42 protein-coding genes and 1 riboswitch are annotated in these 51,229 nt (G+C 59.8%); of the genes, 9 read left to right on the forward strand and 33 right to left on the reverse strand.

What is annotated here, in order from left to right; genetic code table 11:
• The 8 genes from parC to PMI30_RS29295 form a co-directional block, all read right to left on the reverse strand.
• Nucleotides 1-1,736, reverse strand: a 1,736-nt coding sequence (gene parC, locus PMI30_RS29330; RefSeq protein ID WP_008004846.1) for a DNA topoisomerase IV subunit A, incomplete at its 3' end; no start/stop codon positions are given.
• Nucleotides 1,737-1,746: 10 nt separating this feature from the next.
• A complete protein-coding gene (locus PMI30_RS29325; RefSeq protein ID WP_007902598.1) occupies nt 1,747-2,268 on the reverse strand; it encodes a retropepsin-like aspartic protease family protein in 522 nt (173 codons plus the stop codon).
• On the reverse strand, nt 2,265-3,254 hold the full coding sequence (locus tag PMI30_RS29320) for an esterase-like activity of phytase family protein (protein ID WP_008004848.1): 990 nt from the start codon (nt 3,252-3,254) through the stop codon (nt 2,265-2,267). Before PMI30_RS29320 ends, PMI30_RS29325 begins: the two co-directional genes overlap by 4 nt.
• Nucleotides 3,254-5,158 (reverse strand): DNA topoisomerase IV subunit B, encoded by a 1,905-nt coding sequence (parE, locus tag PMI30_RS29315; RefSeq protein ID WP_007902595.1) that lies wholly within the window; start codon nt 5,156-5,158, stop codon nt 3,254-3,256. The genes PMI30_RS29320 and parE overlap by 1 nt, the downstream gene beginning before the upstream one ends.
• A 69-nt stretch (nt 5,159-5,227) precedes the next feature.
• Nucleotides 5,228-5,836 carry a YqiA/YcfP family alpha/beta fold hydrolase gene (locus PMI30_RS29310; RefSeq protein WP_008004850.1) on the reverse strand — a complete coding sequence of 203 codons (609 nt, stop codon included), beginning with the start codon at nt 5,834-5,836 and terminating at the stop codon, nt 5,228-5,230.
• Between the two features lie 185 nt (nt 5,837-6,021).
• Nucleotides 6,022-6,837, reverse strand: a complete 816-nt coding sequence (cpdA, locus tag PMI30_RS29305) for a 3',5'-cyclic-AMP phosphodiesterase (protein ID WP_008004852.1) — start codon at nt 6,835-6,837, stop codon at nt 6,022-6,024.
• Nucleotides 6,838-6,948: 111 nt separating this feature from the next.
• Nucleotides 6,949-7,401, reverse strand: coding sequence for a DUF1249 domain-containing protein (locus tag PMI30_RS29300; protein WP_008004854.1), 453 nt, complete (start codon nt 7,399-7,401; stop codon nt 6,949-6,951).
• Nucleotides 7,392-8,009, reverse strand: coding sequence for an NUDIX domain-containing protein (locus tag PMI30_RS29295; protein WP_008004855.1), 618 nt, complete (start codon nt 8,007-8,009; stop codon nt 7,392-7,394). The genes PMI30_RS29300 and PMI30_RS29295 overlap by 10 nt, the downstream gene beginning before the upstream one ends.
• Before the next feature lie 228 nt (nt 8,010-8,237).
• Here PMI30_RS29295 and PMI30_RS29290 point away from each other — a divergent pair, with 228 nt between their 5' ends.
• The gene (locus PMI30_RS29290; RefSeq protein ID WP_008004857.1) at nt 8,238-8,984 is read left to right on the forward strand and encodes an RsiV family protein; all 747 of its coding nucleotides are present in this window, start codon (nt 8,238-8,240) and stop codon (nt 8,982-8,984) included.
• Here the strand turns inward: PMI30_RS29290 and cytX are convergent.
• Nucleotides 8,953-10,245 carry a putative hydroxymethylpyrimidine transporter CytX gene (gene cytX, locus PMI30_RS29285; RefSeq protein ID WP_008004859.1) on the reverse strand — a complete coding sequence of 431 codons (1,293 nt, stop codon included), beginning with the start codon at nt 10,243-10,245 and terminating at the stop codon, nt 8,953-8,955. The two genes, PMI30_RS29290 and cytX, sit on opposite strands and share 32 nt — an antisense overlap.
• Nucleotides 10,246-10,445: 200 nt before the next feature.
• Nucleotides 10,446-12,335 carry a phosphomethylpyrimidine synthase ThiC gene (thiC, locus tag PMI30_RS29280; RefSeq protein WP_007902586.1) on the reverse strand — a complete coding sequence of 630 codons (1,890 nt, stop codon included), beginning with the start codon at nt 12,333-12,335 and terminating at the stop codon, nt 10,446-10,448.
• 165 nt (nt 12,336-12,500) lie between these two features.
• Nucleotides 12,501-12,606: riboswitch (TPP riboswitch) on the reverse strand.
• A gap of 192 nt (nt 12,607-12,798) precedes the next feature.
• Here thiC and PMI30_RS29275 point away from each other — a divergent pair.
• A complete protein-coding gene (locus PMI30_RS29275) occupies nt 12,799-14,238 on the forward strand; it encodes a TolC family outer membrane protein (protein WP_008004862.1) in 1,440 nt (479 codons plus the stop codon).
• Nucleotides 14,239-14,426: 188 nt separating this feature from the next.
• Here the strand turns inward: PMI30_RS29275 and waaA are convergent, their stop codons facing one another.
• Nucleotides 14,427-15,719 (reverse strand): lipid IV(A) 3-deoxy-D-manno-octulosonic acid transferase, encoded by a 1,293-nt coding sequence (gene waaA / locus PMI30_RS29270; RefSeq protein ID WP_008004863.1) that lies wholly within the window; start codon nt 15,717-15,719, stop codon nt 14,427-14,429.
• A 22-nt stretch (nt 15,720-15,741) separates the two neighbouring features.
• Nucleotides 15,742-16,632 carry a LysR family transcriptional regulator gene (locus PMI30_RS29265; RefSeq protein ID WP_032834641.1) on the reverse strand — a complete coding sequence of 297 codons (891 nt, stop codon included), beginning with the start codon at nt 16,630-16,632 and terminating at the stop codon, nt 15,742-15,744.
• Between the two features lie 103 nt (nt 16,633-16,735).
• On the opposite strand from PMI30_RS29265, the gene PMI30_RS29260 reads away from it, so the two are divergent.
• From PMI30_RS29260 to PMI30_RS29245, 4 genes are all read left to right on the forward strand, one after another.
• Nucleotides 16,736-17,068 (forward strand): DMT family transporter, encoded by a 333-nt coding sequence (locus tag PMI30_RS29260; protein ID WP_008004867.1) that lies wholly within the window; start codon nt 16,736-16,738, stop codon nt 17,066-17,068.
• Between the two features lie 199 nt (nt 17,069-17,267).
• Entirely contained in the window at nt 17,268-18,443 is a 1,176-nt protein-coding gene (locus PMI30_RS29255) for an NAD(P)/FAD-dependent oxidoreductase (protein ID WP_008004869.1), read from the forward strand.
• On the forward strand, nt 18,440-19,255 hold the full coding sequence (locus tag PMI30_RS29250) for an aldo/keto reductase (RefSeq protein ID WP_008004871.1): 816 nt from the start codon (nt 18,440-18,442) through the stop codon (nt 19,253-19,255). Before PMI30_RS29255 ends, PMI30_RS29250 begins: the two co-directional genes overlap by 4 nt.
• Before the next feature lie 81 nt (nt 19,256-19,336).
• A complete protein-coding gene (locus PMI30_RS29245) occupies nt 19,337-20,302 on the forward strand; it encodes a hypothetical protein (RefSeq protein WP_007902579.1) in 966 nt (321 codons plus the stop codon).
• Between the two features lie 63 nt (nt 20,303-20,365).
• Here PMI30_RS29245 and PMI30_RS29240 read toward each other — a convergent pair whose 3' ends face one another.
• From PMI30_RS29240 to msbA, 5 genes are all read right to left on the reverse strand, one after another.
• A complete protein-coding gene (locus PMI30_RS29240; RefSeq protein ID WP_008004873.1) occupies nt 20,366-21,187 on the reverse strand; it encodes a hypothetical protein in 822 nt (273 codons plus the stop codon).
• 67 nt (nt 21,188-21,254) lie between these two features.
• Complete coding sequence (locus PMI30_RS29235; RefSeq protein ID WP_008004875.1) at nt 21,255-21,959, reverse strand: hypothetical protein; 705 nt, start codon at nt 21,957-21,959, stop codon at nt 21,255-21,257.
• A 3-nt stretch (nt 21,960-21,962) separates the two neighbouring features.
• Entirely contained in the window at nt 21,963-22,937 is a 975-nt protein-coding gene (locus tag PMI30_RS29230) for a glycosyltransferase (RefSeq protein ID WP_008004878.1), read from the reverse strand.
• 120 nt (nt 22,938-23,057) lie between these two features.
• Entirely contained in the window at nt 23,058-24,479 is a 1,422-nt protein-coding gene (gene hldE, locus PMI30_RS29225; protein ID WP_008004880.1) for a bifunctional D-glycero-beta-D-manno-heptose-7-phosphate kinase/D-glycero-beta-D-manno-heptose 1-phosphate adenylyltransferase HldE, read from the reverse strand.
• Between the two features lie 328 nt (nt 24,480-24,807).
• Nucleotides 24,808-26,610 (reverse strand): lipid A export permease/ATP-binding protein MsbA, encoded by a 1,803-nt coding sequence (gene msbA / locus PMI30_RS29220; protein ID WP_008004883.1) that lies wholly within the window; start codon nt 26,608-26,610, stop codon nt 24,808-24,810.
• 156 nt (nt 26,611-26,766) lie between these two features.
• Between msbA and PMI30_RS29215 the strand changes: the two genes are divergently transcribed.
• Entirely contained in the window at nt 26,767-28,632 is a 1,866-nt protein-coding gene (locus PMI30_RS29215) for a bifunctional O-antigen ligase/aminoglycoside phosphotransferase family protein (protein ID WP_008004886.1), read from the forward strand.
• Between the two features lie 109 nt (nt 28,633-28,741).
• Here PMI30_RS29215 and PMI30_RS29210 read toward each other — a convergent pair whose 3' ends face one another.
• The 16 genes from PMI30_RS29210 to glnE form a co-directional block, all read right to left on the reverse strand.
• Nucleotides 28,742-29,626: a glycosyltransferase gene (locus tag PMI30_RS29210; RefSeq protein ID WP_008004888.1), complete on the reverse strand. Its 885-nt coding sequence runs from the start codon at nt 29,624-29,626 to the stop codon at nt 28,742-28,744.
• Nucleotides 29,623-30,777, reverse strand: coding sequence for a glycosyltransferase family 4 protein (locus tag PMI30_RS29205; protein WP_008004890.1), 1,155 nt, complete (start codon nt 30,775-30,777; stop codon nt 29,623-29,625). The genes PMI30_RS29210 and PMI30_RS29205 overlap by 4 nt, the downstream gene beginning before the upstream one ends.
• Nucleotides 30,774-31,658 (reverse strand): DUF6625 family protein, encoded by an 885-nt coding sequence (locus PMI30_RS29200; RefSeq protein ID WP_008004892.1) that lies wholly within the window; start codon nt 31,656-31,658, stop codon nt 30,774-30,776. Before PMI30_RS29200 ends, PMI30_RS29205 begins: the two co-directional genes overlap by 4 nt.
• Nucleotides 31,659-31,710: 52 nt before the next feature.
• A complete protein-coding gene (locus PMI30_RS29195; protein WP_008004894.1) occupies nt 31,711-33,144 on the reverse strand; it encodes a PIG-L deacetylase family protein in 1,434 nt (477 codons plus the stop codon).
• A gap of 8 nt (nt 33,145-33,152) precedes the next feature.
• Nucleotides 33,153-34,049, reverse strand: a complete 897-nt coding sequence (locus PMI30_RS29190; RefSeq protein WP_008004896.1) for an antimicrobial resistance protein Mig-14 — start codon at nt 34,047-34,049, stop codon at nt 33,153-33,155.
• Nucleotides 34,049-35,179, reverse strand: coding sequence for a glycosyltransferase (locus PMI30_RS29185; protein ID WP_008004899.1), 1,131 nt, complete (start codon nt 35,177-35,179; stop codon nt 34,049-34,051). The genes PMI30_RS29190 and PMI30_RS29185 overlap by 1 nt, the downstream gene beginning before the upstream one ends.
• The gene (locus PMI30_RS29180) at nt 35,163-36,920 is read right to left on the reverse strand and encodes a carbamoyltransferase family protein (protein ID WP_007902547.1); all 1,758 of its coding nucleotides are present in this window, start codon (nt 36,918-36,920) and stop codon (nt 35,163-35,165) included. Before PMI30_RS29180 ends, PMI30_RS29185 begins: the two co-directional genes overlap by 17 nt.
• A gap of 174 nt (nt 36,921-37,094) precedes the next feature.
• On the reverse strand, nt 37,095-37,430 hold the full coding sequence (locus PMI30_RS29175) for a YceK/YidQ family lipoprotein (protein ID WP_008004901.1): 336 nt from the start codon (nt 37,428-37,430) through the stop codon (nt 37,095-37,097).
• A gap of 240 nt (nt 37,431-37,670) precedes the next feature.
• A complete protein-coding gene (locus tag PMI30_RS29170; RefSeq protein ID WP_008004903.1) occupies nt 37,671-39,122 on the reverse strand; it encodes a lipopolysaccharide kinase InaA family protein in 1,452 nt (483 codons plus the stop codon).
• Entirely contained in the window at nt 39,122-39,874 is a 753-nt protein-coding gene (locus tag PMI30_RS29165; RefSeq protein WP_008004905.1) for a lipopolysaccharide kinase InaA family protein, read from the reverse strand. Before PMI30_RS29165 ends, PMI30_RS29170 begins: the two co-directional genes overlap by 1 nt.
• Nucleotides 39,871-40,605, reverse strand: coding sequence for a lipopolysaccharide kinase InaA family protein (locus PMI30_RS29160; protein ID WP_008004907.1), 735 nt, complete (start codon nt 40,603-40,605; stop codon nt 39,871-39,873). Before PMI30_RS29160 ends, PMI30_RS29165 begins: the two co-directional genes overlap by 4 nt.
• Nucleotides 40,605-41,411: a lipopolysaccharide core heptose(I) kinase RfaP gene (rfaP, locus tag PMI30_RS29155; protein ID WP_008004909.1), complete on the reverse strand. Its 807-nt coding sequence runs from the start codon at nt 41,409-41,411 to the stop codon at nt 40,605-40,607. Before rfaP ends, PMI30_RS29160 begins: the two co-directional genes overlap by 1 nt.
• Nucleotides 41,411-42,532, reverse strand: a complete 1,122-nt coding sequence (locus tag PMI30_RS29150; RefSeq protein WP_008004911.1) for a glycosyltransferase family 4 protein — start codon at nt 42,530-42,532, stop codon at nt 41,411-41,413. Before PMI30_RS29150 ends, rfaP begins: the two co-directional genes overlap by 1 nt.
• Nucleotides 42,532-43,593, reverse strand: coding sequence for a lipopolysaccharide heptosyltransferase I (waaC, locus tag PMI30_RS29145; RefSeq protein WP_008004913.1), 1,062 nt, complete (start codon nt 43,591-43,593; stop codon nt 42,532-42,534). The genes PMI30_RS29150 and waaC overlap by 1 nt, the downstream gene beginning before the upstream one ends.
• A 1-nt stretch (nt 43,594) precedes the next feature.
• On the reverse strand, nt 43,595-44,629 hold the full coding sequence (waaF, locus tag PMI30_RS29140) for a lipopolysaccharide heptosyltransferase II (protein WP_008004915.1): 1,035 nt from the start codon (nt 44,627-44,629) through the stop codon (nt 43,595-43,597).
• 357 nt (nt 44,630-44,986) lie between these two features.
• Nucleotides 44,987-47,926: a bifunctional [glutamate--ammonia ligase]-adenylyl-L-tyrosine phosphorylase/[glutamate--ammonia-ligase] adenylyltransferase gene (gene glnE, locus PMI30_RS29135; protein ID WP_008004919.1), complete on the reverse strand. Its 2,940-nt coding sequence runs from the start codon at nt 47,924-47,926 to the stop codon at nt 44,987-44,989.
• A gap of 383 nt (nt 47,927-48,309) precedes the next feature.
• Here glnE and aceE point away from each other — a divergent pair, with 383 nt between their 5' ends.
• Both aceE and PMI30_RS29125 read left to right on the forward strand, forming a co-directional pair.
• Nucleotides 48,310-50,955 (forward strand): pyruvate dehydrogenase (acetyl-transferring), homodimeric type, encoded by a 2,646-nt coding sequence (gene aceE, locus PMI30_RS29130; RefSeq protein ID WP_007902527.1) that lies wholly within the window; start codon nt 48,310-48,312, stop codon nt 50,953-50,955.
• Nucleotides 50,956-50,966: 11 nt separating this feature from the next.
• Nucleotides 50,967-51,229, forward strand: a 263-nt coding sequence (locus PMI30_RS29125; protein WP_008004922.1) for an acetyl-CoA carboxylase biotin carboxyl carrier protein subunit, incomplete at its 3' end; no start/stop codon positions are given.

Below are 51,229 nucleotides of genomic sequence, written 5' to 3' on the forward strand. Positions count from 1 at the left end.
GGCTCGCCCTGGCCGGGAGCCGATGGCAGCGTGTGTGCAGCCACCGAATAGCTGCGACCAGTGGAGTCGATAAACACTGCAAACTGGTTGGAGCGACCGGGCGCCAAGGCCTTGAAACCATCCCCGGCCTTGTAGGAAAGCCCGGTGGCGTCGATTTCGTGCCCCTTGGCAGAGCGAACCCAGCCTTTTTCCGACAGAACTACGGTCACTTTCTCGTTCGGCAGCAGATCGTGCTCGGTCAAGGCCTTGGCTTCTGCACGCTCGACGATTGGCGAGCGACGGTCGTCGCCATACGTTTCGGCGTCCTTGATCAGCTCGGTGCGTACCAGCTTTTTCAGCTTGGCTTCGCTGCCCAGCAGGGCTTGCAGCTTGGCTTGTTCCTTGAGCAGTTCATCCTGCTCGGCACGCAGCTTCATTTCTTCCAGTCGCGCCAACTGACGCAAACGGGTGTCGAGGATGTAATCGGCCTGGATTTCGCTCAGGGCGAAACGCTCGATCAGTGCGGCTTTCGGGTGTTCCTCGGTGCGGATGATGTGAATCACTTCATCCAGATTGAGGTAAGCGATCAACAAACCGTCCAACAGGTGCAGACGACGCTCAACCTTGTCCAGGCGGAATTGCAGACGACGACGCACAGTCTGCACCCGGAATTCCAGCCACTCGACCAACAGCGCACGCAGGTTTTTCAGCTGCGGCTTGCCGTCCAGACCGATGATGTTGATGTTGACCCGGTAGCTCGACTCCAGCTCGGTGCTGGCGAACAGGTGGGTCATCAATGCATCGTGGTCAAAGTTTTTGCGTGCGCCCGGGATAATCACGATCCGGCACGGGTTTTCGTGGTCGGATTCGTCTCGCAAGTCAGCGATCTGCGGGGCTTTCGACGGTTTGGCCTGCATCATGGCCGCGATCTGTTCCAGCACCTTGGCGCCAGACACCTGGTGCGGCAGCGCGGTGACGATGATGTCGCCGTCTTCGATGTGGTACACGGCGCGCATGCGCACCGAGCCCTTGCCGGTTTCGTAGATTTTCAGCAGGTCGGCGCGCGGCGTGATGATTTCCGCTTCGGTCGGGTAATCCGGGCCCTGGATGTGTTCGCAGAGCTGCTCGACCGTGGCTTTCGGCTCGTCCAGCAAACGCACGCAAGCGGTCGCGACTTCGCGCAGGTTATGCGGCGGTACGTCGGTGGCCATGCCCACGGCGATGCCGGTGGTGCCGTTGAGCAGGATGTTCGGCAAACGGGCCGGCAACACCAAAGGCTCTTCCAGCGTGCCGTCGAAGTTCGGGCCCCAATCCGCAGTGCCCTGGCCCAGTTCGCTGAGCAGCACTTCGGAATAGCGCGACAGCCGCGCTTCGGTGTAACGCATGGCGGCGAAGGACTTCGGATCGTCCGGCGCACCCCAGTTACCCTGGCCGTCGACCAGCGTATAGCGGTAGCTGAATGGCTGGGCCATCAGGACCATGGCTTCATAACACGCCGAGTCGCCGTGCGGGTGGAACTTACCGAGTACGTCACCGACGGTACGCGCCGATTTCTTGTGCTTGGAATCGGCGTCCAGCCCCAACTCGCTCATCGCATAGATGATGCGCCGCTGTACCGGTTTCAGGCCGTCGCCGATATGCGGCAGGGCACGGTCCATGATCACGTACATGGAGTAGTTGAGGTAGGCATTTTCGGTGAAGTCAGCCAGTGACCGGCGTTCTACACCGTCCAGGCTGAGATCAAGGGAGTCGCTCATGCGGGCCTCATCAGTTCGTTGTCTGGCGCAGCAGCATGGTGCCACCGCGCTGGGTAAATTCAAGTTTGTTCAGTGCGCTCATACCGAGCAGCACCTGATTGCCGTGCAAACCGGGCGCCACCAGCGCGCGAACGTCACGCAGCACGATATCGCCCAATTGCAGCCGGTCGAGGCGGGTTCGATAGCCCTCGCTCAAGCCATTGGCCGTGCTCAGGGTCACCCCAAAGCCTTTTTCCAGTTTCAGCCGCTCGGCCATTTCGGCCGGGATCGACACATCGGTCGCACCGGTATCGAGCATGAACTCCACGGGCTGGCCGTTGATCTGGCCGGTAGCAACAAAATGCCCCTGGCTGTTGCCGATCAGCTTCACTTCGATAAAACCTTGGCCCTGCTCAGAGCTGACGACGGTGTTGGGATTCTGTTGACGCTCCTCCCACTGACCGAAGAACCGCGTCGCCAGAAACAGCGCGGCGCACCAGGCCAGCACCATCAACACCCGACCGGCGCGCTTGCCCGGCGGTTGCTGACTCATGGCTTGGCACTCCAGCCGCCTTCAGGCGCGGCAAAGCGCCAGACAATCGGGCGTACCTCGCCATCGGCTCGCGCACCGTTATTGTTGTCGATGCCGATCCAGGCGCCGTCGGCGTCCACGATCAACGCCTCCGCCAGCCCATAGGCCTGTGCATAACGACGGTTTTCCTGCAAGGCCTCGGTGGCAAACGACCAGCAGCGCTCGACCTTGGCTGTCACTGCATCACGGCGGCAAATCTGAAAGACATTGCGCTCAAGGGTAAACAGCTTGCCGTCGAACAATGACAGATCGGCAAAATCCCGGGAGCGCGCGCGGGCCTTGGGAAACTGTGCTGGTTGCATCTCCACTCCGGCTTCACTCAGCAGCACACAACCACCCTCGCAGTCCCAGACCGTTTGCTGGCGCTTGATCAGCAGCAAACCGCGGCGCTCACGTTCGGCGGCCAGCCACAGCGTGTCACCGGCCGGATTGATCGCCAGCCCTTCAAACAATGCATTGAAGTGCAGCAACATACCGCTGGCCCGTGCTTCGCGTACCAGCATCGGCGAGATTTTCAGCCAGGACGCAGGCCCGATTGGCGGAACTTGCAACACCGCGGCGTGCGCTTCGCTGACGATGTAACGATTGCCGGCGCTGTCGCAGGTAATGCCTTCGAAATCCAGGTCCCCGCCCCGCACGAACGACGCCGCCCAGGTCCGCGAACGCAAGCCCCAGGGCAAACCGCTGTCGGGCACCAGGGGTACGTCGATGCGCACGGTTTCGGCTTGCCAGGTGTTGTTGCGGGTGTCGAGGCGATAGATTTGATCATCGTCACGGTCCGAAACAGTCCACAGATCCTTGCCGCACTGGGCCAGCCCCGACAGATTGCCGCCGCGCATGCCGTCGACGGCATGCTCGGATAACAAGCGCAGCTCGGGTGCAGGCTCCGCCGAAACCGTTACCGAGGTCAGCAGCAACGCACACGCCAGGGCCCAGCCAAATCGCATCAGCCCAGAACCTCGGCCAGGTTGCCCTTGGACTCCAGCCAGGACTTGCGATCGCCAGCGCGTTTTTTCGCCAGCAACATGTCCATCATTTCCGAGGTCGCGTCGAAATCTTCCAGCGTCAACTGCACCAGACGCCGCGTGTTCGGGTCCATGGTGGTTTCGCGCAGCTGCGGCGGGTTCATTTCACCCAGACCTTTGAATCGGGTGACCTGTGGTTTGCCGCGTTTCTTCTCGGCCACCAGACGATCGAGAATGCCATCGCGCTCGGCCTCGTCCAGGGCATAGTAAATTTCTTTGCCCAGGTCGATACGGTACAGCGGCGGCATGGCGACGTAGACGTGACCGGCATCCACCAGCGGGCGGAAATGCTGGACAAACAAGGCGCAGAGCAACGTGGCAATGTGCAGACCGTCGGAGTCGGCGTCGGCGAGAATGCAGATCTTGCCGTAACGCAGCTGGGCGATGTCCGCCGAGCCCGGATCGACACCGATGGCCACGGCGATGTTGTGCACTTCCTGGCTGGCCAGCACTTCGCTGCCGTCGACTTCCCAGGTATTCAGAATCTTGCCGCGCAACGGCAGGATCGCCTGAAACTCTTTGTCCCGCGCCTGTTTGGCCGAACCGCCGGCGGAATCACCTTCCACCAGGAACAGCTCGGAACGCATCGGGTCCTGCCCGGCGCAGTCGGCGAGTTTGCCCGGCAGTGCCGGACCTTGGGTAATGCGTTTACGCTCAACCTTCTTGCTGGCCTTCAGACGACGGCCGGCGTTGTTGATCGCCAGTTCCGCCAGCAGCATGCCGGTTTCCGGGTGAGCGTTGAGCCACAGGCTGAAGGCGTCCTTGACCACACCGGAAACGAAAGCAGCCGCTTCACGGGATGACAGGCGCTCCTTGGTCTGGCCGGAGAATTGCGGTTCCTGCATTTTCATCGACAGGACGAACGCGATGCGCTCCCAGACGTCTTCCGGCGCCAGCTTCACACCGCGCGGCAACAGGCTGCGGAACTCGCAGAACTCGCGCATCGCATCGAGCAGGCCCTGACGCAGACCGTTGACGTGCGTACCGCCCTGGGCTGTCGGGATCAGGTTGACGTAGCTTTCCTGAACGCTGTCGCCGCCCTCGGGCAACCACAGCAACGCCCAATCGACCGCTTCTTTGTTACCGGCCAGGCTGCCGCAGAACGGCTCATCCGGCAGGCGTTCGAACTCGCTGACCGCGTCCACGAGGTAGGAGCGCAGGCCGTCTTCGTAATGCCATTCGACTTTCTCGCCGGTGGCCTTGTCTTCAAAACTGACCAACAGCCCCGGGCACAGAACGGCCTTGGCCTTGAGCACGTGCTTGAGGCGGCTGATGGAGAATTTCGGTGAATCGAAATACTTCGGGTCCGGCGCGAAGAACACGCTGGTGCCGGTGTTGCGCTTGCCGACGGTGCCGATCACTTCCAGCTCGGTTTTCTTGTAACCGTCTGCGAAAGTCATCTGGTATTCGTTGCCGTCACGCTTTACGCGCACCCGGACTTCGGTCGACAAGGCGTTGACCACGGAAATACCCACCCCGTGCAGACCGCCGGAGAACTGGTAGTTCTTGTTGGAAAACTTGCCGCCCGCATGAAGCTTGGTGAGGATCAGCTCGACACCCGACACACCTTCTTCCGGGTGAATGTCCACCGGCATGCCACGGCCGTCATCGCTGACTTCCAGGGAGTGATCGGCGTGCAGGATGACCTGCACCGATGTCGCATGCCCGGCCAAGGCTTCGTCGACGCTGTTGTCGATGACTTCCTGGGCGAGGTGGTTCGGCCGACTGGTGTCGGTGTACATGCCGGGGCGTTTGCGCACCGGGTCGAGGCCCGAGAGGACTTCGATGGCGTCTGCGTTATAAGAGCTAGCGCTGGGAGTGGCCATGGGGTCTCGTCGTCCGCCTGTAAAAAGTGTTCTGTGAAAAAAAGTATTCTGTGAACAAGAGGCGACAAATCACAGTGCAGTGAAATCAATCGCCTGATACAAATCTGCGCCGATGCCGGCGAAACTCAGCATTGCCGGCAATTGCTCGGCAAAACCCTGGAAACTATGGTCGCCGCCAGCCTGGATGCGCAAGGCACAGGCCCGGTAATACTGCTGGGCGAGGCGATAATCCAGCGTTTCATCGCCAGTCTGCAACCACACTTGAAACCGCTGCGGATCTTGGGGCGCCGGCACTTCCAGCTCGGCCAGGGCCGTCACGTGGTCGCGGGTCAATTCCCAGGTCTCATCTGTATACAGATTTTTCTGCGTCCCCAGGAACCCGTCGAACATCCGGTGCGGGCTGACGGCAGGATTGATCAGCAGGGCTTTCAAGCCATGGCGCTCGGCCAAGTGAGTCGCATAGTAGCCGCCGAGTGAGCTGCCGACCAGCAGTGGCCGCCCCAGCTCGGCAATCGCCTGCTCCAGCTGAGCAATGGCCTCGCGGGGATGGTGATGCAAGGCCGGCACACGCAATTGGTCGCTCAAGCCCAGCCGGTCCATCACATTAATCAACTGACAGGCCTTTTTCGACGCCGGCGCGCTGTTGAAACCGTGGATATAAAGGATCGAACCAGACATTTGAGCTCCCTGTGCGTCGGGTAAAGAGGCGCAGTTTACAGGGTGTCGGGAAAATCGGGGATATGCGTGGAAATCATGTCGCCTGAGCGAACACCATCGCGGGCAAGCCCGCTCCCACAGGGGTATGCATTCCAATGTGGGAGCGAGCCTGCTCGCGATGGCCGCGCCGCGGTCTTTCTGAGTGTTCAGTAGCCGTTGGAGCCGTAATCAATCTGAAAGTCGAAACCGGTGACGCGCTCAACGCCTGTTTCGAGCTGGCCATCCGGCAACAACCGCAACCATCGATACCCCGGCGCCTGCTCGCTCACCTTGAAATCATCACTGCCCGGCTCGAACTGAATACAGGTCGAGGGCGATGCGATCAGGCGCACACCGTTGCGCACCTGGTCAATTTCCTGATGCACATGCCCCCACAACACCGCACGCACCTGTGGAAAGCGATCCAGCACCGCAAACAATGCCTCTGGATTGCGCAAGCCAATGGGCTCCATCCATGCACACCCGATCGATACCGGATGATGATGGAAACACACCAGATGATGTCGCTGCGGTGCCTCACTCAACGAGCGAGCGAGTAACTGCAATTGCTCATCCTGCAAATACCCCGGCACCGACCCCGGCACCGCAGAATCGAGCAACGTGACCCGCCAGTTGCCGATATCCACCACCGGCTCCAGCAGCGCACTCTGCACCGCCGCCACGGCCATGATCTGCGGCTCGTCATGATTACCGGGAATCCATCGCGCTGGTGCATCGATTTGTCGGGTCAGGTCACGAAACAGGTGATACGACTCCAGCGTCCCGTCCTGAGACAGGTCACCACTGGCAATCATCAGATCGATCTGCGGCTGCTGCTTCAATACCAGCTCAATGACCTGTTGCAGGCTGTCGCGGGTATTCATGCCCAGCAACGTCCCGTCCGCCTCGGCAAACAGATGGCTGTCGGAGAGTTGCACCAGCAACGCCGGATCGGCGGTGGTTAATGTGGATACGCTCGGCAAGGCGTTCTCCCAGGGCGTGATCACGGGATTGATGAATGCCGCAATTATGCTGGGGGACAATCAAAAGAGGAAACCTGTGAACCGGACGCAGTTCACAACTACACAGGGCTCTTAGCGCACAACGGCGTACTCGTGACCGCAAGCCAGGCAATGACTCAGCCATTCCCCCAGGAACAGATTGAGCTGAGCCTTTTCGTCCGGCTGATGCATCGCGGCGTTCGGGTAAGGATAGATGCCCCGGAAGCGTCGTGCATGTTCGGCGCTGACCACTTCGGCCATGCACGCGTCGTGATAGACCTGAACTTCAAGCTGCGGCACCGGCAGCCACGGCAGGCTGTGTTCCTGGCGTACTTGCAGCGTCGTGGTATACGGACAAACCTGAAGCACTTCGAGGGCCAGCACACCCAGCATCTGGTCGCCGTGGGTCACGGCAATGCGCCGCGCCTGCGGCTCGTTACGCATGTCCGGTAGCAGTCGCATCAGGCGCGCGTAGTTGGCCTCGCAGGAGGCTTGCAGCCCCACGAGGTCGATCCGATAGCGATCGCGCAGCTTGTTTACGACCATAACCCCCTCACTTCAACGCGGTTCAAAGCCAGCCATTGCAAGGCGATGATGCTTGCCGCGTTGGCAATACGTCCGTCGCGTACGGCTTGCAGGGCATCTTCGAACGCCCAGACCGTGACACGAATATCTTCTGCCTCTTCCTCCAGCCCATGCAGGCCGCCAACCCCGGTTGTCTCGCAACGCCCCAGGTACAAATGCACAAACTCGTTACTGCCGCCCGGCGATGGAAAATATTTGGTCATCGGCCAGAGCGCCCCGAATACAAGCCCAGCTTCCTCCTGCGCTTCGCGGTGAGCAACTTCTTCCGGTACTTCATCCTTGTCGATCAGACCGGCGACCAGTTCGATCAGCCACGGGTTGTCGGTCTTGCCCATGGCGCCGACGCGAAACTGCTCGATCAGCACCACTTCATCGCGTTGCGGATCGTACGGCAGCACGCACACCGCATCGTGGCGAACAAACACTTCACGATTGATCTCGCGACTCATGCCACCGGCGAACAATTCGTGACGCAAGTGCACGCGGTCAAGCTTGTAGAAGCCTTCGTAGCACTTTTCGCGCCGAACGATCTCAACGGCGGTCGGAAGGGCGTTGGCAAAATCAGTCATGACAATCCTCTTTACTGCAAATCCGTTACGAGGCTCCTTTTTGTTACTTGCAACCTCAACTTCGCGCCATCCTAACGCGCCCGCGATGTTTGATGCAGCCCCTTTCCAGTCAGCGGGATAGACGGTGAGGGTGAAACCAACTCTAATTAGCTTAGTGGCGAACTGACTGCTTCGTTGAGAGTCGAAGCGGGTAACTTTTCGCCTTCCCCTGTTTCGTAAAGGACGCCCATGTCGCTTTTCAAGATTGCCTCCGTGGCCGCCATCGCCCTGACCCTGGGTGCGTGCCAGAGTCTGTTCCAGCCCAATTACCGGGCGCCGCTGGAAACCACCCGCGACGCATCGGAACAGTTGAAACCAGGCTGCACGACCCCTGACTGCCCATTGGTGAACATCGATACGCTGCGTTTCCCGGATGAGCCTGCGCTTGACGGCATCATCGAAAAACGCCTGCTGCAAATGACCCGTACCTCACCCGACGCCCCGGTAGCGCCGACGCTGGCGGCGTATCGCGATCAGTTTTTGAGCAGTGCCGGCCCGCGCTACAGCAGCTACCTGCAAGCCAAGGTACGTGAGCAGCATGACGGCTTGGTGATCGTTGAATTGTCCAGCTACCTGGACACCGGCGGTGCCCATGGGACGCCGGGCCGCGGTTTCATCAACTATTCACGTCAACAGCATAAAGTGCTGACCCTGTCGGATATGTTGATTCCGGGGCAGGAAGAAGCGTTCTGGAAAGCCGCCCAAGTGGCGCACAACAGCTGGCTGATCAGCACCAAACTCGATCAGGAGCCGGAGTTCGTGAAGAGCTGGCCCTTCGTGAAAACCCAGAATGTGGCGCTGACCTACGGCGGGGTGATCCTCAAGTACGAAGTGAGCACGCTTGCGCCTTACGCACTGGGCCACGTCGAACTGAAGATCCCCTACCCGCGCCTGAACGGCATTCTCAAGCCTGAGCTGTTTCCCGGCCGTAGCTGAAGGCTCGACCGAGCAGCAGTTGCAGCAGCCCTGCCAGTACCAGCGACGGCAGGGTTGCGCCGATGTCCGGATACAGATTGGCCAGCAAATGATAGGTGCTCACCCCACCTAACCAAGCGAGCAAGGCCGGCCAGCGCAATGCGGCTGACGCCACCTTGCCACTGCGCTTGCGCAGGATGAAGTGATCCACCAGCACCACGCCGAACAGCGGCGCAAACACCGAACCGATCAACAGCAGAAAGTTCTGGTACTGGGCCAACGGCGCCAGGCAGGCAATCAGCGTGCAGATGACGCCGATGGCCAAGGCCAGATGCTCGACTTTCAAGCGCAACAGAATCCCGCTGGACACCGCCGCCGAGTGAATATCGGCAAAGGCATTTTCCGATTCGTCCAGCAGAATCAGCAGCAATGGAATCCCCAAACCTGCACCGGCCAACGCCAGCAGCAAGGCATTCACTTCACCGCTCGGCGCGAACGCCAGGGTGTAGGCCACACCCAGGCTCATCAGCCAGAAGTTGCCGATAAAGAAGCCCAGCGCCGTACCGCCGAAGACATTCTTCGCACGCTTGCCGAACCGCGAATAATCGGCAATCAGTGGCAGCCAGGACAGCGGCATGGCGATCGCAATGTCGAAGCCCACGGCAAACGGCATCGAACCATCACCGGCCTGCGCCCACAACGCCGCAAGGTCGGCTTTGGCGAACAGGTTCCAGGTCAGCCAGATGCACGCGGCCAGCAGCAGCCAGATGCCCCACTTGCGCAGGATCTTGCGCACGAAGGTCAGTGGCCCGCTGACGGCCAGCAAAGTCGCCAAACCACCGAAGAAAACTGTCCAAAGCAGCGGATTCGACAGCAGGCTACCTTCGCTGAATGCGCGGGCGCCGAGCAGGCTGGCAGCGTCGCGCATCACGATGATTTCGAACGAACCCCAACCGATCAGTTGCAACAGGTTCAACACCGCCGGAAGGCTCGCGCCATGACGGCCCAGGCTGAGTTTGAGTGCCGCCATCGACGACAGGCCGGTGTCGCTGCCGATCACACCGACAGCGGCCAGCAACAGAACGCCGACCAGCGTGCCGAGAAAAATCGCCAGCAACGAGCCGGACAGGCCCAGACCCGGCGCGAGCAAAGCGCCGGTCTGCAATACCATCAGGCCGATGCCAAGGGAGAACCACAGGGAAAACAGATCGCGGCCGCCGAACACACGTTTGTCGATCGGCACCGCGGTATCCGGGGAGTAAGTGCTGGGTTGAATGCTCAAGGGTGTTATCTCAGAGGGACATTTGTTGTTGTGTTGATCAGCCCGATCCCTTGTGGCGAGGGGGCTTGCCCCCGTTGGGCTGCGCAGCAGCCCCAAAACAGACAACCGAGTTCTATCTGTCAGAACTCTTCGCCGGATTTACGACCGCTTCGCGGCCGAACGGGGGCAAGCCCCCTCGCCACAGGGTTATCAGTACGGGATCAAACCTTCTTGTACAACTGACTACCTTCCTGCTTGAACCGCTCGGCCTGATCCGCCAATCCCTGGGCAACTTCGGCATCGACGGTTTCGATCCGCTGGTTGGCCGCGTATTCACGGACTTCCTGAGTGATCTTCATCGAGCAGAATTTCGGCCCGCACATGGAGCAGAAGTGCGCGACCTTGGCCGAATCCTTCGGCAGGGTTTCGTCGTGGTACGAACGCGCGGTATCCGGGTCCAGGCCCAGGTTGAACTGGTCTTCCCAACGGAACTCGAAACGCGCCTTGCTCAAGGCATTGTCGCGAATCTGCGCGCCCGGATGCCCCTTCGCAAGGTCGGCGGCGTGAGCGGCGATCTTGTAGGTGATGATCCCGGTCTTCACGTCATCCTTGTTCGGCAGGCCCAAGTGTTCCTTCGGTGTCACGTAGCAAAGCATCGCGCAACCGAACCAGCCGATCATCGCCGCACCGATACCCGAAGTGATGTGGTCGTAGCCTGGGGCGATGTCGGTGGTCAGCGGGCCGAGGGTGTAGAACGGCGCCTCGTCGCAGCATTCCAGCTGCTTGTCCATGTTCTCTTTGATCAACTGCATCGGCACGTGGCCCGGGCCTTCGATCATGCACTGCACGTCGTGCTTCCAGGCGATCTTGGTCAGCTCGCCGAGGGTTTCCAGCTCACCGAATTGTGCCGCGTCGTTGGCGTCGGCAATCGAGCCCGGACGCAGGCCATCGCCCAGCGAGAAGCTGACGTCGTAGGCCTTCATGATTTCGCAGATGTCTTCGAAATGGGTGTAGAGGAAGTTTTCCTTGTGGTGCGCCAGACACCACTTGGCCATGATCGAACCGCCACGGGAAACGATGCCGGTCACGCGTTTGGCGGTCAGCGGCACATAGCGCAGCAATACGCCGGCGTGGATGGTGAAATAGTCGACGCCCTGCTCGGCCTGTTCGATCAGCGTGTCGCGGAACAGCTCCCAAGTCAGGTCTTCAGCGGCGCCGCCGACTTTTTCCAGGGCCTGGTAGATCGGCACGGTACCGATCGGCACCGGCGAGTTACGGATGATCCACTCGCGGGTTTCGTGAATGTGCTTGCCAGTGGACAAGTCCATGACCGTGTCCGAACCCCAGCGAATGCCCCAGGTCAGTTTCGCCACTTCTTCTTCGATGGACGAACCCAAGGCGCTGTTGCCGATATTGCCGTTGATCTTCACCAGGAAGTTACGGCCGATGATCATCGGTTCCAGTTCGGTGTGGTTGATGTTGGCCGGAATGATCGCGCGACCACGGGCGATCTCTTCACGAACGAATTCCGGAGTAATGATTTTCGGCACGCTGGCGCCGAAGCTGTGACCGGCGTGTTGCTGGTCCAGCAAGCCTGCGGCACGGGCCACTTCCAGCTTCATGTTTTCGCGGATGGCGACGTATTCCATCTCGGCGGTGATGATGCCTTTACGGGCGTAGTGCATCTGGCTGACGTTGGCCCCGGCCTTGGCCCGGCGCGGATTGTTGACGTGGGCGAAACGCAGTTTGGTCAATTCCGCATCGGCCAGGCGTTCCTGGCCAAAGTTGGAGCTCAAACCCGGCAGACGCTCGGTGTCGCCACGGGACTCGATCCACGGTGAACGCACATCGGCCAGGCCTTTGCGCACGTCGATGATGACGTTGGGGTCGGTGTACGGGCCCGAGGTGTCATACACCACCACCGGCGCGTTGATTTCACCGCCGAAGTCGGTCGGGGTCACGTCCAGGCTGATTTCGCGCATCGGCACGAGGATGTCGGGGCGAGTGCCCTGGACATAGATTTTTTGCGAGCGGGTAAACGGCTGAACCGATTGCTGATCGACCTTGGCCGAGTCACTCAGGTTGGTTGCGATTTTTGATTTTGTAGTCATCACGGGCTCTCCAGACACACATCCAGGCAGTGGATTTTTGTCGGAGCGAACCTGTAAACGAATGGACGCACGGGCGCTGGGGAAACCAGCAGTGCTGTGCTCAGTGCTCGAGGGGTGTTCGATTGTCGAACAACATCCCGGACGAAGCACAAGAGGACTCGCCGGGTGACGAGAAATCTTGTTCCCTACGCAGGCGCTAACCTGATCAGGTTCAACGGGATCCGAAATTATTCGATCTCAGCCTCATAGCAAGGCACCCCGACAAGAACCCGGCCAGTCTAGACACAACCGGCAAAGAACGCCAACACCGTAGCAAACACCGTGATGAATGGCGCAATTGCAGGATTGTTGCCGTGCCTGCGTGCAACTACACTCGCTACGCCCTGCCGCGCCTTGACGCTGCAGGGCGCCGCGCCGTAGCCTTGGCGCTCAAATTATCAGTGTAATTTTTAGGGATGGCCTAATGCTGCGCAAACTCTCACTGGCCCTTGCCGTGTCTTGTGCGTCCAATGGAATGGCCTGGGCAGCAGAAGCGCCCTTATCGACCAGGACTGACCTGGTCAGCGTCTACCAGGAAGCAGTGGACAACAACGCCGACCTCGCCGCCGCCCGCGCCCAATATGGCGCCCAGAAGGAAGTCGTACCCCAGGCTCGCGCCGGCCTGTTACCCAACCTGTCTGCCGGTGCTGACCTGAACAACACCCGCACCTCGCTCGACCAGCCATCGGTGACCTCGACCCGCAGCGGCACGGTGTATCAGGCGACCCTGGCGCAACCGATTTTCCGCGCCGATCGCTGGTTCCAGTTGCAGGCCGCCAAGGACGTCAACGAACAGGCAGCCTTGCAACTCTCGGCCACCGAACAGAACCTGATTCTGCAAAGTGCCGAAAGCTACTTCAACGTGCTGCGCAGCCAGGACACCCTGGCCTCGACCAAGGCCGAAGAAGCAGCGTTCAAGCGTCAGCTCGACCAGTCCAAAGAGCGCTTCGATGTCGGCCTGTCGGACAAGACCGACGTGTTGCAATCCCAAGCCAGTTACGACACGGCACGAGCCAACCGGATTCTCGCCCAGCGCCAGGTAGATGACGCGTTCGAAGCGCTGATCACCCTGACCAACCGCCAGTACAACTCCATTCAGGGCATCGTCCACACCTTGCCAATCCTGCCGCCGGCACCGAACGATGCCAAAGCCTGGGTCGACACCGCCGCCAAGCAGAACCTGAATTTGCTGGCCAGCAACTACGCGGTGAGCGCCGCCGAGGAAACCCTCAAGCAGCGCAAGGCCGGGCATGCGCCAACCCTGGATGCGGTCGCTCAATACAAGAAAGGTGACAACGACGCCCTCGGCTTTGAAAACCCGAGCGCAACCGGCGTGCGTTACGGCGGCGATGTCGAGCAGCGCACTGTCGGCCTGCAGTTGAGCATCCCGCTCTACAGCGGTGGGCTCACCAGCTCCCAGGTGCGTGAGTCCTATTCGCGGCTGACTCAGTCCGAGCAGCAACGCGAAGCCCTGCGTCGTCAGGTCGTGGAAAACACCCGCAATCTGCACCGCGCCGTGAACACCGACGTCGAGCAGGTGCAGGCCCGCCGGCAGTCGATCATCTCCAACCAGAGCGCGGTGGAAGCGACCGAAATCGGTTATCAGGTAGGGACGCGCAACATCGTCGATGTACTTGATGCCCAGCGTCAGCTGTACACGTCGGTGCGCAACTACAACAACACCCGCTACGATTACATCCTCGACAACCTGCGCTTGAAACAGGCTGCCGGCACCTTGAACCCTGGGGATTTGCAGGACCTGACGCGCTATCTCAAAGCCGACTACAACCCGGACAAGGACTTCCTGCCGCCGGATCTGGCCAAGGCTGCGGCGGAGCAGTTACGGGCTAATCCCGCTCAATAAAAGCAAACCGGTGGTGAAGGGGCGGCCTGTGGCGAGGGGGCTTGCCCCCGCTGGGGCGCGAAGCGGCCCTGAAAATACCAAAACCACCCAGGTGTGTCAGGCAAACCAGGTTTGCCGGTTTTACGACTGCTTCGCAGCCGAACGGGGGCAAGCCCCCTCGCCACAGCAAGCCCCCTCACCACAATCGGTCAGTGACAAATTAAGGACTTGTCGATCAACCTGCCCAACCCATCCAGCAACCGCTGCAACGCGCCCTGATTGGTGCGCATCACTTTCAGCCCCGCCTCTGCCATCCGCTGCGCATCGCTCGGCAATTCGAACAACCGCTGCACCGCCAGCGCCAGACCTTCGGCATCATCGACCTCGGCCAACGCCCCGGCGCTGCGCAGCTGCGCGGCGATTTCGAGGAAGTTGAACAGGTGCGGCCCGCTGAGCACCGGTTTGGCCAGGGCTGCTGGTTCCAGCAGATTATGGCCGCCGTTGGGCACCAGGCTGCCACCGACGAACGCGCTGTCGGCCAACGCATAGAGAAACAGCAACTCGCCCATGGTGTCGCCCAACAGCACCGAAGTGCCTGCGGTAACCGGCTCGCCCGCCGAACGCCGCACCGTGGCGAAACCCTGCTGCCGGCACAACTCGAACACTGGGTTGAAACGCTCCGGATGACGTGGCACCAGAATCAGCAGCGCATCAGGATGATTGGCCAACAGCCGACGATGGGCGGCCAGCACCACTTCGTCTTCACCTTCATGGGTACTCGCGGCGATCCACACCGGGCGCTCCTGTGCCTGCCACTGCGCACGCAATTCGGCGGCACGTTGCAGCAGTTGCGGGTCGATGGTCAGGTCGAACTTGATCGAACCGGTCACTTCGACGGTTTCCGGGCGCGCGCCCAAATCCCGGAAACGCTGTGCCTCGGCTTCGGTCTGCACCGCGAACAGGCTCATCTCGGCGAGCATCGGCGCGGTCAGTTTATGGAAGCGGCCATAGCCTTTGGCCGAACGCTCGGACAGTCGCGCATTGGCCAACGCCACGGGAATCCCGCGCTTGGCACATTGGTGAATATGGTTGGGCCAGAGCTCGGTTTCCATGATTACCGCCAGTTTCGGCCGGGCCCGATCAAGGAATCGCTTGGCTGCGCAAGGCAAGTCGTAAGGCAGATAGCAGTGCTGAATGCGCGGCTCGTTGGCGAACAGCGCCTGGATCCGCTCGGACCCGGTCGGGGTCATGCAGGTGACGGTGATCGGCAGCGTCGGATACTGTTGCAACAAGGCACGAATCATCGGCGCGGCGGCGATGCTTTCGCCCACCGACACCGCGTGCACCCAGAGGCCGTCCGGTTTCATCGCCGGCAGCGCGAGGGAGAAACGCTCGCCAATGCGCTTGGCATACGCCGGCGCCTTACGCGCCCGCAGCCAAAGCCGAATCGCTACCAATGGCAGCCCCAGGTAAAACAGCGCGGTGTAGAGAGTTCTATTCATGGCGGCGGAGTTTATCGGTTTTTTAGCCGATCGCCTGCAAGTGCACGGCAAAACGTTCCGCCAGCCAACGGGCCGCCGGGCCGAGGGGCTCGTCGCGGCGCCAGACCAGTTCCACGATCAATGCCGGCGGCGTCCATTCGCTGGCCAGTTCGACCATCTGATTCTGATACGCCGGGTACTGCACCACATGTCGGGGCAACCAGGCCCAGCCAAGGCCGCGCATCACCCATTCGGCCATCACGTAGAAACTGTCGGCGCGCCAGACCTGCGGGCTGGCAGGCTCGCTGCCGGGATAGACGCTGGATTGCGTGGACATCAGCAACTGTCGATGCTGCGCCATTTGCTGGCAATCGACGTGCGCCTGCTTCGCCATGGGATGCCCGACGCCGCACACCGTGACCATTTCGACGCTACCCAGCACCCGCCGCTCGAGGGCTTCGGGAATTTGCTCATGATAAAACAGCAAGCCCAGATCAGCCCGGCGTTCCACCAATTTGCGCGCGACATCACCCTGGGCGGCGCTGGTCAGCTGCACTTCGAGGCTGGGAAACTGTTCGGCCAGGGCCTCGAAGCTTTCAACCACCGCTTGATAGGGCATTGCCTCATCCTGAGCCACACGCAGGCTCGCTTCCTGGCCGCGCATCATCGCCAGTGCCCGGCCATTGAGGCGCTCGCATTGGCGCAGCACTTCCCGCGCCTCCTCAAGCAGGGCGGTGCCGGCTTCGGTGAGTTTCGGCTGACGACCACTGCTGCGATCGAACAGGCTGACACCCAAGTCTTCTTCCAACAGCGCAATCGAACTGCTGACCGCCGACTGTGCCTTGCGCTGATCCCGCGCCACCGCGGAAAACGAACGCTGTTCCGCGACGCTGACAAACAAGCGCAGCTGTTCCAGATTCCATTGCATGTTCATGGCTCAACCCATCTTCAGAACAGATAGGTAATGACTTTACCGCATCTGGTGAATCTCTAGAATGCCGACCTCAGAGAGCAACACTTCATACGAGGATTGACCCATGACCGCTTACTACTACCTGGCTATCGCCATCTGCGCCGAAGTGATCGCCACCGTTTCGATGAAAGCGGTCAAGGGTTTCAGCACGCCACTGCCGCTGCTGCTGGTCATCGTTGGTTACGGCATTGCATTCTGGATGCTGACCCTGGTGGTGCGCAGCGTTCCGGTGGGCGTGGCCTACGCGGTGTGGGCCGGCATGGGCATCGTGATGGTCAGCGTCGCGGCGCTGTTTATCTACGGGCAGAAGCTGGATGTGCCGGCGATGCTGGGGATGGCGCTCATCGTATTAGGTGTCGTAGTCATCCAGCTTTTCTCCAAAACCGCCGGGCACTAAGGCCCTAAGCACTTTCCATTGTGGGAGCGAGCCTGCTCGCGATAGCGGTCTTGCATTCAACCCTTATGTTGCATGTGCCGGCCCCATCGCGAGCAGGCTCGCTCCCACAGGTTTTGCATCCATCCGCTTGATCAACCAACAATCCCCTTTTCTTCGAGTCTGTATACTGCGCCCTCGTCTTGAACACTGAGGTCGCTGCATGCCATCCGTTATTTCCACCGACGTTCTGATTGTCGGCGCTGGTGTCGCCGGCCTCTGGCTGAATGCGCGTTTGCGCCGTCAGGGTTTTTCGACCGTGCTGGTGGAAAGCGCCAGCCTCGGTGGCGGGCAGAGCGTGAAGTCCCAGGGCATCATCCACGGCGGTGCCAAGTACGCGTTGCACGGCGCCCTGACCGGCGCCTCGGAAGCCATTGCCGACATGCCGCGTCGCTGGCGTGAAGCGCTGGCCGGCGACGGCGAGCTGGACCTGTCCGGCGTACGTCTGCTGTCCGAAGCCCATTACCTCTGGTCCCCCGGCACCCTCGCCGGCAACCTCACCAGTTTCTTTGCCAGCAAAGCCGTGCGCGGGCGGGTCGATCAGGTCAAGGGCGAGCAGCTACCACCAGCCCTGCAAGACAAGCGTTTCAAGGGCAAGGTCTATCGCCTGGCGGAACTGGTGGTTGACGTTCCGAGCCTGATCCATCGCTTGGCTGAGCTGGCCGGCGACGGTCTGCTTGCTGGTCAGCACATCGAACCGCTGCTGGAAAACGGCGAACTGATCGGTTTGAAAGTCGACGAACGCGAGATCCGCGCCCAGCGTATTGTCCTCAGTGCCGGTGCCGGCACCGCCGACCTGCTCACGGCGCTGGGCCTGAGCCAGCCAGCGATGCAGCGCCGCCCCCTGCACATGATCATCGTCAAGGGCCCGGGCCTCAAACCGCTCTACGCCCATTGCCTGGGCGGCGGGCCGAAGCCGCGCATCACCGTGACCACCCACCCGGCGGCCGATGGCCAATGGGTCTGGTACCTGGGAGGCGACATCGCCGAAGCCGAAGGCGTAGCCCGCGATCCTGCGGCGCAGATCGCCACCGCGCAAAAAGAACTCAGCAATCTGTTGCCATGGATCGACCTGAGCTCCGCGCAGTGGGCGACCTTGCGCGTCGACCGCGCCGAGCCGCTGCAATCGGGCCTGACTCGCCCGGACAATGCCTTCCTCGCCGAGCAGGATCGTCTGCTGGTGGGCTGGCCGACCAAACTGGCCCTGGCGCCGGACTTCGCTGACCGCGTCCTCGCCGCCCTACAACGCGACGGCATTCAGCCGAGCCATCCGGCGCCACTGCCGGAACTGCCAAAACCGCCGATGGGCGTCCCTGCCTGGGAGCAACTGCTGCCATGAGTCAACCAACCCTGCACGATCTGCATCGCCCTTTGGGCAGCACCGGCCTGCTGGTTTCGCCTCTGGGCCTGGGCACAGTGAAACTCGGCCGCGATCAAGGGGTGAAATACCCCAACGGCTTCCAGATCCCCGGCGATGACGAAGCGCGCATGCTGCTCAAACTCGCGCGCGACCTGGGCATCAACCTGATCGACACCGCACCGGCCTATGGTCGCAGCGAAGAGCGTCTTGGCCCATTGCTGCGTGGTCAACGTCAGGACTGGGTGATCGTCAGCAAGGTCGGCGAAGAGTTTGTCGACGGCCAGTCGAGTCACGACTTCAGCGCCGCCCATACGCGCCTGTCGGTGGAACGCAGCCTGCAACGTCTGGAAACGGATGTTATCGACCTGGTGCTGGTGCATTCCGACGGCAACGACCTGGCGATCCTCAATGACTCCGAGGTCTACGCAACCCTCGCCGAGCTCAAGCGCGAAGGCAAGATTCGCGGTTTCGGTTTTTCCGGCAAAACCGTCGAAGGCGGCTTGAAGGCTCTGGAACAAGGTGATTGCGCGATGGTCACCTACAATCTGAACGAACAGAACGAGAAGCCGGTCATTGACTATGCTGCTGCTCACGGCAAAGCGATCCTGGTCAAAAAAGCCTTGGCCAGCGGCCACGTCTGCTTGAGCCCGGGCGTGGACCCGGTGCGCGCCAGCTTCGAGTTGTTGTTTGAACACCCGGGTGTGGCCAGTGCTATTGTCGGGACCATCAATCCGCTGCACCTCGCCCACAACGTTGCGACCGTTGCCCAGGTCCTTCGTAGAGTCTGTTGACGTTTGGTGACGACCGCGACGCTAAACGTCAACAGACCCTAGCCATTGATGCCGCCCACGCGGCCTTAAGCAGGAGCCGACATGCCGCGTACGCTGATAAGAAAGAACCCGAGCAACTTCAAGACCCTGCCGTTATTCGTCGAAGCGACACCCGAAGGCCTGAGTTACCAGAGCGTCGGGATGCCGTTGAATTTCTCCCAGACTTTGCAGCGCCGCCGTCCGGTAACGGTGCCCGACAGCGAGCGGTTTGCCCTGGAGCTGGCGAACCTCGGGGTTTCGGTGCGCCTGACCCTGCATTGGCAGAATCGCGATTACTGGGTGTTGGTGCGTCAACGTCGGCAGGACCGCGGCGACGTGGTACTCAAACTGATCTCGGGTTACGTGCCGGCCCATGAACTGACCCTGCCGCTGCACACGGCGACCCAGGAAATCGCCGAAGAGTGCCTGTTGGAAACCCCGGAAGGCTGGCTCAGCGGGCGTTTCAACGACACCTGGCTGCCCGCGCCCTACTCGTCCGCCCTGCATTACCGCGAAGCCCTGCCGTTTCGCCTGACACCGCTGTCCGGTTCGGCGCGGCCGGTGCGCTGCGCCAACATGCCGCTGATCGAGCGCCCCCGGGCCTATGTGCATTTGCCGACCGCGTCGCTGCAATTGATCTATGACTTGCGCCTGGACGTGCCCAAGGAAGCCAAATCCCTGAGCCTGTTCCATGTGGACGAACGGCTGGAGGGCGATCAATTGGTGGCCCGGCTCGATCGCAAACGCCCTGATTTGTATCTGATGCCACTTGAAGATGGAGTGCCCCTTCCCGAGCTGTATACGCTCAAGCGCGATAAGCTTTTACCGGCCAGTACCCGTGGACTGTATCTGGCAGAGAGCTTTGCTATCCAAGAAGGCTGGGTAGTGCGCGAAGAACGTATTCGCTGGAAGGACTGGATCGCACAACAAGGAGTGGGAGTACCGAAAGCCCGGCAACAAGGGTTGAAGCAACTGAGCGTCAAAGCTCTGCGACTGGTGAGACTGGTGCAGGGAACACTGCGTAAGTAACTGTGAAATTGTCGTGGGCGTAAGTGAGATTCTTACAGTGGAGGTACGATCAAAAACCACCTCTCACGGGGCTTCCGTCTTGTCCGATCGTTGCCTGTCCATGAACGTGCGAAACTGCGCAAACAGATGAAAGTAGCGATTCTCGCGCTTGCCCATACCCCGTTTGGGAGAAAACGACTCATCAGCAAATGCACCCGTGATACGAACACGGGAGGCCTTGGTATCCATGGTGCAGATCCTGGCGCCAGCCTGTTGCAGCACGTATTTGAGCAGCCGTTCGGAATGTAACTTCCTTCCTGTCGCTTTACAGAAGTCGAAGATGTGCTCAATCCGTTTCCCATAAGCCATGTAGGTATCCCGTCCACAAATGGCAAAACGATCGTTCAATCCTCCCCACCACTGCCAATCAGGGATGTAAGTATTCAACCGCCTGGCATTGGGGTGCTTGAACACATAAGTGGGAAGCGGTGTGTGATAGAAATTATCCGGTCGCACGAATACTACGAAATCAGGATTGAAGGACTCCATCATGGCGGTGACGGTGTGCAGCGAATTCAGCTGATAGATCAGGTTGCGAAGTGATGCGTGCTCATCAGCCCACGTATCGCCGAGTGCCTTTACTTGTTCAAAATTCCAATGCTCCAGAACACCTTCCGTTGAGGTGAGTCGGCCGGTCATAGACTCAAAAGCCTCATAGTTGTCCGCTGTCAGCGCCCCTCTCTCACCTGAGCGTGCGTTCTGGATTTCGTCGATTTTATAGAGATGATAAAAGCACTTTACGTTGCTGTTCGAAGGCAGCTGCGCAAAAACGTTTTCTTGAATGGAGGGAAAGCAGATTTCCGAATTTCTTGGAATACCAAAAAAAGCCACCGCAATATTCAACACTCGACAACACCCCTGAAAAAATCGAGCCTTTTCGGCACTCTACTGGCGACCGGTCACAAACCATCATTTATTTGCGACGAAGCAATACTTGCCACCAACTACGACGCTGCAGAGGTACGACGATGACGTCCGACTTCTGCAACCAGTCCCGCTCATAGTCCCAGGCATGCCCACCCCAGAGTTTTCCCGCTTCGTTGGAAAAACCTAATGTCATCAGTTGGTAAGTATAACCGGCGTGGCTGCGCAGCCAATCGAACAACACCAGCGCATTGAAACCAGTGGACGGTCCAACATAACGTTTGCCTCCTGGTCGATCGACCGGGTAGTTCCACAATGCCGGTAACGGTATCCGCTCCCAATAAAGAGCCACTCGCGGCAAAGGACACATTGCCTCCGTGCTTCCCACCAGCATCGTAAAACAACGCCCGCCGGCGTTCTCAAAAAGGCACTGCACTTCAGGTCCATAGGGAAGGCCGAAAAAGTACGCGTCCGGCGCATTGAAACCATGCACGAATACATTGACGCTCTGTGGGCAAAGCAGTCCCGATTTAATACAGGTGTTGAAGCTGACCACTACGTCATCAATGCCTATATTCAACGCTTGGAAATCGGTCGACGTGATAGCCGGATTATTGGCTACAAGCACAACACGAGCGGCCTTGCGCAAGCACTCTTTCAGCTCCTCGGGCAGTCCATCCATAACAGACTGGTGCCCACCAGGCATCGTATCCAGCGCTACTTGCTCACAGGCTTGAGGCTTTTGATATTCCATCATCTACTCCGGAACCTTCATCCCGTGGCGTACCTTCACCCACAGGCGAGTTAACGATGAAGGTGGTTGCCAGGGACGCATTTCACGCTGTATCTCGATGGCCAGCGTACGCCCCACCCGGGCAAAGGAATACTGGCTCTGCGCGAATGCCTGTCCGTTACTGGCGATACGAGCCGTCAGCAAAGGATCACTCTGCAATAGCTCGAGTTTTTCCACAGCTTCATCTTCGGAACGATAGAACACCGTGTTGTGCATATCCCGAAAGCCCAGCAACTCGTCTTCTTCACCCTGGCTCCAGGCCAACAGTACACAGCCACACGCCATCGCTTCAAAGTTCTTGATCATGAATTCGTTCATGCCGATATCGGCACTGACAAAAATCTTGATGCGATTGAGCATTTCCAGGTACTCGGTGCCTGACTTGGTGCGGGCGACCAGCATGCCGGTGCGCTGAGAAAGCGCTTCAAGGAGTGCCTTGCGTTGCGCATACTCGGTACTTTTCAGACTGCCCAGAAAACCGATCGGAATGTCTCGGACACCGTCCATGTTATGCAGCATCTGTTCGTCATATCCTTTTGAAACGAACACTGCATCAATATTTTCAGCTTGCATCCGACGCGCAACTATAGCTCCAGAAACCAGTACGCGAGCACTTGGGAGACGGCTGTACAGGCGCGAATATACCCGTAGGTATTTACTGTCGGGCATGTAGTTCTGATAGGCGTCATGCTCGAGAAAAATCAGACCGGGAATACATTTTAGAACACTGAGTTGCGGGGCGAGGCGCTTGACTCTGGAGAAAATCACCACCCGGTCGAAGTTCTGATAATTGACCGAGGCGAGAAACGGACCAAGTTTCATCTGCTGTTTTTTGCTCAGACGATAGACGACACACTCATCGCAGTTCTGCTGCACGATCTCATACAGCCGATCCAGAATGACTCGTTGTTCGTCCATCACCAGAAGCATGACTTTCATTCATTCATTACCGAGACAAAAGCAGCTAAGCGCGGGTTCGTACCTGGCAACATCAACGGGAACGGTTATACCCTCAGGGTAAAACCGCTCACATACAGTACAAAACGGAAGACGTTCACTTCAATGGTTGCGGATCTTCTCGACAATCGCCGTGGTCGAGCTGTTTTCCACCAACCCCAGCACTTTCACTGTCCCGCCATAAGCGGTGACGATGTCCGCCCCGACTACCTGCTCAATGCCATAGTCCCCACCCTTGACCAGTACGTCCGGCTTGACCTCGCGCAACAGGTTTTCCGGTGTGCCTTCAGCAAAGCTGATCACCCAATCCACTGCGCCCAGACCGGCCAGTACAGCCATGCGACGGTCGACGCTGTTGATCGGCCGACCCGGCCCTTTCAAGCGGCTCACCGACGCATCGTCGTTGACCGCCACGATCAGACGATCGCCTTGGGCACGCGCCTGTTCGAGGTAGGTCACGTGGCCGGCATGCAGGATGTCGAAGCAGCCATTGGTGAACACAATCTTCTCGTTGTGTGCACGTGCGTCGTCGACTGCCAGCAAAAGCTGCTCCAGCCCCAACACACCACGCTCGGAACCTTCTTCACGCTGAATCGCACGACGCAATTCCGGGGCACTGATGGCCGCGGTACCGAGCTTGCCGACGACGATGCCCGCCGCCAGGTTGGCCAGGGCCACCGCGTGGGGCAGTTCTTCGCCAGCGGCGATCGCCGCCGCCAGGGTAGAAATCACCGTGTCACCGGCGCCGGTCACGTCGAACACCTCGCGGGCACGAGCCGGCAGGTGCAGCGCCGGATGATCCGGGCGCAGCAAGGTCATGCCGTGCTCGCCACGGGTCACCAGCAAGGCGCCGAGGTCGAGGTCGTGCATCAGCTGCGCGCCCTTGCTCACCAACTCGTGTTCATCGGCGCAACCACCGACGATGGTTTCAAATTCACTGAGGTTCGGGGTGATCAGGCTCGCGCCGCGGTAGATCGAGAAATCCTTGCCCTTGGGATCGGCCAGCACCGGAATCCCACGGGCGCGGGCGGCCTGGATCAGCACCTGATGGTTTTTCAGCGCGCCTTTGCCATAGTCGGACAGCACCAGCACCTTGATGCCTTCGAGCAATTCGTCGACTTGCTCACCCAGCGCCAGGGCGTCGGTTGCGAAAGGTTCTTCGAAGTCGATGCGCAGCAATTGCTGGTGGCGGCTCATCACCCGCAGCTTGACGATGGTCGGCTGGTGCGCGATGCGCTGGAACAACGCTCGCACGCCAGCGCCCTTGAGGCTATTGACCAGGCTGTCGGCAGCCTCATCGTCGCCGGTCACGCCGACCAGCGAGGCCGGCGCACCGAGCGCGGCAATGTTCAAGGCAACGTTGGCGGCACCGCCCGGGCGGTCCTCGATTTGCTCGACTTTGACTACCGGTACCGGCGCCTCAGGGGAAATCCGTGAGGTACCACCATGCCAGTAACGGTCGAGCATGACATCGCCGACCACCAAGACAGGGGCTTGATCGAATCGCGGCATGGACAACTTCATGGAGCAACCCACATACAAAATGAACAGGGGCGCGATATTAGCACAGGGTTGGCGCTGGCTAGCGCGACGGCTGCAACCGGATGAATTGGCAGGGGGGCTCTGCTCATTTATTGAGCAGAAATACCGATCGCCGCCGACAGCGACCGCACGTTGCAGATCCTGGTGTCGATCCAGCACTGTCAGCGACGTTTCAGTTGAGGGAACCTTAAACAAGCGCGTTGTCGAGATTTACTCCGGCGTGGTCAAAGCGCAAGGGGCTGATGACAAGCACCGGGACGCGTTGCACGCCGGTGAACGCGAGGGTGAGCCGGGCTCACCCTCGCAACGGTCAGGCGATATCTTCAGCCGGGGCGTCGAGGCCCATGGCGTTCAGGCGGGCGTAGTAACCGTTCTGCGCCAGAAGTTCGGCATGGGTGCCGCGCTCCACAATACGGCCCTGATCCATGACCAGAATCAGGTCAGCTTTCTCGATGGTCGACAGACGGTGAGCGATGACTAAAGTTGTCCGGCCTTTCATGACCTGATCCAGTGCGGCCTGAATATGCCGCTCGGATTCGGTATCGAGGGCAGAAGTGGCTTCGTCGAGGATCAGCAACGGCGCATTTTTCAGCAGGGCCCGGGCAATCGCCAGACGCTGGCGCTGACCGCCGGACAACAACACGCCGTTCTCACCGACCTGAGTGTCCAGGCCTTCGGGCAACTGCGCGATGAAGTCCATCGCGTAGGCGTCTCTTGCCGCTTTCTCGATGTCTTCACGGGGTGCGCCGGCCAGATCGCCATACGCGATATTGTTGGCCACGGTATCGCTGAACAGCGTCACATGCTGGGTCACCTGAGCAATGTGCTTGCGCAGATTCAGCAGTTTGTACTGTTCCACTTCAACGCCATCAACCAGGATCTCGCCCTTGTCGTGGTGATAGAAGCGTGGAATCAGGTTGGCCAGGGTCGACTTGCCACTGCCCGAACGCCCCACCAACGCCACCATTTGCCCCGGTTCTACCGTGAAACTGATGTCATCGAGTACCTGCCGCTCGGTGCCCGGGTAGGTGAAGCTCAGGTGGCGCACATCCAGCCGACCGCTGACGGCCTCGCGCTCGATGGTGCCTTTATCGAGTTCGGGTTCGACGTCCAGTTGCTCGAAGATACTCTCGGCGCCGGCGACACCTTTCTGGATGGTCGAACTGACTTCGGACAATTGGCGGATCGGCTTGGGTAACAGGCCCGCCAGGGTGATGTAGGCCACCATGTCACCGGCGGACGCATCACCGCGCAGGAACAGCACCAGGAACATCAGGACCGCCATGGCGCTGTAAATCACCAGTTGCAACAGCGGCGTATAGATGGCGCCCGTACGGGTCATGCGCAGTTGCTTGTCGGTATTGCCCTGGCTGGCGTTGAAGAAGCGCTTCTGTTCGTAGACTTCGCCGCCGAAGCTGCGCACCACGCGATAGCCCTGGATGGTTTCCGAAGCCACGTGGGTCACGTCACCCATGGCGGCCTGGATCTTCTTGCTCTGTTTGCGGAATTTCTTGCTGGCGGTACGCACCATCAAGGCGATCAACGGCAGGATCGCAACCATGACCAGCGTCAGGCGCCAGTTCATGAACAGCAGCGAGGCGAACAGGAAGATCACCGTCATGCCTTCTCGGATTACGACCTTGATCGCATCCGTGGCCGCCCCCGTGACCATGGTCACGTTGAAGGTGATGCGCGAAATCAGATGACCCGAGTTATGCTTGTCGAAGTAGCGGTTGGGCAAGACCAGCAGATTGTTGAACAACTGCACCCGCAAGTCGTGAACCAGCCCGAGGGAAACCTTGGCCAGGAAGTAGTTGCCCAGATAAGATCCCAGCCCCTGCCACGCGGCAATCAGAATGATCAGCAAGGGCACCGCCTGCAGCAGTTGCAGGTCACGCAGGTACGGCACGCTTGGAAACAGCACTGCTTCAGGGTTGGACAACCCGTCGACGAAGTACTTGAGGATGTAGCCGAGCATTGGCTGAGTCGAAGCGAAAATCAGAAAACCGACAATGCTGATCAGGAACAGACTGATGTACGGCCGGACATAGCCGAGCAGACGGAAGTAGATTTTCAAGCTCGATGGGCTTGCAGCGAGACTGGAGTCGGTCATATCACGCGAATGTCGATAAAAAGGACGCTGACTTTAGCACAGCTTCTTCAGGGTTCTGGCAATCGCATAAAGGCTGTTATTGTTAGGCGTCATATTCAGCATCAAATAGCCATCACCCCAAGATGGCCGATCAACTTCAGGATTGAATCTTTCAGCATGCAACTCAGTGGTTTCAACAGCACGTCCAATCGAGTCTTCGATTTCATTTGCCTCTGGATTCTTCCTCTCGGCTATCTCTTGCTTCTGTGCGCCCTGTTCTTTCTGCCCGGGCGCAGCCTGCATCACAAGCTTTTCTATGGCCTGTTCAGCATTCCAGCGTTGATTGCCCTTTGCCTGCGTCCGCGAGAATTCAAAGAGTTGCTCCGCGAGCCAATCTTTGTCGCGCTGCTGCTGTTCGTCGCCTGGGCGCTGCTCAGCCTGAGCTGGGGACCGCCGATGGAGCACCGTGTCGCTAGCCAGTTCAAACCCTCCTTGCACACACTATTGCTGTTCGCTGGCTGCTATCTGCTGGTGCGTTACCGTAGCGACATCGTTCAACCCCTGCTATTCAGCGCCGCCGTGGTGAGTCTGATCGCTTCGGTCTACAACCTGTTCATGTTTGCCCGCATCTACGAACCGGGCATGCGCCTGATCGGTGGCGGCGCATTCGACAATCCGCTCCTCAGCTCCCACGTATTCGGCTTTTTTTGTACCTATTGGCTGAGCCTGAGCATGACCTGCAAACGTCGCCGGCTGCTCTGGCTGAGTATCCCGGCGATGGCGATCATGTTCGCCGCGGTGCTTGCCACTGGCTCCAGAACGCCGCTGGTTGCGTTGACACTGGCTGCATTCTGGCTGAGTTTCATCTGCTGGAACCGTCGCACCATCGTACTGTTGGGTGCCCTGTTTATCAGCGGGACAGCGGTCGCCTTGCTGCTTTCGCAGATGATCATCGAACGCGGCGACTCCTATCGCCTCGAAATCTGGCAGTTGGCCCTGCAAAAAATTGCCGATCACCCGTGGATAGGTCATGGCTACAACGCCAGCCTGACCCTCGACCCGGGTATCGGCTACACCTTGCAGGAGCCTCATAGCTTCGCCTTGGGCGTGCTTTACTACGTCGGCATCTTCGGGCTGCTGCCATGGTTGTTTTTCCAGGCCTGGGGTTTGCTGAGCAGCTGGCGGAATCGCCTGCAACCGCTGTTCATCATCGCCTCGACCTGGCTGGTATTCGGCATCGGGGCAGGCCTGACCGAAGGCGGCGGGATCATCTCCCGGCCCAAGGAACACTGGTTCCTGCTGTGGATTCCATTGGCACTGATCGCCGCGCTGAGCATCAACCAGCGAGCCAGGCGCCTGTCGGCGATGCCGGTCAAGACGTTGACCTCGACGGCCCTGCAACAGTTGACCGCCAGCGCTCAGGTGATCGAAGAAGATGGCCTGGGCCCCAAAGTCCTGCGCCTGATCGATGGCAGCTTCCTCAAGCTGTTCCGGCGTCGCCGCTGGTACACCTCGGGCAGCTTCAACCCCTATTCCGAACGTTTTGCCGCCAACAGCGAACAATTGCGTAACAAGGGGATCCCGACTCCACAAATTCTGGATCTGTACCGTCTTAATGACGGCAGCAGCGCCGTGCACTACACGCCACTGCCGGGCAGCACCTTGCGCCAGGTGCTTCAAGGCATTACCGCGCCAGCAGTGCGTCAGGCGCTGGTTGAGCGTTTCGGCAAATTCATGGCACAGCTGCATGAGCAAGGTGTCTACTTTCGTTCCCTGCACCTGGGGAATGTACTGGTACTGAACGACGGAGAATTCGGCCTGATCGATCTGGCGGATATGCGCATCTATCCGTCATCGTTGAGCCTGTCCCTGCGCCAGCGCAATCTGCGCCATATGCAGCGTTACACCGAGGATCGGCGCTGGCTGTTCGAGGACCATTTTGACGCGCTACTGCAGGGATACGCCGTGACGGCGTCGAAATCCGCGGTCGACAGTCTGCACAGGCAAGTGCAGGCCGGAGGGCACCCCGCAAGGGCTCATTGATACTCGACCTTTCGGGGAGAAGATCGCTCGCTGAAGCATTGATAATGCACTCCAGGTAGCAGCTGGCGCAGGCTGCGCCAGCTGCTACCAAGTATGCCTCAAGACTGAATCAGTCTTTTTCCAGCGGCGAGAAGTACAACCGCCCCAGACCGCGCCAGGTCTTCTTGTTCCAGGCCCTGAATGGTATTTGCGCCAGCAGCTCCCGCGCCAACTTGCGATCGCGATTGGAGGCTTTCAGGAACATCGAGCTGAGGAACTTGTAACGTACCTCGTCGTAGAGCGGATGATCGCTGAACAGCGCGTAGGAGCGCAGGATGTTGTCGATCATGAAGCGGTGATTCTTGTAGGAGTTGGTGGCGTGCTTGCGATAGCGCGCCATCAGCACATTCAAGCCATCGATGAAGTAACCGGCGCGGGTCACCTTCAACTCGATCAGCAAGTCCTCCAGGCGAATGTTCGGATCGAAGCCGCCCACCTTGTCCAGCGCTTCGCGGCGGATCATCAGGGTCGGTGCTGGCGGATAGGGCTTGCGCTCCAGGAACATGTCATCGAAATCCAGACGACGGAACGGCACGTCGCGACGCTGACGTTTCTCCGGATAGAGATTGCCGTCGGCATCGATCAGCTCGATGTTGCCGGCACAGATCCCGACCTCCGGCTTGCCATCCATGTACGCCACCTGAGTAGCGATACGCTCAGGCAGCATGATGTCATCGGACCCGAACGGCACAATCAGGCTGCCCTTTGAGCGCGCGATGGCGCCATTGAGGGTGTTGGTCAACCCCTGGTTCTGCTGAACCCGGAAATCGAAGCCGTGCAGCGCCTGCAAGGCATTGATCCGCTCGACGCTGTCATCACTGGAGCCGTCATCGATGACCAGCAGTTCGATGTTTTTATAGGTCTGGTTGAGGACGCTGAGAATGCTTTCCTCGATATAACGGCCGTGGTTGTACGACGCGATAATGACCGTGACGAGGGGTTGGGCGTCGCTCATGATTGTTCCTTGCGGGCTTGACTCAAGCCGGAGTCGATCAGGTTCAGGTACTCCTGGCGAAACACCTCGATGTCGTGTTGTTCCTGGAGATAACGGTAGGCCTGTTCGCCCTTGGCCTTGAGCTCGTCGTCCGACAGCCCCAGGTAGTTATCCAGCGCGGCGACCAGCGTCGGCACGTCCGCCGGGGTAATCGCCAGACCGCCTGCGCCCTGAATCAGCGGCAACATGGCCGGTACATTCGAGGCGATTACCGGCAGATGCCCGCTCATGCCTTCGAGCAACGCCAGCCCCAGGCCTTCAGCCAGGGATGGCATGGTCCAGATGTCGAACGCCCGAACATACTGCAAGGCATTTTCCTTGAAACCCAGCAAAGACGCGCGACCGCTCAGGCCCAGGTGTTCGATTTCCGCAGCCAGGCGCGATTCTTCACGCCCCGCCCCGATGATTGCCAGTTGGGTGTTCGGGTATTTGTCCTTGAGCGCGGCAAAAGCCTGCAATAGATAGGTGTGACCCTTGACCGGCACCAACCGCCCCAATGCACCGACCAGACGCACCGACGGCTCGATGCCCAGCAACTCGCGAGCACGCTCGCGGCTGTGCTGCAAACCTTCAGCCTGCTCGATGTCGATGGCGTTGGTGATCGCGTAGGTATTCTGATCGGTAAAGCCGCAGTCACAATCGAGCAGGTACTGTTTGACCGCTGGCGACACGCCGACAAAGCGCCAGTGGCGATCGACCAGTCGCTGGGTCTGGCGGCGCCGGTAAAACCGGTCGTACTCGCCAAAACCATGGGAGATACCGATGCACAGCGGTACTTTCAACCAGCGATTGAGCGCCAGCATCATGTTCACCGGTTTGAAACGGTTGCAAATCACCACGTCGAATTTTTCTTTGCGGCAGAACTTGTACAACTGCCACATCGCACGCAGGCGCATGCCCTTGAGAGACTTGTCGGAAAACTCGAAATACACCGAACGGTCAGCGCGGCTCACCGCCTCGCCAGGCCCGGGCTTGCCGCGCAGGAACGCCGCGACCACTTCATAGCGATCGCTCGGCAACGCCTTGACGATTTGCTCCGCCAAGTCGGCAAAATCATGGGCTTTGACGTTGTAGTCAGGCTGCAATTGCAGAACCTTTGACCGTTGACTCATAACTCTCCCCGGTGAAAACCAGTCGCATCGATGACCCACGCCGGCTCGGCGGCGATGCGCTTGACCTCGGCCGGATCGGGTGGAGGCAACCGCGACCATTCGTTGCGTTTCCAGCAGACGAAGTGAAAATACGGAAATCGGCGATCGCCATCGCGATCATTACTCAAACAGCCATTGCGCCAATACCAGTGATGCGGAAAATCATCCGTGCCGTCGTGCCACTTGATGCAGCCACCCGGGGTGCTGAACGCCTCGGTGAACTCGCTGCGGCGACGCCAGGGATTGAACTTGCCCACCAAGGTGAACAACGGCTCGGGAAAATTTTTGCGCCAGAGGAAGATTCGACTGAATGCGCCCTCATCCAGTGCGTGATGCGCCTGATCGGTAAATCGCTTTTGCCAGTCCTTGATCTGCATGAACAACTCACGCTTGCGCGCAGTATTGCGCATCAGGCAAAGATGCCCCGCCACTCGCCGCTCGTGGGTGGAGAACAGGTCATAACCGGCCAGCCGAGCAGAGGTGAAATAACTTCGCAGGTCACCGTACACCAGATCAATATCGCCGAACGCCCAGAAATCATAGCCCTGCAGGCGGTCAACATGGATATGCCCCAGAGCCGGCTTGATGTCGCAGAGCTTGTACGCCGCCTCAGGCGCAAAGTCGATATTCAGCCGTCGCGACACCAGCGCGCAGTACTCACTGAAGCTCATTGCCTCGACAGTTACATTGGGCGGAAGATTTTCGGGCGTACCGCAGTCACTGAACAGCAACCAGTCGATATCGGGGTTGCGTCGGCAACTCTCGAGGAAAAACGGCATCCAGAACGGCCAATGACCGAAGTACGGGATCAGGAAAAGAATACGCGGGCATGGATTGATCACAGAAATACTCACTACTGCTTAAATGCGCGACCATGCTAGGCCGCGTGATGCTTCATTTCTGCTTTACAGATGTTTCATCATGCTTCAAAACCCAGAATAACTCGTGGCGTCTGACCGCTTTACGAAAGAAATCGTTCTTTCCATAGACGGATGGCACTCTACTGGCCAGCAGCCACTGTATCAACCGTCGCAAACGGCGCTTGAACGGCATGGGCGGCTGCAGGTCGTGCATCATACCCAACGCCATCGCTTTATCACGCTGGCGCTCCAAAGCAATTGGCAGGCAGCAGGGCTGCATCGGCGTTGCCGAATCGAATGCCGGCGGCAGGGCGATACCATGACTCGCATCACCCATCGGCCAACGATCATTGTCGTGCAGATGATTGGCATAGCCAAGCACGGTGGCCGGCTGCCATTCCAGCCCTTTCAACGCTTGGAGAACCGCTTCCTGAGCACAGATGTGATCGGGATGCGGGTCGAGGGTCGGGTGCGGCAGCACGATCACTTCCGGACGGGCTTGCAGCAACAGCTCACGCAAGTCGGCCAGCAAATTATTCCAGGTTGGCGCACCGTCGACATCACCCGGCAGGACAAATGGATTCAGTTGGCGAAAAAGCCGGGTGTCGCTCAAATCCGCTTCTCGCGACCCCACCGGCGTGCCTGGAGCGGCCTGCATAGTCGCCAGTTGCAGACAAAAATACCCCAACTGCACGCAATGAGCCTCGGGCACCCCGGCCCAGCGCGGCACAGCGATACTGTCCCAAGCCCGCAAACGGCCCTTGAGGCGTGCTGCCTCCACCGTATTCAGGCCCATCTGTTGATAGTGCCCGGCTTCGATCTCACCCGCGGTCAGGGTGACGATCCAGGCTTCATCGGCCTGACTGTACAAACCGTAGGCGGCCAGTTCGGCGTCATCGGCATGGGGCGCAATCACCATCACTCGCTGACGGCGATAGTCCGGTTGCTCGAACGCCCAGAGCACGGGCTCGCCGAGTAATCGGCAGAGACGCCCGCGCAGACGCAGCTCACCTTGTGACAGCACTTGTGCCTGCCCCGTCAGGTTCAGGTAACGCAGGCCATTTACACCGCGTTCAAAGGTTTGCCGGTCGGGATTATTGCCACCCGCCAACTCGACCACCGGATCGATAAAGCGCCCCAGCCACGTGCTTTTCACCCGTAGTGCCAGCACCAGCGTAGCGTCATCGACCAACATGACGCCCTCATCCAGACGCAGCCGCTCACCGTCCAGATAAATCTTGGGCTGCGGGGTATAAGGCGGGAAGCTGTATTGGTAATCGTCTTTGGGGGAATAAAACAGATGGTCGGCGAACCACGCCTCATGGGCAATCCAGCCCAGCACCGCAAGCATCAGCGGCAGCCACCAGGCGACCAGCACACCCAAAGCGATCAACAGCATCAGCGCAATCAACAGGCCTATGCGTTTATTGCGCCGATGGCGCTTGAGCAGTTGCTGTTTACGGCTCATGGGTTGGCTCATACGGTGAAGACCGGCACAGAATTGCACCAGCGGTCCTTGTACTCACGGTCGGTCCGACCAAAGGAAAACCGCAGGGGTTTATTCAGCGCGCGTGCATGTTCCCAGGCGCTTTGAGTGTTGAGAAAACTCAGCACGCTGCCGGGGCTGAATTCGCGGGTTTCAGGATCGACACCGCCGTTGACGTACTCGACGCTGATCCACTCCGGCGCCTCGACGCGGTACACCAGTTGAATCGCAATCGGCGCGTCGTTAAGGAAAATCACTGAACCAATGAGCAACTCGCGCAACAGCTCGATCACCTCGCCCATACGCTCGGCACCGGTGGCCGGGAAACCCCAACGACGCTGGAACAGGTCGCAATAGATCGCCGCCAGTTCGCTGCTGGAAAACTCGGTAACCGGCCGCGCTACACCGCCTGCTTCTTCCAGAAGACGCAATTCGCGGCGCTGGTTGTAGCGAAACTTCTTCGACAGTTCTTCAGGCGTCCGGGCCATGGCCAGTTGTTCGGCCTGCAGCTTGATGCCGGTAAAACGGCCTTCGCTCAGCGCCGACAGGTAACGTCCGCGATGACGCAACGGTGCCTGGGCATCGGCGGCGGCCGGCAAGATCAGCTCGGCATTGCCGAGGTCGAACAGGCCCTTTTTACCACTGCGCTTGAGCACGTCCTTGGACAGTGCCAGATCGCGCCCCCAGGTCGGGATGGCAGCTTTCACTTCGCCATCCTGTTCCCAGGCCAGATAGCGCACCGGAATGTCAGCCAACTGTGCCAGACGCTCGACCACCAGGGGATGAGTCGCGACGCTGCCGCCAAAACGTTGCCAGGCCTGCGCATAAATCGAGGCGTCGACCTGCGCCCAGCCACGTTCGCGCCAGCCTTCAAATCGGTTGAGCATCAGCCCCTCGGTGCCAGTTCGGTGACATGCGGCAAATGCCAGAAAGCGTCGCGCACCGCGCGATCGGAGAAGTGCTCGCGCAAGCGGTCGAACATCAGCTCGGCACACTGGCGACGTTGCTGGTCATCCATCGCGGCCATATGTTGCAGCCCTTGAGCCAAACGCTCGGCATCGCCCAGCGGAAACAGAATGCCGACGCCTTCAACCACTTCCCTGGCCCCACCGCACGCAGTGGCGAGCAACGGCACGCCGGCAGCCATGGCCTCCAGCAATACCATGCCGAACGGTTCGTGATCGGAGCTCAGGGCAAATACATCGAAAGCGCGGAAGTAGCGACGCGCCTCGGGCACCAGGCCGAGGAACAGCACGCGATCGCCGATACCCAGCTCACGCGCCATGGCCTTGAGATCCTGCTCCAGCCGACCGCTGCCAAGGATCACCAACTGACTGTTGGCCGGTAACCCCGGCAATGCAGCAGCAAAACCATGCAGCAGCGTGGCCTGATCCTTGTCCGGATGCAGGCGCCCGACGTTGCCGACGATCCAGGCATCCATCGACAGACCGAGGGTTTCCCGGGCCTCACGAACCGATACCTGACTGGACTGCAACGCCTGCACATCGATACGGTTATAAAGCGTCTGAATCCGCCCGACCGGCCATTTCGGCAAACAACGGCGCATGTCGTCACGCACCGCATCGGAGACCCCGAGCAGGCTCAGGCGCTTGCGGAAAATATGTGCGAACAGTTTGCGGGTAGCGCGCTGGTAATCGCCAAACGCGTGATGCACGCCAATGACCGGCAACGAGGTGCCGAGCAAGGCGATGTAGATCGGTTTGAAACGGTGAGCAATGCAGAAACTGAAATTGCGCGAGGCGGCGATCTTGCGCAGATCGCCGATGGCGCCCAGCTTCAAGCCACGAATGGCCTTGGAGCTGTATTCCATGAACAGCACTTCATCGGAAGCACAGCTCGCGGCGACTTCGGCATCGGCAGCCCCGGTCAGAAACACCGTGGTCACTCGATAACCGGTCCCCGCGAACAGGCTGGCGTACTGCCGGGCGCAGTCCAGAAACGGCCCGTCATAGCCGTGACAGAACTGCAGCACATGGCGTTCAGCCGAGCGTGTCATAAGCGTCCGCGCCTTCTTTGACCACCAGAATGTCTTCCATGATCAGGTATTGCAGGTCGGAACCGAAGAACATATTCAAGGCATCGGTCGGCGAGCAGATCATCGGTTCGCCACGACGGTTGAGCGAGGTGTTCAGCGACACGCCGTTACCGGTCAGCACTTCCAGCGCCTTCATCATGTCGTAGTAGCGCGGGTTGTATTCGCGCTTGAGCACCTGGGCACGGGATGTGCCGTCTTCGTGGACGACTTCCGGCACACGGGTCTTCCACTCTTCAGCCACTTCGAAGGTAAAGGTCATGAAGGGTGCCGGGTGATCGATCTTGATCATCTGTGGCGCAACGGTGTCGAGCATCGACGGGCAGAAGGGCCTCCAGCGCTCGCGGAACTTGATCTGGTGGTTGATGCGGTCAGCCACGCCGGTCGCGCTCGGGCAACCGATGATCGAACGACCGCCCAAGGCGCGCGGACCGAATTCCATGCGGCCCTGGAACCAGGCCACCGGGTTGCCATCGACCATGATCTTGGCGATGCTTTCCGGCATGTTCTCAAGCTTGCGCCACGCCGGCTTGCTCGGGTGACGGGCACAGGCAGCGAGCACGTCTTCGTTGCTGTAGGACGGGCCGAGGTAGACGTGTTCCATCTTCTCGACCGGTACGCCACGGGCGTGGGACACGTAAGCCGCAGCGCCGACCGCGGTACCGGCATCACCGGACGCAGGCTGAACGAACAACTCTTTGATGTCGTCGCGGGCAATGATTTTCTGGTTCAACTTGACGTTCAACGCACAGCCACCGGCAAAGGCCAGTTTGCCGGTTTCCTTGAGCACATCGCCCAGGTAATGGTCGATCATCTGCAACGCCAGTTTCTCGAACAGCGCTTGCATGCTTGCGGCGTAGTGGATGTACGGCTCGTCGGCGATGTCGCCTTCGCGCTTGGGCCCCAGCCACTCGATCAGCTTCGGCGAGAAGTAGAAACCTTTGCCCTTCTCTTTATAACGACGCAGGCCGATGACGTTGGCGTAGTCGGTGTTGATCACCAGTTCGCCGTTCTCGAACGAGGCCAGACGCGAGAAATCGTATTTGCTGGCATCGCCGTACGGCGCCATGCCCATGACCTTGAACTCACCGTCGAGCATCTCGAAACCGAGAAACTCGGTGATCGCACCGTACAGGCCGCCGAGGGAGTCCGGATCGAAGAATTCCTTGATCTTGTGGATCTTGCCGTTTTCGCCGTAACCGAAGAAGGTCGTGGCGTACTCGCCCTTGCCGTCGATCCCCAGGATCGCGGTTTTCTCTTTGAAGCCGGAGCAGTGGTAGGCACTGGAGGCGTGGGCAAGGTGGTGCTCGACCGGCTCGATCTTGATTTTCTTCGGATCGAAGCCCAGTTGTTCGAGGCACCAGACAATCTTGTTGCGGTAGCGCTTGTAGCGACGGTTGCCCATCAGGATCGCGTCGAGGGCGCGGTCCGGGGCGTACCAGTAACGCTTGGCGTAGTGCCAGCGAGCCTTGCCGAACAGGCTGATCGGCGCGAACGGAATCGCCACCACATCAACGTCGGACGGCTTGATGCCCGCCTGCTCGAGGCAGAACTTCGCCGATTCGTAAGGCATGCGGTTCTTTGCATGTTTATCGCGCACGAAACGCTCTTCTTCAGCCGCCGCGACCAGCTTGCCGTCGATATACAGGGCTGCGGAAGGATCATGGCTAAGGGCGCCGGACAGGCCAAGAATCGTCAATGCCACAGGGGTCTAGCCTCTTTAGTCTGCATGCAGGCGCAACGCGCCTCAAAAATTAATGTGCCCTCGCAAGGGGCGAGAGACAGCTAAAGGGCGGGATTATAGCGTAAACGTGGCGGGAATGACCCTGCCCTTATCAGCACCGCGAAGATGACGTCGAGCCCAAGCGTTCGCCTTCGCTCATCCGCGGTCCGGCCGCCAGTAAATCCTGATATTGCCGTCGGTTGCCTGCCGGTAAATTGTGTACGGCAAGGCTACCGTGTCCAGCGCGCCCGACAAGGTCAGATCCAGCAAGACAACCGGCACCAGAATACCGGTGGGATCAGGCGGCGCATGCAGCAGGCAAAAGTCGTGGGCCAGACCGCTGTAGATGCGAGGGATGGACTGGCAGTAGGTTTTTTGCTTTCTGAGGCCGCGGGCGGCGGCTTCGTCATCCTGCAACACCGTGACAGCGGTCCCGCAGCCAGATAGCGCCAGTGAGAAAGTGCTCAGCAACACAGCCATTTTTATCGTCAAAATCTGCCCTCCGAAAACGTCAGGCAAACTAGCATCGTGGCTATTCAGGACACAGTTCATGGGGTCTGTAGATCATGTAGGACGGTTCATAAGAACTTGTCCTCCTTCTACCATTGGGTAACTCGACTGACAGTTCTGGCCTCATCGCGAGCAGGCTCGCTCCCACATTTGATCTGCGCCGGGCACACTTTTTATGTTCGCAGGAGATCAATGTGGGAGCGAGCCTGCTCGCGATGGGATTCAGGCAGCGCCGGAGATATTTTTGGGCAGACGCCGATCAATGACTTGATAGAGGGCACTACTTTCAGGCCAATTACGCATGAATCGAGCCCGATCCCGCGCGTACGCCGGGGCAAAGCTACTGAGCGAACCATGCTGACACATCGAATCCAGATCGATCAGCGCCCAGCGATCCTGCTGCCAGAACAGGTTATGGCCCTTGAAATCGCCATGGCTGATCCGCTCGCGAATCAGCTCGGCGAACAGGTGATCCAGAGCCTGCAGCTCGGCTTGCGGCGCTTCGCCGCTTTCCACGTACGGCGCAAATCGCTCGATGATGTCCGGCCCCGGCAAATACTCGGTCACCAGGTACGCCCGGCTGCGCAGCCAGAGAAAACGCTTCTCCAGTAACGCCAGCGGCTTGGGCGTGGCGATGCCCAGGAACGCCAGGCGATTGCCTTCACGCCATGAGTGCCAGGCGCGGCTCGGGCGCCAGAAACGTTTGAGCCAATGGGCAAAGCCTTTGATGTTGTAGCGTTTGACCACCAATGTACGACCAGCTACCTCGACCTTGCCGACGCTCGCCGCGCCGCCGGTCTTGTACAGATGGCCTTGATCGAGCAAGGCATCGGCCTGCTCCAGCACCGGCAACATCGCTGTCTCTTCCTCGCGGCGAATCGCCCGCAAGCCGAACGCTCCGCGCTGGACGCTGAATAGCGTGCATTCGCGGCCAACCTTGATCAGGAAATCCTTCAAACGCCAGCGACGGACCTTGTCGATCTGCTTCTGCAACGCTTCCATGGGCAAGGCATGCTCGCCGTTTCCCAGCAGGTAATACACCAGTAATTCTTCGGTGAAGGGTTCCAGCGATTTGGGTAACTGGGCGAAAAACACCCCGAGGTTTTCCAGGACTTTGTGCTGTGACAGTGGCTTGCCAGCCGTCTCGGCACAGATCCCGGCGCCATCGATCAAATACAACTGACCGCCATGGCGCAACAGGTTGTCCAGGTGCAAGTCTTCCTGCCACAGGCCTTTGCTGTGCAATTGCCCAATGGCGCCCAAGGCCTCGGCCAGCACCGCTGATTGCTCATCCGCCAGCACTGGCAAGTGTTCAACCTGTTTCCAGGCGTCCCCCAGGCTCTCGGCGCCTTCAAGGAAATCGAACAACAACCAGCCGCCTTCGCCGTCCTTCAGGCCATCAGCCAATAACAACGGCGTGGTCAGCCCCTGAGCGGCGAGCAAACGCACGCCGTCCAGTTCACGCTGAAAATGCCGCGCCGCTTTACCGCCGACCAGCAATTTGGCCAACACCGGCCGGCCGCGCCAGACCCCGGCACCAACGTAACGCTGCCCCGGCAACACCCGCAGCAGACTCAGCAGCTGTAACTCCGCAGCCCCCGCGGCATCGGCCAGTGGAATGCTCAGTGGCAGACTCGGGCTGCGACCGGCGTTTTTCAGTTCGGACAAACGCATCAACGCGTCTCCTTGTGACTGCGCCGCGCACTCAGGCGCGATACCCAGTGGTCCACCAGCGAACTGTTCAATGGTTGATCCAGATAAACCGCCAACAACTCGCGCAGCTGACTTTCGCTCCATTCCGGTGCCCGACGCAGCAACGGCTCCAGATCCTTGACCCGATCACGTTGGCCGAACAACAGCGGGCGGGTTTTTTCCAGGTCGATCAACTGAGCCTGATAGCCGTCGCCGGTGGCCTGGAGAAAAATGTGTTTGGGGTAGAAACAACCGTGGATTTGTCGCACAGCGTGCAGGCGTCGCGCCAGTTGTCCACAGGCCTTGAGAATGGCCGAGTGCTGCGCTGCGCTCAAATCCGACCAGCGCTGCAATAGCGAATCCAGGTCATCCCAGCCGTCCAGCGCGCGGGTCAGCAGAATCGCCCGGACTTCGCCATCGACTTTGCGCTCACCGAAGAACGCTGCCTGCAGCGCCGGAATACCCAGTTTCTGATAAAGACTGATGTTACGAAACTCACGGGCAAAACTCGGCTCGCCAAAGGGCGAATGCCACGTGCGCGTCAGATAGTTGCTTTGGCGCTTGAGGTAGTAGCCATGACCTTCCAGATCCAGCCGAAACACACTGCTCCAGCCACCTCGACCGGTGTTGGGTTCGTCCACCGCGTCGAGTTGTTTGGCCCACAGCGCATCGAAGGTGCCGAGGCCATGACGCTCAAGCAGCGCACGGTCTTCAGCAGCCAGAAAATCAGTCATTCGCGTCCCTCGAAAAATCTCACCACGTGCCGAATCCGTTTCTTGTCGGCGGCATTGAGCCGGGTGCATTGGCGGTATTGCAGGTAGAAGCGCAGGCGCTGGGTGGCCGACAGGTGATGCTTGGCGACCTTGTCGAGACAGGCCAGATCCTTGGTGATCCGGTACTTGAGCCAGAAGCCGCTCCAGAAATCACCGTTGGGGCAATCGATCAGAAACAATTTAGCCTCATCGTCGATCAGCAGGTTGCGCCACTTCAAATCGTTATGGGTGAAACGGTGGTCGTGCATGGTCCGGGTATAACCCGCCAGCTGTCGACTGATGCTGTCGACCCAAGCGCGATCTGCCAGTTTCGGATCATGCCGGTCAGCCAGGGCCGACAAGTCTTCGGTATGCGGCAGTTCGCGTGTGATCATCGCTCCACGGTTGTATGCCGCGCCGCGCCGCTCCAGCCCCCAGGCCACTACTTCGGCGGTGGGAATGCCCCATTTGGCGAAACGCTTGAGGTTCTGCCATTCAGCTTTCACCCGCGGCTTGCCCAGGTAACGGCGCAGGCCTTTGCCGGCGCCGACGTAGCGCTTGACGTAATAGTTGACGCCATTGCGCTCGACGCGAATGACCTCGGACAGTGGATCGCGGGTCAGTTGTTCGCCCTTGAGCGCGAACACCGCGTCAAGACTGCCGAAGTCTTCTGCCAGATCGCTGTAAGCAGGTTCCAGTGTCCAACCCGACATCAGAGCGCATCCCCGTATCGCTGCTTACGCTCGTAGAGCTTGTTGGCCTTGCCTTCGAGCCATGCCAACAGTCCCGCTTCTTCGGCCAGAATCTGGCGCAGCGGCTGTTGGAAGTACCCCTTGAGGAAACGCAGTTTGTCGCGACGGGTCAGGCCGATGTCCAGCGCCGAAAAATACAGCGCCGCCAGGTCCTTGTTGCGCCAGCGTTGGGTAATCGTCGGACGGGTCTGAGCCCGGTGCAGATCGATCACCGACAGCTTGAAATCATCAAAGGTCACCGGCTTGTCGGTGTGCAGCAGGAAGTGGCAGATGTAGCAGTCGCGGTGGTTGACCCCGGCGCGGTGCATCATGCCGGTCATGCGCGCGACTTCGGCGATCAAGGCGCGCTTGAGTTTTGGCTCGGGCGGCTGCTTGACCCAGTCGATGCTGAAATCTTCGAGGCTGACGGTGGGCGCCAGCTCTTGCGTGACGATGAACGAATGCTGGTCCGCCGGATTGCTGCCTTTTTCGCCGTAAGCGACGGCGGTCATGGTCGGTACGCCGACTTCTTGCAGGCGCTGAATAGCCTTCCATTCCTGGCCCGCGCCAAGCACTGGCAGCTTGGCGGTCAGCAGGTTCTTGAAAATCTCACCCCAGCCAATGCCACGGTGGATCTTCACGAAAAATCCGTGGCCGTCCACTTCAGTGCGCAGTGTCCGGCGCGCTTCAAGCTCGCGGTACACCTCGCCCTTGAGGCCCTCGACTTCAGCAAACGGATCGCGCCCGGCCCAGAGGCTCTTGAACGGTTCAGCCAGCATCAACTTCATTAAGCGTGCTCCGCCAGAATCACATCGGCCGCGTGCTGCGGCATGCTGTAGAGGTCAGCCGTCTCGGCGAAGGCCAGACCGTTGCGGCTCCAGGCCGCCCGTGCATCTGGATCGTTCAACATGCCGGTCAGGTATTGAGTCAGTTGGGCTTGATCGAAGGGCTCATCCAACACCAGGCCCGCATCGGCCTCGGCGATGTAATGGGCGTACCCACACACCGCGCTCACCAGCACCGGCAAGCCGGCCACCAGAGCTTCAAGCAATACTGTCCCGGTGTTTTCGTTGTACGCCGGGTGAATCAACAGATCGGCACCGAGCAGGAAACGCGGGATATCGCTGCGACCCTTGAGGAACGTCACGTTGTCGCCCAGGCCCAAAGTGGCGCTCTGCAGCTGGAATACTTTGGGGTCGTCCTGACCAATTACAAACAGCCGGGTGCGTTTTTTCAGTTCGGCGGGCAGCGCGGCCAGCGCCTTGAGGCTGCGGTCCACGCCTTTGGTCTTGAACCCGGAGCCGATCTGCACCAGCAGCAAATCGTCATCCTTGAGGTTGAACTCTTGACGAAACTCAGCGCGAATCTGGGCCGCATTGGCCGGTGCGCGACGGTCCTGGGAGATACCCGGCGGCAGTAAATGGAAGCGCGCAAGCGGCGTGTCGTAATGCTTGATGAACAGCGGCTGCTGCACTTCGGAAATCATCAGCACTTCAGTTTTGGCATCCTTGGCGAACACCGCGCGCTCGTACTCGGCGAAGTGCCGGTAGCGGCCCCAGCGACGGTACAGCGAGTTGCGCAGGTTTTGCGCCTTGTCTTCGAAGCAGCCGTCGGCGGCGTAGTAAACGTCCAGGCCCGGCATTTTGTTGAAACCGATCAGGCGATCCACCGGACGCTTGGCCAGATCGGCCTCCATCCACTCGGTGAGTTTTTCGTTGCGCCGATGATTGAAGAACGCCTTGACCGGCGCCACCAGCACTTCGAAACCCGGCGGAACATCGCCTTCCCAGATCAGTGTGTAGACGCGAATCTGATGGCCGCGCTGCTGGCATTCGAGGGCGATGCGCATGAAGTCGCGCTGTAAGCCCCCAAACGGAAAATACTTGTACAGGACAAATGCCAATTGCATCAGCGCAGCTCCTCAGCCAGTAACAACGTGCTCAGTCGGCTCGCGACACGCTCGGGATTCAGACGCGTGAAGCACAGGGGCCACTCGCGTTTCAGGTCGAACCGACGGGCATCGTCGGCCGTCGGTTGATAGGTGCATTTCTTTTGCAGGCACGGCGCGCAGGGAAAGTCGCTGGCCATGTGAATCTGCGACTTGCCATACGCGCCGGTCAGGCCCGGGTTGGTCGGGCCGAACAGCGACAGGGTCGGCACGTCCAGCGCCGCGGCCAGGTGACCGAGACCGGTGTCCACCGCTACGCAGGCTTGCGCTCCGGCCAGGACTTTGCCGACACCCGCCAGATTCAGCTTGGGCAGCACTTCGACGTGACGCATGTCTTTGGCGATGCGCTCGGCACGGGCCTTTTCGACTGGATTACCCCACGGCAGCTTCACCGCCACACCGAGGTAACCCACCCGCTCGGCCAACTCACGCCAATAGGCTTCGGGCCAGTGCTTGGTGTCCCACGTGGTGCCATGAAGAAACACCACGTACGGATTCTTGCGCGGCAACTCCACCAGTCGCTCGACGTTCAGGCCATAGTCGCCCAGCCCTTTAGGCAGGTCGTAACCCAGTGCGACCGCGAACAGCTGACGCACTCGCTCTACCGCGTGCTGCCCACGGGCCACGGCCAGACGTCGGGAGTAGAACCGCGCGGCGATGGGTTCGCGAGCCGAATTTTTGTCCAGCCCGGCCACCGGGGCTTTGACGTAGCGAGTCAGCAACGCGCTTTTCAGCAGGCCCTGGGCATCGATCACCAAGTCATATTTGGTCGCGCGAAGGCTTTGTTTGAAGCGCTTCCACTCCCCACTCTTGATGGTCTGCCAGATGTTCTTGCGCCAGCGACGGATCGCCACCGGAATCACCTTGCCCACGGCCGGGTGCCAGGTCGGAATCTCGGCGAAGCCTTCTTCCACCACCCAGTCGAACGTGATGCCGGGGATCGCCCGCGCCGCGTCGGTCAACGCTGGCAGCGCGTGAATCACGTCGCCCAGCGAAGAAGTCTTGATCAACAGTACCCGCAAACTATTTGACCTCGACCACAGTGCCCAGCAACCGCTGCAAGGCTTCGTTCACCGCTTTGGGCATGAGTTGGCGCAAGCAATCGTAATGACCGAATCGGCAGGTGCGATCGAAGCACGGACTGCATTCGATGCCCAGGCGCACGATTTCGACATGCTCGGCCAACGGCGGCGTAAAGCCCGGCGACGTCGAGCCGTACACCGCCACCAACGGGCGGTTCAGCGCGGCAGCCACGTGCATCAGGCCGGAGTCGTTGGAGACCACAGCATCGGCGCAAGACAGCAGATCGATGGCCTCGGCCAGAGACGTGTCGCCACTGAGGTTCACCGACTCTTCACGCAACCCCGGAATCAGCCGCGCACGGATGTCTTCGCCCACCGCATGATCGTTTTTCGAGCCGAACAGCCAGACCTGCCAGCCTTCACGGATCTTCGCTTCGGCGACCTTGGCGTAGTGCTCGGACGGCCAGCGCTTGGACTCGCCGAACTCGGCACCGGGACACAGCGCCAACACCGGACGGTCGAGGGCCAGACCGAACTTGGCCAGCGCGCCGTCGCGGGTCACCGGGTCGATCTGCAGGCTCGGCCGTGGATACGGCTTCGGCAACTCGACGCCGGGCTCAATGGCCAGGGCCATGAAGCGTTCGATCATCAGCGGGTAACGTTCTTTGTCGAGCGTGCGCACGTCATTGAGCAGACCGTAGCGGAATTCGCCACGCCAGCCGGTGCGTTTCGGGATACCGGCGAAAAATGGCACCAGCGCCGACTTCAAGGAATTGGGCAGCAGGATGGCCTGGTCGTACTGACCGGCCAGGGATTTACCGATGCGCCGACGCGTCGCCAGCTCCAGCACGCCGTGGCCGAGCGGGAAGCTCAAGGCCTGGCGCACTTCGGGCATGCGCTCGAGAATCGGCCGGCTCCACTCGGGGGCCAGCACGTCGATTTCGCACTGCGGGTGGCGCTGCTTGAGACACTGAAAAAGTGTCTGCGCCATCACCATGTCACCGACCCAACTGGGCCCAACGATCAGAATTTTCATGTGGTTTCCAAAAACGAGCCGGGGAGGCATACGCCTCCCCGCCTCGAGAATCCAGCACCTTCGGGGTGAACCGTCAGGTCATTTGGACGAGCCGATTGGGGCTCGTCGGATCAATTTTGTGCACATCCAGTGCGGTGCAGCTTAGCCAGTAAATCTCTTGGGCTGACTTGTTAATGTGGCGAGGGGGCTTGCCCCCGTTGGAGTGCGGAGCACTCCCAAAATCTTCAACCACTTACACATACTATCGAGTGTACTGCTCTGCGACTGCTTCGCAGTCGAACGGGGGCAAGCCCCCTCGCCACAGCAAGCTCCCTCGCCACAAAAACCCGCTCCCACATTTGAATCTCGTTGCCCGTTTCAGCTTAACCCCAGCTCGCGCCAGATCCGCATGACCTGCCGTCGTTCATCCACGAACTGGTCGCCCGGTATTACGCCGGCGTCCTTCTGCAAGGCCTCCCGGTGAGCGGCGGAGCGGTAGGCCTTATAGGCTTCACGCAACAGGCTGGCGTCTTCGGCGGGCATCAGCCCGACCTCCTCCAACCCTTCCAGAATGCGGATATTGTCGGTATAGCGCAGCAATGACGGATGCGCTTCAGACCATGCCAGAGCCGCGTATTGCACCATAAATTCAATATCGACGATACCTCCGGCGTCCTGCTTGAGATCGAACGGCGCCGTGGCCTCGAAGGCATTTGCCGCCGTGCCCGCCGCAGTGCTCTTGCTGCCCAGATTATCGCGCATCTTGGCGCGCATTTCGCTGACCTCCTGGCGCAAGGTCGGCAGGTCCCGTGGCTTGGCCAATACCGCCGCGCGAACCTTCTCGAATGCCTGGCCGACATCCTGACTGCCCACCAGCACTCGCGCCCGCACCAGCGCCTGATGCTCCCAGGTCCAGGCTTCGTTTTCCTGATACCGGGCAAACGCCCCCAGGGAACTCACCAGCAAACCGGACGCACCGGACGGCCGCAGGCGCATGTCCACTTCATACAACTGGCCGGAGTTGGTCTGCGCCGTCAGCAAATGAATGATGCGCTGCCCGAGCCGGGTAAAAAACTGCGCGCCATCGATAGGCTTCGGCCCGTCGGTTTCGGCCTGCGGATCGCCGTCGTGGATAAACACCAGATCCAGGTCCGAACTATGCCCCAGCTCCAGACCGCCGACTTTCCCGTAACCGACAATGATGAAGCCAGGGTCGCACAAGGTACCGTCAGTGCGCAGCGGTGAGCCGTACTTGGCCACGGTCTGTCGCCAAGCCAGGGCCAGCACTTGTTCGAGGATCGCTTCGGCGAGCCAGGTCAGGTAATCGCTGACCTTCATCAAAGGCAGGCTGCCGGCAATTTCCGAGGCGGCGACGCGCAAGCGGTGCGCCAGTTTGAAATGCCGCAGGGCTTCCATTTGTTGTTCGAGGTCATCTTCGGGAATCCGCGTCAGACGCTCGCGCAATTCGGCCGCCAGTTCCGGCGCCAGCGGTGGCTTGAACAGCCGGCCTTCGTTGAGCAGTTCGTCGAGCAGCAGCGGGAAGCGCGTGATCTGTTCGGCAATCCATGGGCTCGCGGCGCATAGCGTCAGCAAGCGGCGCAGGGCGCCTGGGTTCTCGGTCAGCAACACCAGATAGGCGGAGCGACGCGCCACGGCTTCCACCAGCGGCAGCACCCGCTCCAGCACCAGATCGGGGCTGGCATGCTCCACAGCCTGAGCCAGCAAGCGCGGAATAAAAGCATCGAGGCGTTCACGCCCCAGGCGCTGCATGGCGCGCAATTGCGGGCTGCCACGCAGAGCGGCCAAGGCTTTCAGGGCCTTGGAGGCGTCGGCAAAACCGCCCTCTTCCAACTGACGGCACGCGGCTTCCTCGTCCTGCGCCTCCTCCCACAGCGGCAGCCATTCCCCGCCGACCACCACTTCGCTCTCGGCGCCATTCTCTTCATCGGGATCGGCAATCACCTGAGCAAAGTGCCAGGCCACCCGGCCACGCCAGTACATCAGCTGTTCGTGGAATGCCGTCCAATTGGCAAACCCGAGCATAAAGGCAATGCGCGCCTGATCCTGTTCGCCATCCGGCAGCATCTGGGTCTGGCGGTCGGCAATCGCCTGGATCGCGTGTTCGGTGTAGCGCAGGAATTCGTAGGCTTCGCGCAACTCACTGACCACCGCTGGCGGCAGGTAACCCTGACCTTCGAGGGTGCTCAGTACTTTTAATAGAGGGCGCTGCTGCAGACTCAAGTCGCGGCCACCGTGAATCAACTGGAAGGCCTGAGCGATAAATTCGACTTCACGAATGCCGCCGGAACCCAGTTTGATATTGTCAGCCATACCCTTGCGCCGGACTTCCTGCTGGATCAGCTGCTTCATGGTGCGCAGCGCTTCGATGGCCGAGAAGTCCAGGTAACGCCGGTAAACGAACGGGCGCAGCATCTCTTGCAGTTGCGCGCCCGCCACTTGATCGCCGGCCACCACGCGCGACTTGATCATCGCGTAGCGTTCCCAGTCGCGGCCCTGATCCTGGTAATACTGCTCCAGTGCATTGAAGCTCAGCACCAGCGCGCCGGACGAACCGTAAGGCCGCAAGCGCATGTCGACGCGGAACACGAAACCGTCGACGGTCATCGGGTCCAGCGCCTTGATCAGGCGCTGGCCGAGACGAATGAAAAATTCCTGGTTATCCAGCGACCGTTTCACGCCGACGGTTTCGCCGCCCTCGGGGTAGGCGAAGATCAAGTCGATGTCCGACGACAGGTTCAGCTCCACGGCGCCGAGCTTGCCCATGCCGAGGATGACCATCTGTTGCGGCTCGCCGCTACGTCGCCCGGTGGGTGTACCGAACTGTTGGCAATGGCGCTGATACAACCACTGATAGGCCTGATCGATGCTGGCATCGGCCATGTCCGAGAGGTCGCGACAGGTCTGGATCAAATCGGCCTGGCGAGTCAGATCGCGCCAGATGATCCGCACTTGCTGGCGGGTGCGCTGGCGACGCAGGGCGCGGCCAAGTAGGTCGTCGGTTTCGGCTGCGCTCACCGCCGTCGCAATCTGTGCGCACAACTCGCCCGGGGCAAAGGCGCGGTCCAGCTCGCCGGACTGCACCAGCTCCAGCAACATCAAAGGGTCACGCACACTCTGTTCAATGACAAAGTCGCTGGCGGCGGTGACGCGGGCAAATTGCGCCCAGCGCTCAGGCGTCCAGGCAGACAGGCCATGATCATCGGCAAGTGCCGCGACGGCCGTACGGAACGACTGCTCGGCACGGGTGACAAATGGCTGGAGTACGCCGGGCAGTTCGGCAAGCGAAGGGAGGCTCATGGTCTATCCTTGATCGGCGTGTGAAGGGCTGCATGTAGTGATTCGTGAAAATGCGCTACCTGACCGACTGTCGAACAAAGGTTAGAAATAGCTGAAATTTGTTTATTTTTGGCAGCGATCATCAAGCCTTCACCTTTTTTGGTTGGCAAAAGACCAACCTTAACGATTATTCTCACAACGCAGCCGGAGGCCACAAGCCAATCTTCTGTAGTTTTACTACTCGTCTATACATTCGAAAGGCTGAAATGCCCGATGATTTGTAGTAAAACTACACGCCGCCGGAACAACCTATCGGCAATCCAAGAATTTATATCGTCTGCCCACAAGGCCAGTCGCAAACTCAGGCAACCGATTCTGGAAGCCTTTCCGCCCTGGAGCAAGCCATGCAAGACCTCGATCCCGTCGAAACCCAGGAATGGCTGGACGCCCTGGAATCGGTTCTCGACAAAGAAGGCGAAGACCGTGCTCACTATCTGATGACCCGTATGGGCGAACTCGCGACCCGTAGCGGCTCGCAGCTCCCTTACGCCATCACTACGCCGTACCGCAACACGATCCCCGTTACCCACGAAGCACGCATGCCTGGCGACCTGTTCATGGAACGCCGCATTCGCTCGTTGGTGCGCTGGAACGCGATGGCCATGGTAATGCGTACGAACCTGAAAGATTCTGACCTCGGCGGTCACATCTCCAGCTTCGCTTCCAGTGCGACCCTGTATGACATCGGCTTCAACTACTTCTTCCAGGCCCCGAGCGACGAGCACGGCGGCGACCTGATCTACTTCCAGGGCCACACCTCGCCAGGCGTCTACGCCCGTGCATTCATGGAAGGCCGCATCACCGAAGACCAGATGAACAACTTCCGCCAGGAAGTCGACGGTCAGGGCCTGTCGTCCTACCCGCACCCTTGGCTGATGCCTGACTTCTGGCAGTTCCCGACCGTATCCATGGGTCTGGGCCCGATCCAGGCGATCTACCAGGCTCGCTTCATGAAGTACCTGGAACACCGTGGCTTCATCCAGCCGGGCAAACAGAAAGTCTGGTGCTTCCTGGGTGACGGCGAGTGCGACGAGCCGGAATCCCTGGGCGCGATCTCGCTGGCTGGCCGCGAGAAGCTCGACAACCTGATCTTCGTCATCAACTGCAACCTGCAGCGCCTCGACGGCCCGGTTCGTGGCAACGGCAAGATCATCCAGGAACTCGAAGGCGTGTTCCGCGGTGCTCAGTGGAACGTGACCAAAGTCATCTGGGGCCGTTTCTGGGACCCACTGCTGGCCAAGGACGTCGACGGTATCCTGCAACGCCGCATGGACGAAGTCATCGACGGCGAGTACCAGAACTACAAAGCCAAAGACGGCGCGTTCGTGCGTGAACACTTCTTCAACACGCCAGAACTCAAGGCGATGGTTGCAGACTTGTCCGACGACGAGATCTGGAAACTCAACCGTGGCGGCCACGACCCGTACAAGGTCTACGCGGCGTACCACGAAGCGGTCAACCACAAAGAACAACCGACCGTCATCCTGGCCAAGACCATCAAGGGTTATGGCACCGGTGCCGGCGAAGCGAAAAACACCGCGCACAACACCAAGAAAGTCGACGTCGACAGCCTGAAGTTGTTCCGCGATCGTTTCGATATCCCGGTCAAAGACGACGAGCTCGAAAACCTGCCGTTCTTCAAACCGGAAGAAGGCAGCGCCGAAGCCCGTTACCTGAGCGAGCGTCGTACCGCACTGGGCGGCTTCGTGCCTCAGCGTCGCGCCAAGAGCTTCAACATTCCGACCCCGCCACTGGACACCCTCAAGGCGATCCTGGACGGCTCGGGCGACCGTGAAATTTCCACCACCATGGCCTTCGTGCGGATCCTCGCGCAACTGGTCAAGGACAAGGAAATCGGTCCACGCATCGTTCCGATCATCCCGGACGAAGCCCGTACCTTCGGTATGGAAGGCATGTTCCGTCAGTTGGGCATCTACTCGTCCGTCGGCCAGCTCTACGAGCCAGTCGATAAAGACCAGGTGATGTTCTACAAGGAAGACCAGAAAGGCCAGATCCTCGAAGAAGGCATCAACGAAGCGGGCGCCATGAGCTCCTTCATCGCTGCCGGTACCTCGTACTCCAGCCACAACCAGCCGATGCTGCCGTTCTACATCTTCTACTCGATGTTCGGCTTCCAGCGTATCGGCGACCTGGCCTGGGCCGCTGGCGACAGCCGCACCCGTGGCTTCCTGATCGGCGGTACCGCCGGCCGTACCACCCTGAACGGTGAAGGCCTGCAGCACGAAGACGGTCACAGCCACCTGCTGGCTGCCACCATCCCGAACTGCCGCACCTACGATCCAACCTACGGCTACGAGCTGGCGGTGATCATTCAGGACGGCATGAAGAAGATGACCGAAGAGCAACAGGACGTCTTCTACTACATCACCGTGATGAACGAGTCCTACCAGCAGCCAGCCATGCCGGCCGGTGCCGAAGAAGGCATCAAGAAAGGCATGTACCTGCTTGAGGAAGATACCCGCGAAGCGGCGCACCACGTTCAGCTGATGGGCTCCGGCACCATCCTGCGTGAAGTCCGTGAAGCGGCGAAGATCCTGCGTGAAGAGTTCAACGTCGGCGCTGACGTGTGGAGCGTTACCAGCTTCAACGAACTGCGTCGCGACGGCCTGGCCGTTGAGCGCACCAACCGTCTGCACCCGGGCCAGAAGCCTAAGCTGAGCTATGTGGAAGAGTGCCTGAACGGCCGTAAAGGTCCGGTCATCGCCTCTACCGACTACATGAAGCTGTTCGCTGAGCAAATTCGTCAGTGGGTCCCGTCCAAGGAATTCAAAGTCCTGGGCACCGATGGTTTCGGCCGCAGTGACAGCCGCAAGAAGCTGCGTCACTTCTTCGAAGTAGACCGTCATTTCGTGGTGTTGGCAGCCCTGGAAGCCTTGGCTGACCGTGGTGACATCGAACCTAAAGTGGTGGCTGAAGCCATCGCCAAGTTCGGTATCAACCCGGAAAAACGCAACCCACTGGACTGCTGAGGAGACACTCTGTGAGCGAACTCATTCGCGTACCTGACATCGGCAGCGGTGAAGGTGAAGTAATTGAACTGTTTGTGAAGGTCGGCGACCGTATCGAAGCCGATCAGAGCATCCTGACACTTGAGTCGGACAAGGCGAGCATGGAAGTGCCTGCGCCGAAGGCCGGTATCATCAAGAGCCTGAAAGTGAAGCTGGGCGATCGCCTGAAAGAAGGCGACGAACTGCTGGAGCTGGAAGTCGAAGGTGCCGCTGCTGCGGCCCCTGCGGCTGCCGC

The sequence above is a fragment of the Pseudomonas sp. GM50 genome (genome assembly GCF_000282375.1).
Taxonomy (GTDB): domain Bacteria; phylum Pseudomonadota; class Gammaproteobacteria; order Pseudomonadales; family Pseudomonadaceae; genus Aquipseudomonas.

Excerpts from the sequence above, each read along its gene's own strand:
- PMI30_RS29210 (WP_008004888.1), bottom strand. The coding sequence starts at position 29,626 with ATGAGCGACGCCCAACCCCTCGTCACGGTCATTATCGCGTCGTACAAC.
- PMI30_RS29215 (WP_008004886.1), top strand. The coding sequence starts at position 26,767 with ATGCAACTCAGTGGTTTCAACAGCACGTCCAATCGAGTCTTCGATTTC.
- PMI30_RS29190 (WP_008004896.1), bottom strand. The coding sequence starts at position 34,049 with ATGCTCAACCGATTTGAAGGCTGGCGCGAACGTGGCTGGGCGCAGGTC.
- waaF (WP_008004915.1), bottom strand. The coding sequence starts at position 44,629 with ATGAAAATTCTGATCGTTGGGCCCAGTTGGGTCGGTGACATGGTGATG.
- PMI30_RS29325 (WP_007902598.1), bottom strand. The coding sequence starts at position 2,268 with ATGAGTCAGCAACCGCCGGGCAAGCGCGCCGGTCGGGTGTTGATGGTG.
- glnE (WP_008004919.1), bottom strand. The coding sequence starts at position 47,926 with ATGAGCCTCCCTTCGCTTGCCGAACTGCCCGGCGTACTCCAGCCATTT.
- rfaP (WP_008004909.1), bottom strand. The coding sequence starts at position 41,411 with ATGAAGTTGATGCTGGCTGAACCGTTCAAGAGCCTCTGGGCCGGGCGC.
- PMI30_RS29255 (WP_008004869.1), top strand. The coding sequence starts at position 17,268 with ATGCCATCCGTTATTTCCACCGACGTTCTGATTGTCGGCGCTGGTGTC.
- PMI30_RS29195 (WP_008004894.1), bottom strand. The coding sequence starts at position 33,144 with ATGAGCCGTAAACAGCAACTGCTCAAGCGCCATCGGCGCAATAAACGC.
- PMI30_RS29290 (WP_008004857.1), top strand. The coding sequence starts at position 8,238 with ATGTCGCTTTTCAAGATTGCCTCCGTGGCCGCCATCGCCCTGACCCTG.
- aceE (WP_007902527.1), top strand. The coding sequence starts at position 48,310 with ATGCAAGACCTCGATCCCGTCGAAACCCAGGAATGGCTGGACGCCCTG.
- waaA (WP_008004863.1), bottom strand. The coding sequence starts at position 15,719 with ATGAATAGAACTCTCTACACCGCGCTGTTTTACCTGGGGCTGCCATTG.
- PMI30_RS29165 (WP_008004905.1), bottom strand. The coding sequence starts at position 39,874 with ATGACTGATTTTCTGGCTGCTGAAGACCGTGCGCTGCTTGAGCGTCAT.
- PMI30_RS29320 (WP_008004848.1), bottom strand. The coding sequence starts at position 3,254 with ATGCGATTTGGCTGGGCCCTGGCGTGTGCGTTGCTGCTGACCTCGGTA.
- PMI30_RS29235 (WP_008004875.1), bottom strand. The coding sequence starts at position 21,959 with ATGGAATATCAAAAGCCTCAAGCCTGTGAGCAAGTAGCGCTGGATACG.
- msbA (WP_008004883.1), bottom strand. The coding sequence starts at position 26,610 with ATGACCGACTCCAGTCTCGCTGCAAGCCCATCGAGCTTGAAAATCTAC.
- PMI30_RS29245 (WP_007902579.1), top strand. The coding sequence starts at position 19,337 with ATGCCGCGTACGCTGATAAGAAAGAACCCGAGCAACTTCAAGACCCTG.
- PMI30_RS29295 (WP_008004855.1), bottom strand. The coding sequence starts at position 8,009 with ATGACTGATTTTGCCAACGCCCTTCCGACCGCCGTTGAGATCGTTCGG.
- hldE (WP_008004880.1), bottom strand. The coding sequence starts at position 24,479 with ATGAAGTTGTCCATGCCGCGATTCGATCAAGCCCCTGTCTTGGTGGTC.
- PMI30_RS29160 (WP_008004907.1), bottom strand. The coding sequence starts at position 40,605 with ATGTCGGGTTGGACACTGGAACCTGCTTACAGCGATCTGGCAGAAGAC.
- PMI30_RS29170 (WP_008004903.1), bottom strand. The coding sequence starts at position 39,122 with ATGCGTTTGTCCGAACTGAAAAACGCCGGTCGCAGCCCGAGTCTGCCA.
- PMI30_RS29265 (WP_032834641.1), bottom strand. The coding sequence starts at position 16,632 with ATGAACATGCAATGGAATCTGGAACAGCTGCGCTTGTTTGTCAGCGTC.
- PMI30_RS29205 (WP_008004890.1), bottom strand. The coding sequence starts at position 30,777 with ATGAGTCAACGGTCAAAGGTTCTGCAATTGCAGCCTGACTACAACGTC.
- thiC (WP_007902586.1), bottom strand. The coding sequence starts at position 12,335 with ATGACTACAAAATCAAAAATCGCAACCAACCTGAGTGACTCGGCCAAG.
- PMI30_RS29310 (WP_008004850.1), bottom strand. The coding sequence starts at position 5,836 with ATGTCTGGTTCGATCCTTTATATCCACGGTTTCAACAGCGCGCCGGCG.
- PMI30_RS29275 (WP_008004862.1), top strand. The coding sequence starts at position 12,799 with ATGCTGCGCAAACTCTCACTGGCCCTTGCCGTGTCTTGTGCGTCCAAT.
- PMI30_RS29150 (WP_008004911.1), bottom strand. The coding sequence starts at position 42,532 with ATGCAATTGGCATTTGTCCTGTACAAGTATTTTCCGTTTGGGGGCTTA.
- PMI30_RS29300 (WP_008004854.1), bottom strand. The coding sequence starts at position 7,401 with ATGGTCGTAAACAAGCTGCGCGATCGCTATCGGATCGACCTCGTGGGG.
- PMI30_RS29260 (WP_008004867.1), top strand. The coding sequence starts at position 16,736 with ATGACCGCTTACTACTACCTGGCTATCGCCATCTGCGCCGAAGTGATC.
- parE (WP_007902595.1), bottom strand. The coding sequence starts at position 5,158 with ATGGCCACTCCCAGCGCTAGCTCTTATAACGCAGACGCCATCGAAGTC.
- PMI30_RS29185 (WP_008004899.1), bottom strand. The coding sequence starts at position 35,179 with ATGACACGCTCGGCTGAACGCCATGTGCTGCAGTTCTGTCACGGCTAT.
- PMI30_RS29230 (WP_008004878.1), bottom strand. The coding sequence starts at position 22,937 with ATGAAAGTCATGCTTCTGGTGATGGACGAACAACGAGTCATTCTGGAT.
- PMI30_RS29250 (WP_008004871.1), top strand. The coding sequence starts at position 18,440 with ATGAGTCAACCAACCCTGCACGATCTGCATCGCCCTTTGGGCAGCACC.